Origin of the sequence: Enterobacter chuandaensis (assembly GCF_003594915.1) — a bacterium.
GTDB classification, from domain to species: Bacteria; Pseudomonadota; Gammaproteobacteria; order Enterobacterales; family Enterobacteriaceae; genus Enterobacter; species Enterobacter chuandaensis.
The window spans coordinates 171,820-221,570 of sequence record NZ_QZCS01000007.1; the positions used below are offsets into that span (position 1 = coordinate 171,820).

General features: G+C 54.5%; 43 protein-coding genes and 2 pseudogenes (1 of these 45 running past the window's edge). 17 read left to right on the top strand and 28 right to left on the bottom strand.

Going from position 1 to position 49,751, the window contains the following annotated elements:
- The 11 genes from recB to rppH all read right to left on the bottom strand — a co-directional run.
- Positions 1–1,780: the 5' portion of an exodeoxyribonuclease V subunit beta gene (gene recB, locus D5066_RS13535; protein ID WP_119916248.1), read on the bottom strand. It extends 1,763 nt beyond the left edge of the window; only the first 1,780 of its 3,543 coding nucleotides appear in the window; its start codon is at positions 1,778–1,780; the stop codon falls past the left edge of the window.
- Positions 1,777–4,659: a pitrilysin gene (ptrA, locus tag D5066_RS13540; protein ID WP_119916249.1), complete on the bottom strand. Its 2,883-nt coding sequence runs from the start codon at positions 4,657–4,659 to the stop codon at positions 1,777–1,779. Before ptrA ends, recB begins: the two co-directional genes overlap by 4 nt.
- A 139-nt stretch (positions 4,660–4,798) precedes the next feature.
- A complete protein-coding gene (gene recC / locus D5066_RS13545) occupies positions 4,799–8,173 on the bottom strand; it encodes an exodeoxyribonuclease V subunit gamma (protein WP_119916250.1) in 3,375 nt (1,124 codons plus the stop codon).
- 12 nt (positions 8,174–8,185) lie between these two features.
- Positions 8,186–8,509, bottom strand: coding sequence for a prepilin-type N-terminal cleavage/methylation domain-containing protein (locus D5066_RS13550; protein WP_119916251.1), 324 nt, complete (start codon positions 8,507–8,509; stop codon positions 8,186–8,188).
- Positions 8,494–8,895 carry a DUF2509 family protein gene (locus tag D5066_RS13555; protein ID WP_119916252.1) on the bottom strand — a complete coding sequence of 134 codons (402 nt, stop codon included), beginning with the start codon at positions 8,893–8,895 and terminating at the stop codon, positions 8,494–8,496. The genes D5066_RS13550 and D5066_RS13555 overlap by 16 nt, the downstream gene beginning before the upstream one ends.
- Entirely contained in the window at positions 8,892–9,452 is a 561-nt protein-coding gene (locus tag D5066_RS13560; RefSeq protein ID WP_080330102.1) for a prepilin peptidase-dependent protein, read from the bottom strand. The genes D5066_RS13555 and D5066_RS13560 overlap by 4 nt, the downstream gene beginning before the upstream one ends.
- Entirely contained in the window at positions 9,443–9,907 is a 465-nt protein-coding gene (locus tag D5066_RS13565; RefSeq protein WP_119916277.1) for a prepilin peptidase-dependent protein, read from the bottom strand. The genes D5066_RS13560 and D5066_RS13565 overlap by 10 nt, the downstream gene beginning before the upstream one ends.
- A 184-nt stretch (positions 9,908–10,091) precedes the next feature.
- Positions 10,092–10,886 (bottom strand): thymidylate synthase, encoded by a 795-nt coding sequence (gene thyA / locus D5066_RS13570; protein ID WP_014885081.1) that lies wholly within the window; start codon positions 10,884–10,886, stop codon positions 10,092–10,094.
- A 6-nt stretch (positions 10,887–10,892) separates the two neighbouring features.
- A complete protein-coding gene (gene lgt, locus D5066_RS13575) occupies positions 10,893–11,768 on the bottom strand; it encodes a prolipoprotein diacylglyceryl transferase (RefSeq protein ID WP_028014284.1) in 876 nt (291 codons plus the stop codon).
- A 192-nt stretch (positions 11,769–11,960) separates the two neighbouring features.
- Positions 11,961–14,207 (bottom strand): phosphoenolpyruvate--protein phosphotransferase, encoded by a 2,247-nt coding sequence (gene ptsP / locus D5066_RS13580; RefSeq protein ID WP_119916253.1) that lies wholly within the window; start codon positions 14,205–14,207, stop codon positions 11,961–11,963.
- Positions 14,208–14,219: 12 nt separating this feature from the next.
- On the bottom strand, positions 14,220–14,750 hold the full coding sequence (rppH, locus tag D5066_RS13585) for an RNA pyrophosphohydrolase (protein WP_080330100.1): 531 nt from the start codon (positions 14,748–14,750) through the stop codon (positions 14,220–14,222).
- A 442-nt stretch (positions 14,751–15,192) separates the two neighbouring features.
- Between rppH and D5066_RS23350 the strand changes: the two are divergent.
- The 4 genes and pseudogenes from D5066_RS23350 to D5066_RS13605 all read left to right on the top strand — a co-directional run.
- A pseudogene (locus tag D5066_RS23350) lies at positions 15,193–15,345 on the top strand (hypothetical protein); the annotation flags it as partial.
- An 88-nt stretch (positions 15,346–15,433) separates the two neighbouring features.
- A complete protein-coding gene (gene mutH / locus D5066_RS13595) occupies positions 15,434–16,126 on the top strand; it encodes a DNA mismatch repair endonuclease MutH (protein ID WP_080330099.1) in 693 nt (230 codons plus the stop codon).
- 128 nt (positions 16,127–16,254) lie between these two features.
- Positions 16,255–16,473, top strand: coding sequence for a YgdI/YgdR family lipoprotein (locus D5066_RS13600; protein WP_014885085.1), 219 nt, complete (start codon positions 16,255–16,257; stop codon positions 16,471–16,473).
- A 131-nt stretch (positions 16,474–16,604) separates the two neighbouring features.
- Positions 16,605–17,645: an NADP(H)-dependent aldo-keto reductase gene (locus D5066_RS13605; RefSeq protein ID WP_119916254.1), complete on the top strand. Its 1,041-nt coding sequence runs from the start codon at positions 16,605–16,607 to the stop codon at positions 17,643–17,645.
- A 106-nt stretch (positions 17,646–17,751) separates the two neighbouring features.
- Here D5066_RS13605 and lplT read toward each other — a convergent pair whose 3' ends face one another.
- Both lplT and aas read right to left on the bottom strand, forming a co-directional pair.
- Positions 17,752–18,945: a lysophospholipid transporter LplT gene (gene lplT / locus D5066_RS13610; RefSeq protein ID WP_119916255.1), complete on the bottom strand. Its 1,194-nt coding sequence runs from the start codon at positions 18,943–18,945 to the stop codon at positions 17,752–17,754.
- Entirely contained in the window at positions 18,938–21,097 is a 2,160-nt protein-coding gene (gene aas / locus D5066_RS13615) for a bifunctional acyl-ACP--phospholipid O-acyltransferase/long-chain-fatty-acid--ACP ligase (protein WP_119916256.1), read from the bottom strand. Before aas ends, lplT begins: the two co-directional genes overlap by 8 nt.
- A gap of 623 nt (positions 21,098–21,720) precedes the next feature.
- On the opposite strand from aas, the gene galR reads away from it, so the two are divergent.
- Complete coding sequence (gene galR / locus D5066_RS13630) at positions 21,721–22,737, top strand: HTH-type transcriptional regulator GalR (protein WP_080330096.1); 1,017 nt, start codon at positions 21,721–21,723, stop codon at positions 22,735–22,737.
- Here the strand turns inward: galR and D5066_RS13635 are convergent.
- Entirely contained in the window at positions 22,698–23,183 is a 486-nt protein-coding gene (locus tag D5066_RS13635) for a GNAT family N-acetyltransferase (protein WP_080330095.1), read from the bottom strand. The two genes, galR and D5066_RS13635, sit on opposite strands and share 40 nt — an antisense overlap.
- 220 nt (positions 23,184–23,403) lie before the next feature.
- On the opposite strand from D5066_RS13635, the gene D5066_RS13640 reads away from it, so the two are divergent.
- Positions 23,404–24,441: a LacI family DNA-binding transcriptional regulator gene (locus tag D5066_RS13640; RefSeq protein ID WP_080330094.1), complete on the top strand. Its 1,038-nt coding sequence runs from the start codon at positions 23,404–23,406 to the stop codon at positions 24,439–24,441.
- Here the strand turns inward: D5066_RS13640 and lysA are convergent.
- Entirely contained in the window at positions 24,411–25,673 is a 1,263-nt protein-coding gene (gene lysA, locus D5066_RS13645; RefSeq protein WP_119916258.1) for a diaminopimelate decarboxylase, read from the bottom strand. The two genes, D5066_RS13640 and lysA, sit on opposite strands and share 31 nt — an antisense overlap.
- Before the next feature lie 122 nt (positions 25,674–25,795).
- Here lysA and D5066_RS13650 point away from each other — a divergent pair, with 122 nt between their 5' ends.
- Positions 25,796–26,722, top strand: a complete 927-nt coding sequence (locus tag D5066_RS13650) for a LysR family transcriptional regulator (protein WP_119916259.1) — start codon at positions 25,796–25,798, stop codon at positions 26,720–26,722.
- On the opposite strand, the gene D5066_RS13655 is transcribed toward D5066_RS13650, so the two are convergent.
- Entirely contained in the window at positions 26,717–27,409 is a 693-nt protein-coding gene (locus D5066_RS13655; RefSeq protein WP_119916260.1) for an aspartate/glutamate racemase, read from the bottom strand. The two genes, D5066_RS13650 and D5066_RS13655, sit on opposite strands and share 6 nt — an antisense overlap.
- Positions 27,410–27,542: 133 nt before the next feature.
- Here D5066_RS13655 and D5066_RS13660 point away from each other — a divergent pair, with 133 nt between their 5' ends.
- The gene (locus tag D5066_RS13660) at positions 27,543–27,866 is read left to right on the top strand and encodes a cupin domain-containing protein (protein ID WP_119916261.1); all 324 of its coding nucleotides are present in this window, start codon (positions 27,543–27,545) and stop codon (positions 27,864–27,866) included.
- Positions 27,867–27,904: 38 nt separating this feature from the next.
- Here the strand turns inward: D5066_RS13660 and wzz(fepE) are convergent, their stop codons facing one another.
- The 6 genes from wzz(fepE) to D5066_RS13690 form a co-directional block, all read right to left on the bottom strand.
- The gene (gene wzz(fepE), locus D5066_RS13665; protein WP_119916262.1) at positions 27,905–29,029 is read right to left on the bottom strand and encodes an LPS O-antigen length regulator Wzz(fepE); all 1,125 of its coding nucleotides are present in this window, start codon (positions 29,027–29,029) and stop codon (positions 27,905–27,907) included.
- 383 nt (positions 29,030–29,412) lie between these two features.
- Positions 29,413–30,828: an arabinose-proton symporter AraE gene (araE, locus tag D5066_RS13670; protein WP_080330088.1), complete on the bottom strand. Its 1,416-nt coding sequence runs from the start codon at positions 30,826–30,828 to the stop codon at positions 29,413–29,415.
- 312 nt (positions 30,829–31,140) lie between these two features.
- Entirely contained in the window at positions 31,141–31,902 is a 762-nt protein-coding gene (gene kduD / locus D5066_RS13675) for a 2-dehydro-3-deoxy-D-gluconate 5-dehydrogenase KduD (RefSeq protein WP_116341857.1), read from the bottom strand.
- A 63-nt stretch (positions 31,903–31,965) separates the two neighbouring features.
- The gene (gene kduI, locus D5066_RS13680) at positions 31,966–32,802 is read right to left on the bottom strand and encodes a 5-dehydro-4-deoxy-D-glucuronate isomerase (protein WP_119916263.1); all 837 of its coding nucleotides are present in this window, start codon (positions 32,800–32,802) and stop codon (positions 31,966–31,968) included.
- A 235-nt stretch (positions 32,803–33,037) separates the two neighbouring features.
- A complete protein-coding gene (locus tag D5066_RS13685) occupies positions 33,038–34,216 on the bottom strand; it encodes an acetyl-CoA C-acetyltransferase (protein WP_119916264.1) in 1,179 nt (392 codons plus the stop codon).
- A 93-nt stretch (positions 34,217–34,309) separates the two neighbouring features.
- Positions 34,310–35,176 (bottom strand): LysR family transcriptional regulator, encoded by an 867-nt coding sequence (locus D5066_RS13690; RefSeq protein WP_119916265.1) that lies wholly within the window; start codon positions 35,174–35,176, stop codon positions 34,310–34,312.
- Between the two features lie 105 nt (positions 35,177–35,281).
- On the opposite strand from D5066_RS13690, the gene D5066_RS13695 reads away from it, so the two are divergent.
- Together D5066_RS13695 and D5066_RS13700 are read left to right on the top strand one after the other, a co-directional pair.
- Complete coding sequence (locus tag D5066_RS13695; RefSeq protein ID WP_020687112.1) at positions 35,282–35,743, top strand: multidrug/biocide efflux PACE transporter; 462 nt, start codon at positions 35,282–35,284, stop codon at positions 35,741–35,743.
- 119 nt (positions 35,744–35,862) lie between these two features.
- Positions 35,863–37,092, top strand: a complete 1,230-nt coding sequence (locus tag D5066_RS13700; protein ID WP_119916266.1) for an amino acid permease — start codon at positions 35,863–35,865, stop codon at positions 37,090–37,092.
- A 36-nt stretch (positions 37,093–37,128) separates the two neighbouring features.
- On the opposite strand, the gene D5066_RS13705 is transcribed toward D5066_RS13700, so the two are convergent.
- Together D5066_RS13705 and yjdI are read right to left on the bottom strand one after the other, a co-directional pair.
- Entirely contained in the window at positions 37,129–37,401 is a 273-nt protein-coding gene (locus tag D5066_RS13705; protein ID WP_014071634.1) for a GNAT family N-acetyltransferase, read from the bottom strand.
- Between the two features lie 10 nt (positions 37,402–37,411).
- Complete coding sequence (gene yjdI, locus D5066_RS13710) at positions 37,412–37,642, bottom strand: 4Fe-4S mono-cluster protein YjdI (protein WP_014071635.1); 231 nt, start codon at positions 37,640–37,642, stop codon at positions 37,412–37,414.
- A 178-nt stretch (positions 37,643–37,820) separates the two neighbouring features.
- Between yjdI and D5066_RS13715 the strand changes: the two genes are divergently transcribed.
- From D5066_RS13715 to D5066_RS13735, 5 genes are all read left to right on the top strand, one after another.
- Complete coding sequence (locus D5066_RS13715) at positions 37,821–39,461, top strand: ATP-binding protein (RefSeq protein ID WP_119916267.1); 1,641 nt, start codon at positions 37,821–37,823, stop codon at positions 39,459–39,461.
- The gene (locus D5066_RS13720; protein WP_119916268.1) at positions 39,445–40,140 is read left to right on the top strand and encodes a response regulator; all 696 of its coding nucleotides are present in this window, start codon (positions 39,445–39,447) and stop codon (positions 40,138–40,140) included. Before D5066_RS13715 ends, D5066_RS13720 begins: the two co-directional genes overlap by 17 nt.
- A gap of 168 nt (positions 40,141–40,308) precedes the next feature.
- Positions 40,309–41,397 (top strand): ABC transporter substrate-binding protein, encoded by a 1,089-nt coding sequence (locus D5066_RS13725; protein WP_080330080.1) that lies wholly within the window; start codon positions 40,309–40,311, stop codon positions 41,395–41,397.
- A 79-nt stretch (positions 41,398–41,476) separates the two neighbouring features.
- Positions 41,477–43,246: an ABC transporter permease gene (locus D5066_RS13730; protein ID WP_080330079.1), complete on the top strand. Its 1,770-nt coding sequence runs from the start codon at positions 41,477–41,479 to the stop codon at positions 43,244–43,246.
- The gene (locus D5066_RS13735; RefSeq protein ID WP_119916269.1) at positions 43,239–44,309 is read left to right on the top strand and encodes an ABC transporter ATP-binding protein; all 1,071 of its coding nucleotides are present in this window, start codon (positions 43,239–43,241) and stop codon (positions 44,307–44,309) included. The genes D5066_RS13730 and D5066_RS13735 overlap by 8 nt, the downstream gene beginning before the upstream one ends.
- Before the next feature lie 163 nt (positions 44,310–44,472).
- Here D5066_RS13735 and D5066_RS13740 read toward each other — a convergent pair whose 3' ends face one another.
- Both D5066_RS13740 and D5066_RS13745 read right to left on the bottom strand, forming a co-directional pair.
- Positions 44,473–44,829 (bottom strand): putative T6SS immunity periplasmic lipoprotein, encoded by a 357-nt coding sequence (locus tag D5066_RS13740; RefSeq protein ID WP_025912428.1) that lies wholly within the window; start codon positions 44,827–44,829, stop codon positions 44,473–44,475.
- Positions 44,830–44,831: 2 nt separating this feature from the next.
- Entirely contained in the window at positions 44,832–45,374 is a 543-nt protein-coding gene (locus D5066_RS13745; RefSeq protein WP_119916270.1) for a type IV secretion protein Rhs, read from the bottom strand.
- 636 nt (positions 45,375–46,010) lie between these two features.
- Here D5066_RS13745 and D5066_RS13750 point away from each other — a divergent pair.
- A complete protein-coding gene (locus D5066_RS13750) occupies positions 46,011–47,261 on the top strand; it encodes a tyrosine-type recombinase/integrase (RefSeq protein WP_119916271.1) in 1,251 nt (416 codons plus the stop codon).
- A gap of 280 nt (positions 47,262–47,541) precedes the next feature.
- Positions 47,542–48,213 carry an EAL domain-containing protein gene (locus tag D5066_RS13755; protein ID WP_119916272.1) on the top strand — a complete coding sequence of 224 codons (672 nt, stop codon included), beginning with the start codon at positions 47,542–47,544 and terminating at the stop codon, positions 48,211–48,213.
- A 33-nt stretch (positions 48,214–48,246) separates the two neighbouring features.
- Here the strand turns inward: D5066_RS13755 and D5066_RS13760 are convergent, their stop codons facing one another.
- Positions 48,247–48,924 (bottom strand): phage baseplate protein, encoded by a 678-nt coding sequence (locus D5066_RS13760; RefSeq protein WP_119916273.1) that lies wholly within the window; start codon positions 48,922–48,924, stop codon positions 48,247–48,249.
- A pseudogene (locus D5066_RS13765) lies at positions 48,925–49,751 on the bottom strand (hypothetical protein); the annotation flags it as partial. It abuts the gene before it with no gap.

The window sequence follows — 49,751 nt, forward strand, 5'->3', positions numbered from 1 at the left end:
GGGCTTCCAGCGTTTCAAAAACGCTGTCGCGGTTGGAAAGGTAGACGGACGGTATATTCAGTAACGTCAGGGCATCGCGGATAAGTGCGGCCTCCTGACGGCTGCGCACCAGCACCGTGATATCCGATGCCTTAACCGGGGCAGGTTTATCCCCCTTCCACAGCAGTGCTTCACCGCGCGCACCAGCGCTGAGCCAGTCCCGAATTTGTGCCGCACAGTGCTGGGCCATGGCGTTTTGATAGTCCGCGACGCCGCAGCCCTCTCCATCCAGCAGCCAGAAATTCATGGCGGGCTGCGTTTCGCCGTTAAATTCGAAGCGCAACGAGGCATTTTTCGGGGCGAATTTGACCGGCTGGAAAGGGATCTCCCGGAACATAAACGCCGTATCCATGCGGCCGAAAAGCGCGTTGACACTTTCCACCATGCCGGGAGAGGAGCGCCAGTTGGTGTCGAGCGTGTAGTGCGCGTCGACCTCGCTACGGGCTTTCATGTAGGTGAAAATATCCGCACCGCGGAAAGCATAAATGGCCTGCTTAGGATCGCCGATTAACAGCAGCGCGGTGCCGGGCTGCTGGCGCCAGATACGGCGGAAAATACGGTATTGCTGAGGGTCGGTATCCTGAAATTCGTCAATCATTGCCACCGGGAAGCGGGTGCGAATCGCGGCGGCAAGCGCTTCGCCATTTTCACTGCATAACGCCGCATCAAGGCGGCTCAGCATATCATCAAACCCCAGCTCGCCCCGGCGGCGTTTCTCACGCGCGACGGCTTCGCGAATCTCCGTCATGGCGCGGACGATCATCAGATCGTTAAGCGTTAATGGCTCTGCAAGCAGGGTTTCAATCGCCACAAACAGGGGATGTTCAGGCACAATGCCGTCAGCTTTGGTCCGCTCAACCAGGAAACGCTGCGAGAATTTTTCCAGCGCGTCCGGGAGCAGGTAGCCTCGCGTCTCTTCCTGCGCCCACGCGCTGATCTTCTCGATCCATTTTCCCTGGTTGCCGCGGTTGAACTTTCGTCGGTCGATCCCGGAATTCTCAATGATCGCGTCAATCTCGCCGACAGACTCAATCCATTTTTGCTTGATGTCGGCAATTTTCGCGATGATTTTTTCATGGCGCGAAGCCAGAGTTTCATCCGCCGGGGGCGGAGATTTGATCGCTGGTGCTTCCCCCTGAAGATAACGATCGATGGCGCGCAGCAGCGCTTCGGGCCCCTTCCACAACGCATGTACCGCTTCGGCAATATCGCGCTGTAACGGATAGCAGTGGCGACGCCAGAAATCCGCGCAGGCCTGATAGCGAAGCACGGATTCATCTTCAATAAGCTGTTGTTCAAACAGCATGCCGGATTCAAACGCATTCAGGCTCAGCATGCGCTGGCAAAACCCGTGAATGGTAAAGACGGACGCTTCATCCATCTGCCGTTCAGCGAGAAGCAGCCACTGGGCCGCCTGTTGCTTATCGGCAATCTCTTCCAGAAGGCTCGCGTAGAGAGGGTTTTCCGTGCTCTGGCGCAGGCAGGCGATACGCAGCTCGTGGATATTGGTACGAATACGGCCGCGCAGTTCAGCGGTGGCGGCCTCGGTGAAGGTGACGACCAGCAGCTCTTCCACGCTCAGAGGACGAGGAAAAGCGGCGTTACCGCCAAGCCCTAACAGCAGGCGCAGATAGAGCGCGGCGATGGTGAAGGTTTTTCCCGTTCCCGCTGAGGCTTCAATCAATCGTTCACCCTGCAGAGGTAAACGTAAGGGATCAAGGGACTCAGCGGTATTGGTCATTCTTTCTTACTCCAGGGCATAGATTGCTGCAGCGCGCTGACGCTCTTCCAGACTTTCCAGCCTTCCGGGTTCACGTAGTCCGTTTTCCCGTTCTGGCTACCGGAAACCTGAGACAGGATGGTAATACCCTGCGGCTTAATCACTGCCTGATGGAAGAAATCGGCAGCCTTCTGCGGCGTCAGCTGTTTAATCTCGGCCACTACTTTATCACGCGAATCAAATTTCAGATTACCGCGATCGAAATCTTTGCTCAGCTGCGAAGCCTCTTCACCCAGCGTCTGCGGCGGCTGCATCACCTGCGTGATAACGGCCTGCTGGATCTGGGCAAACTCTTCCGGCTTCATGGCGCGCAGTTTTGCTTCCACCTGCGGGAAGAACGCCTGATAGCGCTGCCAGAGATAGGCCGGTTGTTTGTCGCTGCTTTGCAGCAGGAAACCCAGCCCCCATTGACGGCCCACGTTCATCGAGAAAGCAAATACCGCATAGCCAAGCTGCTCTTCAGTGCGCAACTGGTTATAGAACCAAGGCTGAATAATCTGTCCCAGAACGGCGCTCTGCGCAGAACTTGCGAATTCATCATAGCCCGTTGGTACGAACACCGCGGCCAGCGCAGAATCCGTGCTGCTACCCGCTTTTTCAAAAATCACATTCTGTTTTTTCTCAACCAGCACGTCCTGGTTGCGACACCACTCGTCGCCTTTCGAACCGAGTTGTGTGCGGACATTTTCTGCCAGCGTTTTGGCCTGATCTTCGCTCATGTTGCCGACGATAAGGAACTCGGGACGCGTATTGGTTTTCAGCGCATCACGGTATGCCAGCACGTCTTTTAAGGTGACAGATGGCAGCAGCGCGCGGCGGTCTTCTCGCTGGAAATAAGGTATTTGCGAAAGCATTTGCGCAGGCATAAGCGCCTGATCGTAAGCTTTGCCCTTCTCGGCCGAGTCCATCATCTGCGCATACCAGGATTTGGCCTGCTCAAGCTGTTCTTCCGTCGGCGTGTAGCTAAAGTAACCTTCCAGCAGTGCCTGGAAAAGCTGAGGCAAACGCTGGGTATAGCCGTTTGCATTGAGCATCAACCCGTTGTTGGCGTTGGTGGAGAAGCTGATCCCCCCCACGGCCGCCTGGTTACTGAGCTGATCGAGCGCGATACCGGCCAGATAGTCATTGAGCGCGAACATGACCTGGTTTTTGGCGCTATTCATCGCTTTCGGGTTACGCAGAACCACGCTGACATCGGCCTTCGGCTCGCTCGTGAAATAGCGGCTTGGGGTGTACACCACGCGCAGCGTCGGCTCATCAATAATGAGCTCCGGATGTGGGTAATCCTTAGTCGTTTTAATCAGCGAGAAATCATCCGGGATGTAGGGGTTCAGCTCCGGCAGCTTCAACGCTATCTCACCGGCCTTCTTCTGCCAGTCGGCGAAAGTCTGGTCGCTGATTTTGTCTACCTGATAAGGGGCATCAACAAAGTACGCCGTCTTGTTGTGCGGTTCGTTCGGGCTGATGTACCAGATGCGGGCATTCTGCGGGGTCATCATCGCCAGGCGCGCTTTTACCGCCTCGGCATCATAACGATCGGCAATATTGACCGCGTCAAGCGTGTGCGCCACCGGCACGCGGATCATGGTATCCGCCAGCCACTCCACGTAATCCATGTCGCGGGTTATGGACGGGTAGCGGAAATCGAGATCCAGCACGTGCGCCAGTTCATCAAAATAGCGCTTATCGACGCCTTTCTCGCGCAGTAAAGAGAGGTAGCTAAAGATTGCCGCCACCACTTCATCACGGTTGGCCTGCCCTTTGTCGGTCAGCGTGGCGGAGATCGCCAGCACGCCGCTATTGCCGTTTACCACGGGATCGGAATCGGCGCGGATCCCTTCCACCAGTCCCTGTTTTTGCAGCCAGTCAGATAAGGTTCCCGGGCTGCGGTTACCAATCAGGTAGGTCACCAGCTCGTCGGTTTTACTGCGAAACTGGGCGGTGTTGTTATCAATGCGGAACTCAACGCGCAGCACTTTGCGGGGCATGGCAGGGACGTAATGGATAACGATCCCTTTTTGCGCGTCCGTGACAACCGGTACGTCTATCTTCGGCAGGTCGATATTTTTATTCGGCACCCGGCCAAACGTTTGAGCCGCCAGACCGGCAAGCTCCGGCAACGGTTTGTTGCTGTAAATAACCGCCTTCATCAGGTTAGCGGAGTAGTATTTGTCGCGAAACGCATGCAGAGCGTCAATCACCGGGCTACCCGGTTTATCGCTCAACGTCTCCAGATTACCGCCCGAGAAACGTGACCCCGGATGCGCCGGGTTGATCGTCTCGGCGCTGACCTGCGCCATGCGCATACCGTCCCGGGTACGGGCCATGGTCAGCTCCGCATTAACGGCATTGCGCTCGCGGTCGGCGTATTTTTTATCCAGCAGCGGCGCAGCGATAGCATCGGCAAGACGATCAACCGCCCCTGCCAGCGCGTCATTTTCGACTTCGAGATAAAAGGCCGTGCGGTACGGTGCCGTGCTGGCGTTGTGGCTGCCGCCGTGCATTTTCAGGAATTCAGAGAGGCTATCCGGCTGCGGATATTTTTTAGAACCCATCAGCGTCATGTGTTCAAGGTAATGCGCCAGCCCCGGATGCGCCTCAGGATCTTCCAGCGATCCAACCGGCACTACTAACGCCGAGAGGGATTTCACCGCCTGCGGATCGGAAACCAGCAGCACAGTCATACCGTTATCAAGGCGGATAGCCTGATACTGGCGGGTATCTTTTTCGCTCTTACGGATAGTTTCCTGAACGGGTTGCCAACCGGAGTCTGCCTGAGTGACGGGAGCCCAAAGGGCGACAAACAAAACAAACGCTTTGAACAAGGTGCTGCCTGGCATTACGACCTCTTTATCACGGCTTCATCATTAACAAACTGCGTGCTGGACACGCCAACATCTCTTTATTTAGGTACATCAGTCCGTGATAAGAAGTGCATCATAAATGAACACCCCATGCTGCGCAATTTTTATACAGCGCTCAGGACTGATTAAATTTAAACAACGGTAACAGGTAGCGTTGCGCCTCTTCCGTGATTGCCTCGAAGTATTCTGGCTCAAGCGTTCGCCATAAGCGTTGATACCAGACATCCTCACCTTCACCACGCACCATCATGTTTCCTTCGTAGGCCTGCATAAATTTACTGCGCGCTTTCTGCAACGATGCCTCATCCGTTAACATCGCATCATTTTGCGCGTCATAACAGGCTTTTATCCACGCACCGCCGCTTTCAGGCAGTAGCAAAAGGGGTTTATTCATTCCCTGAAGATAGCCCTCAATGTACAAGGACAGATAGCGTAATGCCTGTTCTGCCTCCATTGGCGGGAAGCGCCACTCCCCCTCTTTGCGCACGAATATCCGGCTTTCGCCCTGATGACCACCCGCACTGTAGACAAGATGTTCCAGCCAGAGTTGCAAACCTTGTGAAACGCTGAGCATGGAGGGCCGCCAGCGCAGCAATCCATCCGGCTGAACCTGGGTTAGCCAGCCCGTAAGTTGGATGCCGTTGCAGATGAGATCGATTTCGATGCTTTGGCCGGGCTGGCGGTGCTCCCTTACGCGCTCCGCCAGAGCAGTCATCTCCTGGCACTGCGCCTCCCAGACGATCTCCCCGAAAGCGCCGTAAGGCAGTTGTCCTGCGGCACGGTAGCGGCGGTAAAGTTTGTCAGCATCTTCTTCTTCAACCAGCGCATTCAGCAACTGGAGGTTTAACTGATAGCGCTCCAGCCCTTCCAGGGTAAAGGGCTCTGCATCCGGGATTTCGCTCTCTTCAGAACGGAAGTTGACCTGCAATCGCTGCTGGAAGAAGGCGCGCACCGGATGCGCCCAAAACCGCTGGAGCTGTTCGAATGTCAGGGTGTTAATGGGCAGCGGGTCAAGCGCCTGAATGAAATCCGTATGGGCTCGCCCCTCTTTTTTCGCTGCAGGTAGCCATTCGCGGGCATAGCTCTGCTGTTCGCTGACAACGTAGTTTACCGGGTCAAACGGCATGCGGCTGTGGATACAGGTAATGTGCGCCTTCACCCGCTGTTCGCTTTCATCACAGTTCAGCCCTTCATCGCCAGCCAGATAGTGGCTCTGGCCGATATAATCCACCAGCTCCTGCACCAGAACGGAGGGGAAACGCTCGCTGTTGTCCTGAATGGAGCGGCCGATATAGCTGATATAGAGCTTGCTCTGGGCGGATATGAGCGCTTCAAGGAAGAGATAGCGGTCATCATCACGACGGCTACGATCGCCCCGCTTTGGATCTGCGCTCATCAAATCGAACCCCAGCGGCGCCAGCGCTCGCGGATAAACACCGTCATTCATACCGAGCAGGCAGACCACCTTGAAGGGAATTGAACGCATTGGCATCAGGGTACAGATATTAATGGGGCCAGCCAGGAAACGCTGGCTGATTCGCTCCTGGTCAAGGCGTTGCGTCAGCTCATCGCGCAGCAGTGACAAAGGGATCGCTTCGAGATAATGGGAATTCACGCCCTCGTCGACGATAGCCTGCCACTGCGTTTCGATGAGCGCCATCGCCGCTTCGGTGTCGTTGTCTGGCAGGAAGAAATCATTGAGTAACGCCCTGCAAACCGGGAGCCACTCTTCAAGCGGGCGCGGCTGCATAAGCTCACGACGCCAGCGGTTAAGCTGCATCAGCAGAGAAGCTAAATGCCCCACCAGTTCAGCAATTAACCCGCTGGATTCATCGTAAGGCAGCACCTCGTTCCACTCGCCCTGGCTGCTCTCCATGGCGTAGCCGAGCAGCATACGCGTCAGGCCAAACCGCCAGGTGTGTTGCCCTGTCGGCGGGAGTTCGAACTCCTGGACGTTATCGTCATCAATGCCCCAGCGAACGCCGGACTCATTAACCCACTGGCGAAGGTAGCGCAGCCCTTCTTCATTGATGTTGAAGCGGGCGGCCAGCACGGGAACATCCAGCAACGCCAGGACATCCTCGGAGATAAAGCGGCTATCCGGCAATGAAAGCAGGGTGAGAAATGCCTGCAATGCCGGATGCGACTGACGGGCACGACGGTCAGAGATGGCGTAAGGCAGGTATCGCTCACCCGTCGCACTGCCGAAGACAGCCTGTATAAAGGGACTGTAGCTGTCGATATCCGCCACCATCACCACAATATCGCGCGGAGTGAGTTCGGGATCGTCCTGCAGCATCGCCAGCAGCCGATCGTGAAGCACTTCAACCTCACGCTGCGGGCTATGGCAGACATGGATTGTGATGCTGCGATCGTCAGCGTCCAGCTTTCGCTTGCTGTCGCTGCGTTCAAACTCTTTCGCCGTCACGCCCATGACGGCGCGATTTTCCAGATCCAGAATATCTAACTGGATATTATGCAGCAGGCAATCCGGGGCAATCTCAACAAAGGCATCCACGTCGCCCTCGCCTGATGACGTAATATCGGAGAGCATGTGTATGTAATCACGCCCCAGCTTCCCCCATGAGGCAAGCAGTGGATTGGGCAGGTTCTGGATGCCGTCTTCATCAAAAAGCAGCCCGGCAGTCGAACCGTCTTTAAACAGCGGGACGGATCGTTCTTCAAAAAGGCGCTTTCGTTGGCGAGTTACCAGCCGCGCAAGCCAACGTTCGTCGAGGATATCTCCCCAATACTGTCGACAAGGGTTGGTGAACAAAATATGGATATCAATATGTTTACCCAGCGCATTCAATGCCTTCAGATAAACAGGCGGTAGTGCGGATATCCCACAGATAAAAACGCGTGACGGCAGTCGGGCTGGGCGCGCCGACGCATTCTCGAGTATTGAGATAAACCGATCGTACAGGTTGGCACGGTGCCACTTAGGCTGCCCAAGTTTCTCCGTATGCTCTACCAGCGCCTTCCACAACGGTGCCTGCCAGATTTGCGCCTCCGGTAGCCCTTCAACCAGTTCACCCGCTTCCCAGCGAATTAGCCAGTCAGAGCGGTAAACAAGGTATTGGTCGTAGAGATCGGCGGTGCGCGACGCCAGCTGAAACAGCTTGCGCTTATCGGTATCATCATTGAGGTAGTGGCGCAGCATGGCGAATTCATCGTGCTGCAGCATCTCCGGCAGCAGTGCCATCAGCTTCCAGCTCATGCTCTGCTTGTTAAAGGCGCTCTGCTCGGGAATGTCCGGTAACACGCGAACAAACATCTCCCAGATAAAGCTCGCGGGCAGCGGGAAATCAATATTCGCGGCAATGCCAAATTTACGGGAAAGCGACATTTGCAGCCACTGTGCCATACCGGTGCTCTGCACCAGCACCATTTCAGGCTCAAAAGGATCGTCGAGCCGCTCGCGCTCAACGATAAATTCCATCAGCGCTTCCAGCACATCCAGACGATTTGAGTGGTAGACCCTTAACATAGACGCTCCCGACTACTGGCTAACCGGGCAATGCAGACGCGTTAACTCACCGCGCCGCCCCAGAGGAGAAATAAGTGTAGCCGTGATGCTGACACATCCTGCGTGCGTTGTCTGCACCCGACTGGCCTGCCAGCCTGCGGGGAGAACATTTGTTGAGAACTGAGACTGATTCCAGGCATGGTGCCAGAGCTGGCGATATTGGTTAAACACGCTAAACCGCGCCGCCAGCGCGCGGTGATAACCCGACAGAGCCGTCACAACGATCACCAGCAGCATCATCGCCAGAAGAACCTCTACCATGCTAAATCCTTTTTCTCTGTTTACGGCAGTTGGCATAGCGAACGCTCCTTTAACGGGCAAAAATCACTCCAGCCGTGAGGGGAAAAGCGAATTTTCCCGTCGATGATCTCTCCTGAACGCCAGAGCAGCAGGTCGCCGTCTCCGGCAATCAGTAAAACCGTCGTTTCACCCAGCGGGCGCAGACACACTCGCCACGACGATGCCTGTTTGCACTGGACTTCAGGATGGGATGACCAGCTCTGAACACGTCCCCACTCAAGCGCTGACTGGACAGCCGCCTGTTGCTGCAGCGAACGGCTCTCACCGCCAACAAGCGTACTGAACGTTGTCAGTTGCTGGTTAAGGCCGGTGAGGATCAGCGTACCAAGCACCAGTAAAAGCAGAACCAGCGCCAGCGAAGACATTCCACGTTGACGATTCACAGGTTATACCCCGTGACCGCGTACAAAGCCTGATAAGGCTTCCCCTGCTCGCCTTTGTGAATGGCGGACAGTTCGATATTCAGCTCAGGCGCAAACCCGGCGTGTTCAACCTTCCTCACCAAAAAGTGCGTGATAACAAGCCTGTCCGGGTCTGTAAGCTTTTCCCATCCCTTACCGTCACACGATATTGCGCCACGCAAGGTTTCCAGCGCGCCCGACTCCAGACGAAAACCGGTGCTGTCATTTTCTGATGCACTGCGATCCCAACGGCCGTTACTGTTGGCATCCCACCGCGCAATGATACAGCTACCCTGTCTTGCGATCGCCAGCCCTTGCTCCTGGCAGTTTCCCGCGCAGTAACCCGCACGCTGAAGCTGTTTGCCAAGGGCAAACAGGCGCTGCCAGACCTCTTCTTCCAGTTCTCTCTGGCCGGATTGCAGTAATACCGCCCGCTGCAATCCGGGTAAAAAGCGCGATGCGCTAATCAACAACAGGCTACTGATTGCCGTAGCAATCAGAACTTCAGTCAGTGAGAAACCGCGCTGTTTCATCGACATGAGCCTCCTTCTGAGATCTTGCACATCCTGATGCGCCCTCCATCAGAGACAATAATCAGCCATTCTCCTGCGCGGCTATGAACGCGGATCCGCCCTGCCCATGCCGTATCCCTCAATCCATAAAACCCTAATAACGGCGTTACCTCGCTCACCGCGACCTCTGACCAAAGTAGAAACAGTACAAAAGGGCTCTCCTTCTCACAGCCTTGTACGGCAGAGCTCACGAGGCACTCCTTTTCCCCCGCCCGCTGAAGGCGAATTTGATGGTCGCGGTTATGCCGGTTGGCGTCGTTGCGCAGAAACACCAGGTAGTCGCGCACCTGGCTGGCGGTTTGCCACAGCCGCTGCTGCCGTTGCCAGCTGTCCCAGCCGTAAAGACCTGAGGCACTGAGGATAACGACAAGCGAAATGGCAACCAGCGTTTCGATAAGCGTAAAGCCGTTCTCTTTTTTCATGCCGGGAGTGTGGCGAAGCGCCGTGAACATGGCGAGCAAGGGATTTTCGTTTTACGAGGCGTTATCCGGAGAATTCAGCGTGTTGCAGCGCGTTGCACACTTTTTGGATAACGCTTCGGAAAACGGAATAAAGTCGAAAAAAAACCGGCGCTAATTAGCACCGGTTATGTCACGCTTTACCGCATCAGATAGCGACGGGCGCTTTGATGCCAGGATGCGGGTCGTAGCCCTCAATCTCAAAATCATCAAAGCGGTAATCGAAGATTGATGCCGGTTTACGTTTGATAATCAGCTTCGGCAGCGCACGCGGTTCGCGCGTCAGCTGAAGATGCGTTTGCTCCATGTGGTTGCTGTACAGATGGGTGTCCCCACCGGTCCAGACGAAATCACCCACTTCGAGGTCGCACTGCTGCGCCATCATGTGAACTAACAGCGCGTAGCTGGCAATGTTAAACGGCAGGCCAAGGAACACGTCACAGGAGCGCTGGTAGAGCTGACAAGAGAGCTTGCCATCAGCAACATAGAACTGGAAGAACGCGTGGCACGGAGCCAGCGCCATTTTATCCAGCTCGCCCACGTTCCAGGCGGAAACGATAATTCGGCGCGAGTCCGGATCGTTTTTCAGCTGGTTCATAACGGTGGTGATCTGGTCAATATGGCGGCCATCAGGCGTTGGCCATGCGCGCCACTGCTTGCCGTAAACCGGGCCCAGGTTACCGTTTTCATCTGCCCATTCGTCCCAGATTGAAACGTTATTTTCGTGCAGATACGCAACGTTGGTGTCACCTTGCAGGAACCAGAGCAGTTCATGAATGATCGAGCGCAGGTGGCAGCGCTTTGTCGTCACCAGTGGGAAGCCTTCTTGCAGGTTGAAGCGCATCTGGTGGCCAAAAATGGAGAGCGTACCGGTGCCGGTGCGGTCGTTTTTCGGCGTGCCCTCGTCGAGCACTTTTTTCATCAATTCAAGATACTGTTTCATGGTTCCTCAGGAAAGTTGTTGCTGTGGACGACGACGATACGCCCAAATCATCATAATGGCACCCGCTACGATCATCGGAATGGAGAGGATCTGCCCCATGCTGATGTACTGTACCCATTCGCCGGTAAACTGGGCGTCAGGCTGGCGGAAGAACTCGACGATGATGCGGAATGCGCCATAGCCAATCAGGAACAGACCGGAAACAGCCCCCATCGGGCGCGGTTTGCGAATAAACAGGTTCAGAATGATAAACAGCACCACGCCTTCCAGCGCCAGTTCGTACAGCTGCGACATATGGCGCGGCAGCACGCCGTAGGTATCGAAAATAGACTGCCACTCCGGGTGCGAAGGCAGCAGCGCAATATCTTCTGCGCGGGAGCCCGGGAAGAGCATCGTATACGGCACGCTCGGATCGACGCGGCCCCACAGCTCACCGTTGATAAAGTTGCCCAGACGGCCCGCCCCCAGACCAAACGGGATCAGCGGTGCGATAAAATCTGACACCTGGAAGAAGTTGCGTTTGGTGCGTTTGGCAAAAATCACCATCACCAGGATCACCCCAATCAGGCCGCCGTGGAAAGACATGCCGCCGTCCCAGACGCGGAACAGATAAAGGGGATCGTTCAGGAATACCGGGAAGTTATAGAACAGCACATACCCAATACGGCCACCGAGGAACACGCCGAGGAAGCCCGCGTACAGCAGGTTTTCAACTTCGTTTTTGGTCCAGCCGCTGCCCGGACGGCTGGCGCGTCGGCCCGCGAGCCACATGGCAAAAATGAAGCCCACCAGGTACATCAAACCGTACCAGTGAAGCGAGACAGGTCCTACTGAGAAAATGACCGGATCAAACTCCGGAAAATGCAGATAACCACTGTTCATCTGTCACCACAAGATGTTGTTATTCCGCTGAAAGTGGACAGCGGTAGAAATGCGATTCTGCCTTAAGCAGAGGCTCCAAAGTTGCGAATCATAGCACAAGGCGGGCGCGGAGGATGCGCCAGAGATGTAAAAGATGTGTATAGGGTTTTGTGCACGCTGGCGCCCTCTCCACAGGGAGAGGGCGAAAGACGATTAGCGACCGCCGCGGATCAGGCCGCCCATGCCGCGTCGCTCCATAAACGCCGCGACCTGGTGACGAACCTCAGCAGCCAGCTGCGCGTCCAGGCTGCGCTCAGCCAGCTCGCGGGCATCATTGATGTCGATATGCCGCAACAAATACTTCACGCGCGCTACAGCGCGACCGTTCATCGACAGATGACGATATCCCAGACCAATCAGGATCGCGACGCACATCGAGTCGCCAGCCATTTCACCGCACAGGCGTAGATCAATCCCGTACTGTTCAGCCTCGCGGGCAATCATCGCTAACGCACGAATGATAGCCGGGTGCAGGCTATCGTAGATACTGGCCACGCGGGTGTTGTTCCGGTCGACGGCCAGAATATATTGCGTCAGGTCGTTCGTGCCGACAGAGATAAAATCAACGCGGGTTGCCAGCTGTGGCAGCATAAAGACCATTGACGGCACTTCGAGCATGACACCGATCCGCGGTTTCGGGATCGCATAGCCAATCATCTCTTCCACTTCACGACCAGCACGTTCGATCAGGCGCCGTGACTCGTCAATCTCATCAATGCTGGTGACCATTGGCAGCAGGATGCTGAGATTGCCCGTCGCCGCGTTGGCGCGCAGCATCGCACGTACCTGGATCAGGAAGATCTCCGGCTGATCGAGCGTAATGCGGATCCCACGCCAGCCCAGACACGGGTTCTCTTCGCTGATCGGCATATAGGGCAGCTGTTTATCCGCCCCGACGTCCAGGGTTCGCAGAGTGACAGGCTTGTCGTTAAACATCTGCAGCATCCCCTGATACTGCGCCACCTGCTCCTCTTCGGAGGGGAAACCGCTCTGCAGCATAAAGGGGATTTCAGTGCGGTATAAGCCAATACCGTCGATGCGGCTGCCAAGCTTCTCTTCATGCTCAGGGCTTAAACCGGCGTTGAGCATGACTTTGATCCGCTCACCACTCTTAAGCTGTGCGGGCAGGTTAACGTCATCTTCCGCCAGCTTGCTTAATTCATTCTCTTCGCTGATGAGACGCTGATATTCCTGGAGCAGAACCGGCTCAGGATCGACCAGCAGTTCACCACGGTAACCATCAACCACCAGCGTGCGGCGGTGCAGCACCGAGGGCTGGATATCCGCTCCCATAACGGTAGGAATACCGAGCGCGCGCACCATAATGGCGGCATGGGAGTTCGCTGCACCATCGCGTACGACCACCCCGGCGAGTCTGTCCTGCGGCAGCTCGGCCAGCGTTGTTGCCGAAAGTTCATCCGCCACCAGCACAAACCGTTTTGGCCAGGCATTCGGCCCCTGAATGGTGTCATCGAGGTGGAACAGCAGGCGCTGTCCCAGCGCGCGGAGATCCCCCGCCCGCTCTTTCAGGTAACCGTCGGTCAGCGCCGCGAATTGCTCGGCAAATTTTTCGATGACCTTTTTAACGGCCCACTCCGCCACTGCGCCTTTATCAACCTCGGCAAAAAGCTCACGGCGCAGACGCGTGTCGGAAAGCAGGTGTGAGTAGAGGTCGAAGATGGCCGCCGTCTCTTTTTGCGCGCCGGCGGCGAAGCGCTTGCTGTAGCGACGGAACTCATTGGCCGCCTCTTCCAGCGCGGCGGTAAGGCGCTCGCGCTCCAGCGCTTCATCAAGTGTAGAGGCCTCGTAGACCTGCTCCATCAACGGCAGCGTGGCGTCCATCCAGCCCTCCGCAATCGCCACGCCTGGCGATGCCGGAAGGGCGCGAATGCGCGTGTGGCGATACTGACCGAAGAGCGCAGCAAGCTGAGACTGAGAGAGGATCGCGGCCATCTGCGTAGCCAGCGTGACCAGGAAGGACTCTTCGCTTTCATCATACTGACGCAGCTCGCGCTGCTGGACGACCAGCACGCCGAGCAGCTGACGACGCTGAATAATCGGCACACCCAGAAACGCGCGGAAGCGCTCTTCTTTTACGGAAGGAATGTATTTAAAGCTGGGGTGTTTTTGCGCGTCGGCAAGGTTAATAGGCTCAGCCAGTCGCCCAACCAGACCGACGATACCTTCATCAAATGCGAGCGTTACGGTGCGTCCACGTGGCTTTTTCAAACCACGGGTCGCCATCAGGTAATAGCAGCGCCGATCGTGGTCGGCCAGATACACCGAACAGACCTCGGTCTCCATCGCAAGACAGATGTCAGTGACCAGAATATTCAACGCCTCGTTCAGACGCGGGGCGCTGGCCACTTTCTCGACTATTTCTCGCAAGCGGGTGAGCATGATTTGCGTAGCTTAACCTCTTTTACGTCGCCAGGCAGGTGCGGTCTGCGGCTTAGGCGGGATCTCCTGAAGCTGCATGACGACACTTGCGAACTCTTTCATCACCCTACGGTAAACATCGCGCTTAAATGACACGACCTGACGAACAGGATACCAATAGCTTACCCAGCGCCAGCCATCGAACTCTGGCGTACTGCTGGTTTGCATATTGATGTCTGAATCGTTGCCCACCAACTGCAGAAGAAACCACTTCTGTTTCTGGCCGATACAAACCGGCTTTGTGTCCCAACGCACCAAACGTTTCGGTAACTTGTAACGCAACCAGTTGCGGGTCGAGGCCAGGATGCGAACATCTTTTCGGCTTAAACCGACCTCTTCAAAAAGCTCCCGGTACATCGCTTGTTCTGGGGACTCTCCCGGATTGATCCCGCCTTGCGGGAACTGCCAGGAGTGCTGACCATATCGACGGGCCCACATGACCTGGCCCTGACGATTACAAATTACTATTCCTACGTTCGGGCGGTAGCCATCGTCATCAATCACCGGACTACCCCAAACTAAACCTTATATATGAATGATTGTTTCACACTCCAGTGAGGCGGTAAACCACTCTCTTACAGGCCTGCAACCTAATAACATTTGAATAACTCACAAATAAGTGCAGAGTTATAAACAGATGTGCGGTAACGAGGGTAATTTTATTCACCTTTTCTGTGGATATAGTTGTGAAGAAGTGTCTGATTACCGATGAACAACCTGAAACGGCCTCTGCCCTACTGTTTCCCCCCTTAAATATAAAGCTATATTTTTCATTGGATTATACTAATAGCGGCAAACAAAACGCAGAATAGCGTGACAATCGTCACAGCAGGGATCGTCGTGCTGATGAAAGATCGAACAGCGTCGGTTTTATCCACAGATTGTGCCAATAAGTTAGGCACAATTTGTTTGAAATTTGGATTTTCATCGCACGTCAAGGCTGTAAATTGAAACAGTAGTCAGGGTTATGCCCAGTTATCCCACTTTTCTGTGGATAACATGGTGTAAGATCCTGTTTATTGTCAGTGACCAGATTTGAACAACCCGTTTTTCGTCTCTGATGAAACCGTGGGAAAGTCATAAAAAAACCTATAAATCATGCACATGGAATATTGGTACAGAAAAAGTTAAACTCTATCCACAGGGGACTCTTTCTTCGTTTATTTTTTAATCAAAAGGTTATCGTCATGCATCCGCTTTCACCCTTGCTCTCACCGCCGTCGAGCGAAAGCCAGCTGCTACAGCAGGCTCAGCGTCTGGCAGGCTTCTCGCTGGGCGAACTGGCGGCGATGGCAGGGCTTCCGATCCCGAAGGATCTGAAGCGAGATAAGGGCTGGATCGGCATGCTGCTGGAGCTGTGGCTGGGTGCCAGCGCCGGGAGCAAGCCAGAGCAAGATTTCGCTGCCCTTGGCGTCGAGCTAAAAACCATTCCCATCGACAGCCAGGGTAAGCCCCTGGAGACCACCTTTGTCTGCGTAGCCCCCTTAACCGGCAATACCGGGGTGACGTGGGAAACCAGCCACGTGCGTCATAAGCTGAAACGCGTGCTTTGGGTGCCGGTTGAAGGTGAACGACAAATCCCGCTGGCTGAACGCCGCGTGGGCGCCCCGCTGCTCTGGAGCCCGGATGAAGAGGAGGAGCATCAGCTGCGCCTGGACTGGGAAGAGCTGATGGACATGATTGTGCTCGGTCAGGTCGAGCGCATCACCGCCCGACACGGAGAGGTATTACAGCTGCGCCCTAAAGCAGCTAACAGCAAAGCGCTGACCGAGGCGATCGGCGCACTGGGCGAGCCAATCCTGACGTTGCCGCGCGGTTTTTATCTCAAAAAGAATTTCACCGGCGCGCTGCTTGCTCGTCATTTCTTACTAAAAACATAGTTTTTTACTTATTTTGCGAGCTCACAAACATAATCGCCTGGTTTTTAAGATTTTACCGCTTCACCCTGTTGCCATAACGGGTTAATACTACACTATGATTTGATACGAGCCAGATGAGGACGATAACGATGAAAAAATGGGCGGTGTTGATTTCAGCAGTCGGGTTGGCGTTTGCCGTATCGGGCTGTAGCAGCGATTACGTCATGGCGACAAAAGATGGCAGGATGATCCTGACCGACGGTAAACCTGAAGTCGATGACGATACTGGACTGGTCAGCTACCACGATCAGGCAGGTAATAAAATGCAGATCAATCGCGACGAAGTCTCGCAAATTATTGAGCGATAACGGTCGGAGGTCAGTAGCCTACTGGCCTTTTTGATTTTTTTCTTCCCCTTTTGCTTCCCCTCTGCCATGTTTATAGTCCTTTGTCGGGAGGTTCCTGACGCGGTCTACATGTCTATTGAAGGAAGCCGGCTATGCATTATCACCGTATCCCCCACAGCGCTCTGGAGATAAGTCAACTGGGGTTGGGCACGATGACATTTGGTGAACAAAACAGCGAAGCCGATGCCCATGCACAACTCGATTATGCCGTCAGCCAGGGAATTAACCTGATTGATGTCGCAGAAATGTATCCTGTGCCTCCACGCCCTGAAACGCAGGGACTTACCGAGACCTACGTCGGTAACTGGCTGGCAAAACGCGGTAACCGTGAAAAGCTGGTTATCGCCTCGAAAGTGAGTGGCCCCGCGCGGAACAACGATGCCGGGATCCGCCCAAACCAGATCCTCGATCGCAAAAATATTCGCGCCGCGCTGGACGCCAGCCTGAAGCGCCTGCAAACCGACTATCTCGACCTGTACCAGGTCCACTGGCCTCAGCGTCCAACCAACTGTTTTGGCAAGCTCGGCTACAGCTGGAATGAGAGTGCCCCCGCCGTTACGCTGCTGGAAACGCTGGAGGCGCTGACCGAATGCCAGCGCGCGGGAAAAATCCGCTACATTGGCGTGTCCAACGAAACGGCCTTTGGCGTGATGCGCTATCTGCACCTGGCGGATAAGCACGATCTGCCGCGCATCGTGACTATCCAGAACCCGTACAGCCTGCTTAACCGCAGCTATGAGGTGGGTCTGGCCGAAGTGACGCAATATGAGGAAGTGGAACTGCTCGCCTATTCATGCCTCGGCTTTGGCACGCTGACGGGGAAATACCTGAACGGTGCGAAACCGGCCGGGGCACGTAATACCCTCTTTAGCCGCTTTACCCGCTACAGCGGCGAGCAGACGCAGAAAGCCGTCGCAGCCTATGTGGACATCGCGAAGCGTCACGGCCTTGATCCTGCGCAGATGGCGCTGGCCTTCGTGCGACGTCAGCCTTTTGTTGCCAGTACCCTGCTGGGTGCAACCACGATGGAACAGCTGAAAACGAACATTGTGAGTTTCCATCTGAACCTGAGTGAAGAGGTGCTAGCGGAGATTGAAGCGGTGCATCAGGTATACATATACCCGGCACCATAGCTGAACGCTTTTGCCGGGTGGCGGCTTCGCCTGACCCGGCCTACGTTTCGTGATGTTTGCTGATTTTGTAGGCCCGGTAAGGCGAAGCCGCCACCGGGCAAAGAGATCAACGACGACGCTGCCAGATCCACAACCCCGCAATCGCCGCCGCGAACAGCCCACCAAATCCGACGCCAATTGCCACCACCGGGACACCCACTTTTACCGCCAGCGAGTAAAGCCCCAGCATTAACAACATGGCCAGGTTTTCACCGAGGTTTTGTACCGCAATGGCATTTCCCGCCCCGACGGTCTGCTTGCCACGCTCCTGCAGTAACGCGTTCAGCGGCACCACGAAGAAGCCCCCCAGAATACCAATCAGGATCAGCAGGGCATAAGCGGGCAGTAACGCATGTTGCAGCGAGAAAATAAGCACCACGACGCCAATCAGCACCCCCGCGGGCATGCAGCGAGCAACCGTTTCAAGCGTCACCAGCTTCGCCGCCGCGCCCGCACCAACGACAATGCCAATCGCCACCATGGCATTAAGGTAGGTTGGCGTCGCGTTGTCAGTGATACCCAGCGCCACCGGCACCCACAGCACCAGCAGGAAGCGCAGCGTGACGCCCGCGCCCCAGAACATACTGGTTCCCATCAGAGAGAAACGCGTTTCCCCGTTACGCCACAGCACACGGCACGCGTTAAAGAAACTGCCGGTCATCGGTTTAAAGCGCCAGGATTGCCCTGGGCGTGCCACCGACAACTTCGGAATAAACAGGTTCGCCACGACCGCGCCGCCATACACAGCCGCGCATACGCCCAGTGCCGCCAGGACATGCCAGTCGGCCAGGACGCCCCCCGCAACCGAGCCGAGCAGGATAGCGGCTATGGTTGACGACTCCATCAGACCGTTGGCCTTCACCAGCTTATCGCCAGTGGTCAGCTCCCCGAGGATGCCATACTTCGCCGGGGAGTAGGCGGCAGCACCGATGCCCACCAGCGTGTAGCCAATAAACGGGTTGAAGCCGAAGCAGATACTGGCGGCCCCCAGCAGCTTAAGGCCGTTGGCAAACATCATCACCCGGCCTTTGGGGAAACTGTCTGCCACCTGCCCTACAAACGGAGCAAAAATAATGTAAGCGCCCACAAACACCATCTGCAGGATCGGCTGACTCCAGTCGGGGTAAAATTCGGCTTTCAGCAGCGCCAGAGTGGCAAACAGCAGCGCGTTATCACCGAACGCAGAGAGAAACTGCGCGGCGATGACCGCCATCATGCCTTTCGAACGCAGGGAGGTGTTAGTGTGTACTGACTCACGCATTTTGCTGCTCCGCCTCATCAACCATGCCCTTCAGGGTCACGAAATCGGGCTTGCCGCTACCCAGCACCGGAAGCTGCTTCAGAACGCGGATATCGCGCGGCACCGCCAGCTCCGGAATACCGTGTTCACGCGCATAGCTCAGTAACCTGTCGCGCTTAAGCTCACTGTCGGTCGTAAACAGCACCAGCGCCTCGCCTTTGCTGGCATCACTTTTGACCACCGTCGCATGCAGCTTATCGGCGGAGACGGCCGTCGCCAGTTGCTCCACCATTTCCAGAGAGACCATCTCACCAGCGATTTTAGCGAAGCGTTTTGCGCGCCCCTGAATCTGCACAAAGCCGTGTTCGTCGAAACGCACGATATCACCCGTGTCGTACCAGCCGGTTTCAACCTCGCCGTTGACGTTTTCCGCCGTTGGCGCTTCCAGCACGCCCGGGTTTTCCACGCGCAGGTAACCGTTCATTACGTTCGGTCCTTTCAGCTGCAGGCGGCCTCCGTCCTCAATGCCCGGCACGGCCAGCAAGCGCGCGTCCATCCCCGGCAGAATTCGGCCCACCGTCCCCGGCTTCGCCGCCATCGGTACGTTGATCGAGACAACGGGCGCGCACTCGGTCACGCCATAACCTTCAAGAATACGCAGGCCAAACTTGTCCTGCCAGATCTGACGCGTGCTCTCCTGCAGCTTTTCCGCACCGGCCACCACGTACCGCACGCGATAAAAATCATACGGATTGGCGAAACGCGCATAGTTACCCAGGAAGGTTGAGGTCCCGAACAGCACGGTGCAGTTACGGTCATACACCAGCTCCGGCACAATGCGGTAGTGCAGCGGGCTGGGATAGAGGAACACCTCGGCACCGGTCAGCAGCGGCGTAAACAGCCCCACCGTCAGGCCAAAGGAGTGGAACAGCGGCAGCGCCGACATAAAACGGTCATTGGCGGTAAAGTCGGCAATGCTTTTGATCTGCTCAACGTTGGCCAGAATGCTCTTGTGGCTGTGGACCACGCCTTTCGGGTTGCCCTCCGAACCCGAGGTAAAGAGGATAATTGCATCATCTTCCGGCTGCTGTTTGACCTGCGCCAGATGCGGCATAAACAGATGCGCAAAAATCCACAGCTTGTCGCCGGTGGTCACGTCCGCTTTCAGATCCTCCAGGAAGACCCAGCGCACCTGGGTCAGCTGTTCCGGAAGATGCCACAGCTTGCCTTTGTCCAGAAACTGTCGGGAGGTAAAGACGGTATTAATTTGGGCGGCGGTAATGGCGCTGGTCAGCCCTTTCACGCCCGCCGTGTAGTTCATCATCGCCGGAATACGGCCCCGGGAAACCGCACCAAAAATCACCGCCGCGCTGATGCCCGCGTTAGGCAGCATAAGGCCAATTTTTTCGCCCTTTTTGCTGTACTTCTCCAGAATTCGGCCCACAAACAGGGTCTTGGTCAGCAGCTTGCGATAGGTGTCCGGTGTGAAGTTGATGTCTTCAATACAGTTTTTCTTTGCGCCGTAGCGATACTGCGCCGAAAGCAGGGATTCATACAGCGTTTCGCGCGGACGAACGGCCATGCGCGCTTCCATCATAATCTGGTGCAGCATTTCCCCGGCGATTTTACGGCGATCGCGGGCGCGCGGCGCGTCGGGCATCGGGAGCGACGTTGGCGGCAGAATATGCAGGGTAATTTTAGGGAACAGGCGCTGTTTCACCAGCCCCTTCAGACGGCTGAAATGCGTCAGCTCTGCGCCTTCGATACGCAGCGGCACCACGGTCGCTTTTGACTTGGCCGCGACAAACCCCGCGCCGTCGTAGATTTTCATCAGCGATCCGGTGACTGAGATACGCCCTTCCGGGAAAATGACCACCGGACGGCCCTGTTCGACCAGACGCACCAGATGCTTAATCAACATCGGCTTTGTTGGGTCGAGCGGCACAAAATCAATCAACGGCGTGAGCCAGCGCATGTACCACTGCTGGCTGATGGAGGTATAGACCGCAAATACCGGACGCACGGGCAGAAACAGCGCCAGCAGGATGCCGTCTATAAAGGAAACATGATTGGGTGTGATGAGAACGCGTTCGCCGCGAAGCGCCTGGGCATCGCCAGTGACGCGGATGCGAAAGAGAATACGGAACAGTGTACGGAAGAACCCAAATAGCATCTCAACTCCCTTTGCCAGCCAGTATGAAGGGTAGATAGTAAATGGTGGCAGATTACACGAGAAGTGATACAGGAGCGACAGCAAAAGTGGAGGCGAAAAAAAACCTGCGCATCCGCGCAGGTTGGTGCAAGAGATGAGTACGAAACCGTACTAAGAATTCTCACCAATCAATACCTCTGGGATCTTGATTCTGGCCGTTCGCCCTGCGCTTCGCCAGCGGGAAAACGCAAGGGAATGAGCCGAAGTGCAACCAGGTGTGAATATTCTCTTTAACTGTTACAGGTTGAACTATCAGGCAAAAAAAACCTGCGTAAAAACGCAGGCTGGTGTAAGTCGTGTTAATCAACCGGAGTTGATTCCACCTATCAATACCTCTGGGATCTCGACTCTATCAACCTCTTTAACCTCCTCGCCACCGGACAATCGCAACAGCCTGAGGCAAAGTGTAACCAAAGGTTCAGAATGACATTTTTCTGACATGCCTGCGCGTGTAACGATTACACTTTCAGGGTTGTTCTGCGTCACGTTTGTGGCGTGCCAAAATTGGCGCCCCTTGAATGCGCGCTACTTTTCCGCAACACTATTTAGTGTGTAAACGCTTACCCCTAATAAGAAGGTTATGAATGGCGACAATAAAGGATGTGGCTCGTCTGGCAGGTGTGTCGGTAGCCACCGTCTCCCGCGTGATTAATGATTCACCCAAAGCCAGTGACGCATCGCGCCAGGCGGTACAAAGCGCCATGGAAACCCTGAACTACCATCCCAACGCCAACGCCCGCGCGCTCGCTCAGCAGTCCACGGATACCATTGGGCTGGTGGTGGGCGATGTTTCCGACCCCTTTTTCGGTGCCATGGTAAAAGCGGTTGAACAGGTCTCTTATCAGACGGGGAATTTTTTGCTGATCGGCAACGGTTATCATAATGAACAAAAAGAACGCCAGGCCATCGAGCAGCTGATCCGCCACCGCTGCGCGGCGCTGGTGGTTCACGCGAAAATGATCCCGGATGCCGAGCTGATTCACCTGATGAAGCAGATGCCCGGCATGGTGATCATCAACCGTATTATTCCAGGGTTTGAAAAACGCTGCGTGGCGCTCGACGACCGCTACGGCGCCTGGCTTGCGACCCGTCATCTGATTCAACAGGGCCATACCCGCATTGGCTATCTCTGTTCCAATCACCCCATTTCTGATGCGGAAGACCGCCTGCAGGGTTACTACGACGCCCTGCGCGAAAATGGTCTGCCCTGCAACGATCGTCTGGTGGCCTACGGTGAACCGGATGAGAGCGGCGGCGAACAGGCCATGACGGAGCTGCTGGGTCGTGGACGGAATTTCACCGCGGTTGCCAGCTATAACGACTCGATGGCCGCCGGGGCAATGGGGGTCTTGAACGACAACGGGATTGAGGTGCCGGCGGAAATCTCGCTGATTGGCTTTGATGATGTGCTGGTCTCCCGCTACGTGCGCCCGCGCCTGACCACCGTACGTTACCCGATTATCACGATGGCCACGCAGGCCGCAGAGCTGGCGTTAGCGCTGGCGGAACAGCGCCAGCCGCCGGATATTACGCATCTGTTCAGCCCAACGTTAGTGCGCCGTCACTCCGTTTCGGCACCTGCAGAAGCGCAGAGCGAATAGCGATAAAGGTGTACTGTTTTATCCGGATACTCCAGTCCATCGCCTATGTACTGCCAGCCGTAACGCTCATAGAAGTCACGGCAGGCAGACCACAGATGCAGTTCTTCATACCCCGCCTGCGCGGCAAAGGTTATGACATGCTGCTGTAACGCCCCTGCCAGCCCCTTGCCGCGCGCCGCGTCGTCAACGTAGAGCGCCGCCAGCCACGGACAGAGATCCTGACGGGTGATCAAATCGCAGCGCCAGAGCCCCACCGTGCCGAGAAGCCGTTCATCTTCTACGGCGATAAAGGTCAACGGCAGGGAACCCGGCGTCTGGCTGTGCTCTACGATGCTATGGAAAAACTCCCGTGCAAGCCCCTCGCCAAAGGCGTGCCAGATCCAGTCGGTGACCTGCTCCGCATAGCGCGGTGCCTCGTAAAGCGGGAGGATGACGGTCTTTTTCACGTTTTACCTGCGTTTTTAATGAATATGCTGGCCTGACGCCTCCAGCCCGGTTTGTTGATTATTTTACTAGAGTCAGACTATTTAGTTTTACTTCCGGCAGGCCAGGCGAATCGTGACTAAAAAGCGTGATCGTGGCAGAAGTTTTGCGCTTCCCGCATCGCTTATACGCTGCCAGGTCTGTGTTAAACTGCAGGCCATTACGTGGAAGCAGGAATGTAGAATGGCAACAATGCTGGATGTCTCACTGCGCGCGGGCGTGTCGAAGGCTACCGTCTCGCGCGTGCTGAACGGCACAGGTCAGGTTAAAGAGAGCACGCGTCAGCAGGTCTTTGCTGCGATGGAAGAGCTGGGCTACCGGCCAAACTTTCTCGCGCGTTCGCTGGCTAACCAGACCAGCAACAGCATTGGTCTGGTGGTCTCCACCTTCGACGGCTTTTACTTTGGTCGCCTTCTCCAGCAGGCGTCGCGGCAGACCGAAACCCACGGGAAACAGCTGATCGTCACCGACGGTCACGACGCACCAGAGCAGGAAGAACAGGCGGTGCAGATGCTGGCCGATCGCCAGTGCGATGCCATCGTGCTTTATACGCGCTATATGAGCGAAAAGGCGATCATCAAGTTGATTAATACCGTGCAAACGCCGCTGGTGGTCATCAACCGTGAAGTCAGCCAGGCGCCGGAGCGCTGCGTGTTCTTCGAACAGCAGGATGCCGCCTTTAAGGCGGTGGATTACCTGATTAATCAGGGCCACCGGGAGATCGCCTGCATTACCGTTCCGATTCACACCCCCACGGGTAAAGCGCGGCTGATGGGCTACCGTAAGGCGCTGGAAAAGCACGGAATTCGTCTGGACGAGCGTCGAATTAAATACGGTGATGCGGGAATGACGCGGGGCTATGAGCTGTGTAAAGAGCTTATCGCTGAAGGGGTGTCGTTCAGCGCGCTGTTTGCCTGTAACGATGATATGGCGCTGGGCGCGTCCAAAGCGCTGCATCAGGCAGGGCTTAAGATCCCGCAGGATATCTCCCTGTTCGGCTTTGACGATGCTCCATGCGCAAAGTGGCTGGAGCCTGCGCTGTCGTCGGTTTATCTGCCGATAGATAACATGATCGTCACGGCTATCGATCAGGCGATCCGGCTGGCAAAAAACCAGCCGGTCGATGCGATCCCGCCATTTACCGGCACGCTGGTATTACGCGATTCGGTCACAACGGGGCCGTACTTTCATCAGATGAGTTCTAAAGCCAGCAGTTCCTGAATGGTCTGACGACGACGGATCAGCCGCGCCTTGCCGTTATCAAACAACACTTCCGGCAGCAGCGGTCGGCTGTTGTAGTTCGAGGACATAGACGCCCCGTACGCCCCGGTGTCGTGCAGCACCAGATAATCACCCGGCGTCACCTCCGGCAGCGCGCGGGTTTCCACTTTACCGCCTTCCTGCTGGGTAAATACGTCACCGGATTCGCACAGCGGGCCTGCGACCACCGTCTCGCGGCGCGGGGCGTGCGTTAAATCGCGGCCATCGGCGGCCAGGGCGGTAATGTGATGGTAGCTGCCGTACATGGACGGACGCATCAGGTCGTTAAAGCCCGCGTCAATCAACACGAAGTGGCGTGAGCCCATCTCTTTGACGCTGCGTACCTGCGCCACCAGCACGCCTGCTTCAGCCACCAGGAAACGACCCGGCTCAATTTCCAGCTTCACGGCATGGCCCAGATGCGCGGCAATTTGATCGCGCGCGGCGCTCCACAGGCCGTAATAGTGATCGGTGTCGATCGCCTCTTCCCCTTCGCGGTAAGGGATGGAAAGACCGCCACCGGCAGAGATCGCCTCCAGATCCTGACCGAAGTCGACAACCTGGCGCACCATCGCGCCGCACACCTGCTCCAGGTGACCGTAATCGACGCCGGAGCCAATGTGCATATGAATGCCCACCAGCTTCAGGTTGTAGCGCTGCAATACCTCAAGCGCGGCGGGCATATCGGCATACCAGATGCCGTGCTTGCTGTTTTCGCCGCCGGTGTTGGTTTTTTGGCTGTGGCCGTGACCAAAGCCCGGGTTGACGCGCAGCCAGACGCGATGGCCTGGCGAAACCTGCCCAAGCTGCTCCAGCATATCCACAGAACCGGCGTTCACCGGAACCTGCAGTTCATGTACGCGCGCAAGCGTTGCGTCGTCGATAACATCTGCGGTAAAGACGATCGCATCAGGATCGGATTTCGGATCGTACCCGGCCGCCAGCGCACGCTCGATTTCCCCCAGCGACACGGAGTCAACCTTCACGCCCTGCTCGCGCATCAGGCGCAGAATATGGATATTGGAGCAGGCCTTCTGGGCAAAACGCACTACGTCAAACTGATGCAGGGCGACGATCTTCTCGCGAACAATCTGCGCGTCGTAGACCCACACCGGGCAGCCAAATTCGGCGGGCAGGCGCAGCAGATTTTCAGCGTTCAAATCGGTATCCGTCTGGTTGAGCGGGCGTGGCATGGTCTTCTCCGGGTAAATTCATTTTTTATGATTACGCCACAGCGGAAGGAGAATAAAAAATATCGTTTTATCGCGAGTCTATGCAAAAATGATATGGACTGTTCTCTGTATTCAGGTGCCCTATGCCCGCCGTCAATTTACGCCATATTGAGATTTTCCACGCCGTGATGACCACCGGCAATCTCACCGAAGCCGCGCAAATGCTGCATACTTCGCAGCCGACGGTCAGCCGTGAGCTGGCGCGATTCGAGAAAGTGCTGGAGCTGAAGCTATTCGAACGCACCCGGGGCAGACTTCACCCGACGGTACAGGGGCTACGCCTGTTTGAAGAAGTGCAGCGCTCCTGGTACGGGCTGGACAGAATCGTCAGCGCGGCGGAAAGCCTGCGCGAGTTTCGTCAGGGCGAGCTGTCGATTGTCTGCCTGCCCGTCTTCTCTCAATCCTTTTTACCGACGTTGCTTCAGCCTTTTCTGGCCCGCTATCCTGAGGTCAATCTCACCATTGTGCCGCAGGAGTCGCCCCTGCTTGAAGAGTGGCTGTCGGCACAGCGTCACGATCTCGGGCTGACCGAAACCCTCTCGACCCCTGCGGGAACGGCGCGCACGGAACTGCTCGCATTAGATGAAGTGTGCGTTCTGCCCGCCGGACATCCGCTAGCCCGCAAGGCGGTGCTGACCCCGGCGGACTTTCACGGCGAAAACTACATTAGCCTGTCGCAAACCGACAGCTACCGACAGCTGCTGGATACGCTTTTTGCTGAGCATCAGGTGAAGCGGCGGATGGTTGTGGAAACGCACAGCGCGGCATCAATATGCGCGATGGTGCGTGCAGGCGTCGGCGTCGCGGTCGTCAATCCGCTTACGGCGCTGGACTATGCCGGGAGCGGGATCGTCATCCGCCGTTTTAGCGTTTCCGTCCCGTTTACCGTGAGCCTTATCCGCCCGCTGCACCGCCCGGCTTCTGCGCTGGTGGACGCATTCACCGAACACTTAGTTGAGCATGCACGTCAGGTGGCGCTTCGCTTACCTGACCTGCAAAACCCGTTATGACAGCATAAATTCCACGGCATCTGCCGCGTGAATGGCTGCGGTATCAAATACCGGGATGGGGCTTCGTTCAGCCGGCACCAGCAAACCGATCTCCGTGCAGCCGAAGATCGCCCCTTCAGCCCCCTGCCGGGCGAGTTTTTCTATTACGCTGACGTAATATGCGCGGGAGGTTTCGCTGAAGGTACCGAGGCAGAGTTCGTCGAAGATGATCTGATTGATGCGCGCCCGGTCTTCCTCATCAGGTACCAGGCTTTCTATTCCAAACTCGCTGTGCAGGCGCCCGCGATAAAAATCCTGCTCCATGGTGTAGCGCGTGCCCAGCAAGGCCACGCGCGACATCCCTGAGGCGCGGATGGCGCGTCCGGTGGCGTCTGCAATGTGCAGGAACGGCAGCGAACAGCGCGCTTCAATGTGCGAGGCTACTTTATGCATCGTGTTGGTACACAGCAAAATGCCCTGCGCGCCTGCCCGCTCCAGCCCCAGCGCGGCATCAGCCAGGATTTCCCCGGCTTTATCCCATTCCCCGCTCGACTGGCAGGCTTCGATTTCATGAAAATCAACGCTGTGCAGCAGCAGGCTCGCGGAATGCAGGCCGCCCAGACGCTGTTTTACCCCTTCGTTAATCAGGCGGTAATAGGGGATGGTTGATTCCCAGCTCATCCCACCTAACAGGCCGATCGTTTTCATCATCCCTCCTTATTTGTTTAAGCCAGTGAAGCAAACTTGTGATCCTGTTTCCAGTTCTTTATTGCGTCGTTTTCTTTTCAAGCTGACCGATATAAATTAAATAAAACACCGTTTTATTATAAAGGGCGAAACCATGTTTATGTTTCACAAAGAGACAGTGTCTGAAGATCTGGGGAATGGCGTTACGCGTCGTGTGCTGGCCCACGGCGGCAGGATGATGGCGGTTGAAGTGCATTTTGAGCAGGGCGCGATTGGTCCAATGCATAACCACCCGCACGAACAGTTAACCTATGTTCTCTCCGGCGAGTTTGAATTTACGATTGGTGAAGAGAAGCATGTCGTGACGGCCGGAGATACGCTCTACAAAAAACCGCATGTGATGCACGGCTGCGTCTGCCTCAGGGCCGGCACGCTGCTGGACACCTTTACGCCTGTTCGCGAGGATTTCCTGTCATAAAAAAGGCGCCTTTAAGCGCCTTTTCATGTTTGCAGAATTTATTCCGTCATCGCTTCTGGCAGTGGATTACGGCTGAGCATGGCCTCACGCAGTAGCACGCTGCCGCAGGCAAACAGGCCACCAAGGATCGCCGCCAGAATAACAATCATGCCTTTGCCCGGTCCGTCTTTCTTCACCGGCATGGAGGGGGAAAGCTGATACCGGAACGGTTCAAGCTTAACGTCTTTAACAGAGAGTTTTTTCAGCTGCGCCAGGTGGTATTCACGGTTCTGAAAGTCTGCATTCAGCTCCGTCACGTCCTTGAGATTTTTTTCAATCTTTAGCTTTTCCGCGATACCGTCCGCCCCGAGCGCGACGGAGTAATCCGGATCGTCTTTTACCGCCTGTCCGTTGCTATAAACAGGCTTCTTAATGCCTGCCGCATTCGCCACTTCCAGCGAATAATTCAGCCGCTGCAGATTGGTATTGTGGATAGTGGTCAGACGAACCCGGTCAAGCGCCAGCTGTTGTTCAACCTCATTCGTTTTCAGGGCGATCTGGTTGCGGATATTTTGCATCGTCTCTTGTTCAACAAGAGCAGCGATATAACCGATGTACCCTTCCAGTACCGTTTGCGCATCACTGGCTTTCGGTGCCGTGAAGCTGAGCGTCCAGGAGAGGTAAGGTGCTTTATCCGCATCTTTTCCCTGCGCGTTATTCACTGCTTTCATTCTCTCTGAAATATTGACGACCGCACGGTGCAGCTCAAGCGGGTCCACCTCAATATCTTTAAGCTGGGACATCACGTAAGGGGAAGAGGTCATGTACGCTTCGAGTAATGACTGCGACTGGAATTTTTTAATAAACAGGTCAAAGACTTCCGGACGCGAAACCGGCACCTTCACATCAAGAACCTGCAGCGCAACCATCATCTGGCGCAGCGGGTTCCACTGGGTCTGTTCCGCCGGGGTGATCACCGCTTTACTGGTCCACTTTTGTGGTAATAAAAGCGCAATTGCCAGCCCTGCCAGCGCAAAAATAAAGATGATGGTGACGATGCGTTTTTTGGCGGCAAGCAACACATCTAACAGACCCAGAAGGTCGATCTCTTTAGAATTTACAGCTGGGGTGGCATAGGAGGGAAAATTGAAATCCGTGTTCTTTTTGATATCCATTGCTGACATAGCCATTCTTATGTTGAGAGTGCAGTGAGTTTCTGCCTGGTGGTTAGAATGGGACAATGATACAAGAATCTAAGAATAATCTGAACGCAAGAATAAACTGTCTATGGGCTTGCTATCAAAGTGAGTAGTTTTCTCTTTTTTACGTTAATATTTTTATTAATCATGGACTTTTCTTACGTCTTTTTCTTTCGGCATGGTTTGATTGTCTGAAATAGCGCCAGAAGGGAAATTTCCTTCTTTTATCGAAACACTATTTCGACTTCGATCACATTTCCATTATCAGGTGGATGTCTTGTGCTAACAAAAAGCCGGGTGGCGGCTGCGCCTGACCCGGCTTACATGAATTTCCAGGCCCGGTAAGCGCACGCCACCGGGCATTAACCTTACACGCCGATATTACGCAGTTTCTCGCCGCTCATCAGCTTGCGTTCAATATGCTCCAGCGTCACGCCTTTGGTTTCTGGAATCAGCCAGAATGTCACGCCAATAAACGCCACGTTCAGCGCCGTGTATAGCCAGAAGGTGCCTGCCGCGCCAATTGCATCAAGCAGCGTCAGGAAGGTGGCGCCGATGATCATATTCGACACCCAGTTGGTGGTGGTAGAACAGGTGATACCAAAATCGCGGCATTTGAGCGGCTGAATTTCAGAGCACAGGATCCACACCACCGGCGCGGCGCTCATGGCATATCCGGCGATACACATCATGGTCATGCCCACGGAGAGCCAGGAGAGGCCGCTGGACGCCGTGCCGTTATCAAACTGCATCAGGCAGTAGCCGAGGATCAGCGTGCCGAGCGCCATCACGCTAAAGCCAATCTTCAGCGCCGGTTTACGTCCGGCTTTATCGACAGTGAATACCGCAATAAAGGTGGCGAACATAAAGGTGAGCCCCACCACCAGCGTAGCGATCATCTGCTGTTCGGTGGTGGTAAAACCGGCCATTTTGAAGATGCGCGGCGCGTAATACATGATGATGTTCATCCCGGTGAACTGCTGCATCGCCTGCAGCAACATACCGAGGAACACCGCGCGGCGAACGTTGCGGTTGGCCTTAAACAGCGACCAGCCGCCCTGCTTCAGCTTCAGGCTTTCGCGGATCTCGTTCAGCTCTTCACGCGCTTTCTCAGACGTGTCGCGCAGCATGCGCAACACCTCTTCCGCCTCCACGTGACGCCCTTTTTGCGCCAGCCAGCGCGGGCTGTTGGGCAGGAAAATCACTAATACGATGAGCACCAGCGCAGGTAGCGCCAGTACGCCCAGCATCGCGCGCCAGTTGCCGCTGTAGCTGAAGTACGTATCGGACAGGAACGCCAGCACGATGCCGAGCGTCACCATCAGCTGGTACATGCTGATCATCTTCCCGCGCACGTTCTCGCTCGCCATTTCGGAGAGGTACAGCGGTGCCGTGTAGGAGGCAATCCCCACCGCCACGCCCAGCAGCACGCGGGAGAGCAGCAGCACTTCAACATTGGTGGCAAACGCCGAGCCAATGGACCCGGCAACAAACAAAATCGCCCCGACCATCAGGCTGTATTTACGGCCAAGGCGGAATGAAAGCCAGCCGTTAAACAGCGCGCCAATGGCCGCGCCGAGCATCATGCTGCTCACCACCCACTCCTGCAGGCGGCTACTCAGCGTAAAGTGATCGGTAATAAACGGCAGCGCCCCGGCGATAACGCCAATATCCAGACCGAATAGCAAACCGGCCACGGCTGCCGCGATGGAAACAAACTGGTTCATGCGTCGGGTATCACGCAGCGCAGCGGGCATCAGGGTAGAGTCATTGATAGATGTCATTTTTTTCCTGCCTCAACAGCAAAATCGTTAAGTGAAATTACGAGATACCGGAAGAAAGTGTCAGGTCGGAACTGGTGAAGATATGGATTTTTTCGCTACGACATACAGAACTGTGATGGACATTACAATTTCAAATCGGGGGGACTTATCCTCATTTTTTATTAATCATCTAATTTTTAAGCAATAAATATGTGATATTCGTCATCCATGACTTTTTAGTATGGATTTTTCATCTTTAAGGATATGGATAATGGCAATTTTTAAACAAAAAAAACCTCCACCCGGGGGCAGAGGTTCTTCACGCAAGCCGAATTAGCGTGCCAGCCAGCCGCCGTCTACGGCAACGGTGTAGCCGTTTATGTAATCCGATGCAGGGGAAGCGAGGAACACCACCGGCCCCATCAGATCGCTCGGCAGCCCCCAGCGGCCCGCCGGGATACGCTCAAGGATCGCCGCACTGCGCTCCTCATCCGCACGCAGCTGCTGGGTGTTGTTGGTGGCCATGTAGCCCGGCGCAATCGCGTTGACGTTGATGTTGTGCTGCGCCCATTCGTTCGCCAGCAGTCGGGTTACACCCATCACCGCGCTTTTTGACGCGGTGTAAGACGGCACGCGGATACCGCCCTGGAAGGAGAGCATCGATGCGATATTAATGATCTTGCCGCCTTTCCCCTGGGCGATGAAGTGCTTCGCCGCCGCCTGGGACATAAAGAACACGCTCTTGATGTTCAGGTTCATTACATCGTCCCAGTCGGTCTCGCTGAAATTAATCGCGTCTTCACGACGGATCAGCCCCGCGTTGTTGACCAGAATGTCGATATGGCCAAATTCCGCTACGGCGCGATCCAGCAGGTCCGGAATGGCGTCGATTTTACGCAGGTCAGCGGTCAGGCTCAAAAAACGACGGCCCAGCGCGGTCACGCGCTCGATGGTTTCCGTAGGCTCAACGATGTTAATCCCGACGATATCACAGCCCGCTTCCGCCAGGCCTAACGCCATACCCTGCCCCAGCCCGGTATCACAACCGGAAACTACAGCCACTTTACCTTGCAGAGAAAATGCATCCAGAATCATGTTTGTTCCTTACTCTTTCAGCGCCTGTCAGCAACAGGCAGATGTATGCTTAACTGCCCGCGACTAGCGCAGATCCTTAACCGCGACGTGGTCCATGTCATCAAAGACCTGGTTTTCTCCGACCATCCCCCAGATGAAGGTATAGGCTTTCGTCCCCACGCCGGAGTGAATGGACCAGCTGGGTGAAATCACCGCCTGCTCGTTATGCATGACGATATGGCGGGTTTCCTGAGGCTGTCCCATCATGTGGAACACGCAGGCGTCTTCGTCCATGTTGAAGTAGAAGTAAACTTCCATGCGGCGTTCGTGGGTATGGCACGGCATGGTGTTCCACAGGTTGCCCGGCGCAAGCTCGGTCAGCCCCATGCTGAGCTGGCAGGTTTCCAGCACATCCGGAACGAAGTATTTGTTGATGGTGCGTCGGTTGCTGGTGAGATTGTCGCCCAGGGTCACCGGTGCAACGTCCGCAGGCGTCACTTTTTTAGTGGGATAGCTGGTATGAGCCGGGGAGCAGTTATAGTAAAACTTCGCTGGCTTACCGCCGTCAATACTGGCAAAGACCACCTCCTTCGCCCCTTTGCCGATGTACAGCGCGTCGCGGTGACCAATCTCATAGCACTGGCCGTCCACGGTAATCGTGCCCGGCCCGCCGATATTAATCACGCCCAGCTCACGACGCTCCAGGAAGTAGCTCACGCCCAGCTGCTTGCCCACTTCACCGCCCACGGAGACGGTTTTCGCCACCGGCATAATGCCGCCCACGATAATACGGTCGATGTGGCTGTAGACCATGGTGTACTTATCGGCTTCGAACACCTGCTCAACTAAAAACTCGCTGCGCAGCCCCTGAGTATCCAGCGTTTTGGCGTGCGCGCTGTGGATGCTTTGTCTGACGTCCACGGTAACCTCCAGATGTGGTCATGCCCGAAGGCAGAAATTAAACGAAACGACGTTTCGTTTTATGATGAGCACATACTAGCGGCATAAAATAGGGTTTTCAATTGCAATTAAAACAACGTTTCATTTTTTATTTTTGTTTATAACAGAAATGACGCGCGGATCACGATTACTGCCAATGGAGAAAAGAACACGATAAAAAAAACCTCCCGGAGGAGGTTTCTTCAGTGAGGAGAGATTAGCGTTCGATGGCGAGCGCCACGCCCTGTCCGCCGCCTATACAGAGGGTAGCGATCCCTTTGCGCGCATTGCGCTTTTTCATTTCGTGGACCAGTGAAACCAGGATTCGGCAGCCGGATGCGCCGATGGGATGCCCCAGCGCAATCGCCCCGCCGTTTACGTTGACCCGCAGCGGATCCCACTCCAGCATTTTGCCGACCGAAATCGCCTGTGCGGCAAAGGCTTCGTTCACTTCAATCAGATCCACATCCGAAAGCTGCCACCCTGCGCGTTCCAGGCAGCGGCGAGTCGCATAGACCGGCGCAATCCCCATCAAAGCGGGGTCTACGCCCACGCTGGCAAAGGCCTTAATGCGGGCCAGCACGGGGAGATCGAGCTCAAGGGCTTTGCTTTCGCTCATCATCATTACGGCTGCCGCGCCGTCGTTAATGGACGAGGCATTGCCCGCCGTGACCGAGCCCTGCGTTTCAAACGCGGGATTCAGTCTCGCCAGGCCTTCCGCGCTGGCATCCGTGCGCGGCTGTTCATCGGTATCGACGACGAACGCCTCGCCGTTCTGACGTGACGTGCTGACCGGGACAATCTCGTCGCGAAAACGACCGGAATCAATTGCGGCACGCGCTTTTTGCTGTGAGCTTAGCGCATACGCGTCCTGCAATTCACGGCTAATGCCGTACTCGCGCGCCAGGTTCTCTGCCGTCACGCCCATATGATAATCATTGAACGCATCCCACAGCCCGTCATGCACCAGGCTGTCGAGCAGCTGGCTGTTGCCCAGCTGCGCGCCGGTGCGGCTGTCGGTCAGAACGTGCGGCGCGCGGCTCATATTCTCTTGTCCACCAGCAATGACCACATCCGCTTCACCGCACTGAATGGCCTGCGTCGCCAGATGCAGCGCTTTTAATCCCGATCCACAGACGTCGTTAATGGTAATGGCGGAGACGGTATTGGGCAGCCCGCCCTTCAGCGCCGCCTGGCGCGCAGGGTTTTGCCCGGCTCCGGCCGTAAGCACCTGTCCCAGGATCACCTCATCAACTTCATAGGCGGCGATCCCGCTGCGTTCCACCAGCGCTTTAACCACCACGCTGCCCAGGTCTACCGCCGAGTGACGCGCAAGCGCTCCCTGAAAACAGCCGATAGCCGTACGTAACGCACCCACTATTACGACATCTTTCATCACGACCTCTGTGTTAAATGACATGACGATAGTAGAGGATTGTTACTGGCAATTATCTTAATTGTTTAAAAATAGTGAGTTTAATCACAAGGATTAGCGCGCATCCTGCAGATACTGCCGCAGCCAGCTTCCGGCCACGCCGGGTGGGGATCGTTTGTTCCACAGCAGATCGATGCCGATCGCCCGTGGCCAGCCGGGAACATTGAGCTGTACCAGCGATTTCGCAGCAGCAAATTCATCCACCAGCGCGCACGGCAGCACGCACCAGCCGAACCCCTGGACGGCCATACTCAGCAGTAACAGGTAGTTCGGCGCTGACCAGACGGGCCCGCGCGCGATCTCCGCCTCGCGCTCAAGGTAGGTGCTAAGTCTCAGCTCCCGCCAGCCGTGCAGCTCGTCGCTCTGCACTTCATGTTGTCCGGCTAACGGATGCGTGGTCGCGACGTATATTGCCATTCGGGTCTGCATCGGCAACCGGGTGGCGCCAATATCGGTGGGATAACCGTCTCGCGCTTCCGTCAGCCCCACCTGCGCGCGCTCCTTTTGCAGCAGATCGATCACGTCCTCTTCCTCGCCAATCAGACATTCAAATTCCGTGTGGGGAAAGCGGGCGTCAAACTGCTTCATCATATCTTCCAGCACGTCCGGGTTGAGGGTATCTGAGAGCACAAATGTCAGACGCGCCTCCGTTTTCGCCGTTAACGACACCGCCAGCTCATCAAGGCGCGCGCTGGCGGCGAGGATGGCCTGCACGTAGCCCAGCACCTGTTCCCCCTGGGCCGTTAACACCGGCTGGCGCGCCGAGCGGTCAAACAGCTCGAAGCCGAGATCGGCTTCAAGATTGGCAATAGACGTGCTGATCGTCGACTGGCTTTTACGCAGCCGACGCGCGGCCGCCGAAAAAGAGCCCGCCGCGACGGTCTCAACAAACGCATTTAGGGCTTCAGGTGAATAGCGCATAATCTATCTAATTTTACGATGGATACCATCTTTAATATATCAGCTTTAGCGATAAAAATAGGCCACATCAACGCCCATACCGGCGAATTAATGAGGTCTACAACTATGCAACACCAGGATGCACTCCAACGTAAACTGCCGGAGCGGATCTTTCATGCTGTCTGTTTTGAAGGGATTGCCACGGCGATCCTCGCCCCTACGGCGGCGTGGCTGATGCAGCGCTCCGTGGTGGAGATGGGCGGGTTGACCATTATCCTGGCCACCACCGCCATGCTGTGGAACATTATCTATAACTTCGGTTTCGACCGTTTCTGGCCTGTCCAGCGGGTCAAACGCACGGCGAAGGTACGCGCGCTGCACGCCCTGGGATTCGAATGCGGGTTTATTGTGATTGGCGTGTCGATTGTTGCCGCCGTACTGGGCGTCACGCTGCTGCAGGCATTCACGCTGGAAATAGGTTTCTTCCTGTTCTTCCTGCCGTACACCATGTTCTATAACTGGGCGTACGATACCCTGCGCGAAAAATTTCTTAAGCGTCGCCAGCAACGACGCGCTCTGGCAGGCTAATCCCCCACTGGCCGGACGTCTGTTCCGGCCAAACTCCGTCGAAGCAACTGCGCTCTCCGGGCATAACTATGGTAAATTGCACGCCATTCTGATGGTTTGTTAGTTGAAACGTTGCTCTAATGTCGAAAATTTGGTCAAAAGATGAGACTCTCTGGAGTTTCGCTCTCTATGGCACGGCCGTGGGCGCAGGAACGCTGTTCTTGCCCATTCAGCTGGGCTCCGCAGGCGCTATTGTCCTGTTTATTACCGCCCTTGTGGCCTATCCGCTAACCTACTGGCCGCACCGCGCGCTGGCGCAATTTATTCTATCTTCAAAAACAAAAGGTAATGAAGGGATCACCGGGGCCGTCTCCCACTACTACGGTAAAAAGATTGGCAATCTGATCACCACGCTCTATTTCATCGCCTTCTTCGTGGTGGTGCAGATTTATGCGGTGGCCATTACCAACTCGCTCACGGAGCAGCTGGCAAAACACCTGACGGTGGATACCGCCGTTCGCGTGCTGGTCAGTTTTGGCGTGGTGCTGGTGCTGAATCTGATTTTCCTGATGGGACGGCATATCACCATAAAAGTGATGGGCTTCCTGGTGTTTCCGCTGATTGCCTATTTCCTGTTTGTCTCGCTCTATCTGACCGGCAGCTGGCAGCCCGCGTTGCTCACCAGCCAGATGGCGTTCGATAGCCATACCGTACATCAGATTTGGATTTCAATCCCGGTGATGGTGTTTGCCTTCAGCCATACCCCGATTATCTCAACATTTGCCGTTGACCGTCGTGAGAAGTTTGCTGACGCCGCCATGGATAAATGCAAGAAAATCATGAAGGTGGCGTACATGATTATCTGCCTGAGCGTGTTGTTCTTTGTCTTCAGCTGCCTGCTCTCTATCCCGCCGTCCTATATTGTGGCCGCCAAAGAGCAAGGGGTAACGATCCTGTCAGCGCTGTCGATGATGCCCTCTTCTCCCGCCTGGCTGGGCATTTCCGGGATTATCGTGGCGATTATTGCGATGTCGAAATCGTTCCTCGGCACCTATTTTGGGGTGATTGAAGGGGCGACGGAGATCGTAAAGTCGTCGCTGAATCAGGTGGGGATTAAAAAGAGCCGCGCCTTTAACCGCGCGATTTCCATAATGGGGGTGTCGTTAATCACCTTTGCGGTCTGCTGCATTAACCCGAACGCCATCTCGATGATTTACGCCATCAGCGGCCCGCTTATCGCCATGATCCTGTTTATCATGCCGACGCTATCGACGTATCTGATCCCATCGCTGAAGCCATATCGCTCGATTGGCAGCCTGCTGACGCTGATCGTCGGCGTGCTGTGCGTGTCGGTGATGTTCGTCGGTTAAACGAGCTCGTGCCCGGCGAGCTGCCGGGCGCGTGATTTACGCCCGAATATCGTCATACTCGCGCGTATTATCAAACTCATGTTTCGCAAACGGGCACAGCGGAATAATTTTACGGTTCTCACCGCGCATCTTTTCCACCACTTTCGCCACCAGCTGTTTGCCAACGCCCTGCCCCTTCAGGCTCGGATCGACATCGGTATGCTCGATAATGCTCAGGTGCTCGCCGGTCGGCACGAAGACAATCTCCGCGACCTGATTTCCGTCAGCATCGTTCACGTAAAACTTGTTATGGCCTTCCAGAATATCCATGGTTCCTCGCTTATTTTTGGCGGTACTTCAGCGCACCGCTCGGGCAGGTATCAATCACGCGTATAACCGTTTCCACGTCGACTTCGTCAGGAATAATCCACGGCTTACGTTTCAGATTAAACAGCTTTGCGCTCCCACGCACGCAGTTACCTGAATGTTTGCAGATCCCGGTGTTGAAGTAGACGTCAATTTTCTCGCCGGTATAGGCCCGGTAACCCGCATCCAGTAGTTCTTTATCCATGACATTGCCTCTGTAATTATTATCGTAATGAATGAAGCATAGCCTTACGGGATCCTGATAGCTATAACGCCGAAAACGAAAAGCCAGGTCACAACTCTTTTCTCGCCAGATTGCGTCCCCCAGTGCTGCATGTCACGCTCCGAAAATGTCTTCCTACTGCATGGCTACCGCGGATTGAATGAAACGCAGACTCTCTTTTCAGGTAAAGCTGTTTTTAGCGCTGGTGTGCTTCTCCTGCCTGCTGTTAGTTCTGCTGGGAACGATCCTGTTTCATTTTATTGACCGACAGCTTCATCACGATTTGGGCCAGCGCGCCCGGGTTCAGGCCAGTGAAATCGCCCTGATACCGGGTCTGGCAGAAAGGGTGGCAGCCAGAGATATTCCCGGTATCGCCCGCTTAATACAGCCGCTGCGTGCCGAAAGCGATGCCAGCTATATTGTGATTGGCGATACCCGGGAACAGCACCTTTATCATTCGGAATCACCGGAGCGCATTAATTTACCGATGATCGGGGGGGATAATGCGGAGGTGTTAAAAGGCAAAACCATTATTTCCGTGCGTCAGGGCGGGATTGGGGTGTCGCTGCGCAGTAAAGCGCCAATCTTTAATGCGCAGCATCAGGTGATTGGCATCGTCTCGGTCGGCTATCTAACCTCGTATATCGCCAATATTAACGCCCACATTCTCTGGCAGGCTGGACTGTACGGTATTGCCCTTCTGCTGTTGCTGTTTATTTTCTCCTGGCTGTTTACCCGCAATCTTAAAAAGCAGATGTTCCGCCTTGAGCCGAAAGATATCGCTCAGCTGGTTTTGCAGCAACGTGCGCTATTAGAAGCCATGTATGAAGGGGTATTTGCCGTCAATGAAGAGAAGCAGCTGATTTTAATTAACCGGGCAGCCAGGGAGATGCTGGATATTCATCAAAGTGAAAAAGAACTTATCGGCAAACCGCTGGAAGAGGTTTTGCAGACGTCGCCGGGATTTTTATCCCAGCGCTACGCCTCGGTAAGCGCTGGCCGCCACGATCAGATTGCAGTACTTAACCAGCGAGAGGTCATCGTTAACCGCGTGGCGATTGAGGTCGAGCCCGGCGTTGAAAGCGGATGGGTATACAGCTTTCGCGACAAAAACGACATTAACACCCTCAGCAGCCAGCTGAGCCAGATCAAGCGCTATGCGGACAACCTGCGCATTATGCGCCACGAACAGCTGAACTGGACCGCGACGCTGGTGGGGTTGCTGCAGATGAAGCACTATGACGAGGCAATTCGTTACATCCAGGTCCAGTCAGAAGGCGCGCAGCGCGTGCTGGACTTCGTTTCGGCCCATTTTTCCTCTCCGGCCCTGTGCGGGCTGCTGTTAGGAAAATACGTCAGCGCGCGCGAAAAAGGTATTGAACTGCAGTTTGACCCGGCCTGTCAGCTCACCCGCATGCCCGCCGCCATCAACGAAACGGAGCTGATGTCCGTGATCGGTAACCTGCTGGATAACGCCGTGGATGCCACGCTGAAGGCGTCCGTTCACGCGCCGGTGGAAGTTTACATTTCTGACCGCAATCAGGAATTGTTGATAGAGGTGGCAGACAGAGGCTGCGGTGTAGATGAGGCGGTGAAGCCACACATTTTCCGCCAGGGTTTCAGCAGCAAACCGGAAAGTGAGAACGACATTGTGGGTACCGAGCACGGCATTGGCCTGTTTCTGGTGGCAGGCTATATCAGGAAGGCGGGCGGCAGCATAGAGCTCGCCGACAACACGCCACAGGGCACCATTTTTTCTGTGTTTATTCCCAATGGACAACAGCATGACCCGACCACTTGACGTTGTGATAGTTGAAGATGAACCGCATCTGGCGGAACTGCATCGCGAGTATATCGAGCAGAATTTCCATTTGCGCGTAGTGGGCATCGCCGCGTCGATTGCCCAGGCGTGCAGCCTGATTCGCGAGCATCAGCCGCGTCTGATCCTGCTGGATAACTATCTCCCGGACGGTAAAGGCGTGGAGTTAATCGACAACCCGCTGCTGAAAAGCTATGAATGCTCGGTGATCTTCATCACCGCCGCCAGCGATATGCAGACCTGCAGCCATGCCATGCGCAGCGGCGCGTTTGACTACCTGATCAAGCCCGTCTTTTTCCAGCGCCTGCACGCCTCGCTGGAGCGGTTTATGCGCTTCGTCCACACCGTGCAGCAGGTGAAGGTTGTCGACCAGCACGCGCTGGATCGCCTGTTTAACCTGCCCGCTGCGGAGTCTTCGGTTACGCCGTCTACGAAGGGGATTGAGCCCCAAACGCTGGAACGGATCAAGCGTCTGTTTGCCGAACATCCCGACAGCGCGATGTCGGTGGAAGAGGTGGTGGAGAACGTGGGGATCAGCAAAACCACGGGGCGTCGCTACCTGGAATACTGCGTTGAAAGTGGGTTAATCAGCGTCGAAATGCTGTATGGCAATATCGGTCACCCACGGCGGCTATACCGCAAAGTCGACGATAAACCGTGATCCGAAACCGTTCGTTAGCTAACGTTCGCGGATTTTATGGTGTTAATTGCTGAAACGACGGCGACAGTCACACTTCGGAATCATTGCCTGCTTCCCCCTATTGTGGGTGCAGCACCATGCGCTATGTTGACAATTAGTTCCTCAAATGTAACTAAAAGGTTAACTATAATGTCGAACACGTTCCGAATTTCTCTGATTACCGCTACCGTCCTGTTCTCTGCTTCTGCACTGTCTGCCCTGCCGCAGGGGTATCCTGCTGAGTATCAAAAAGTTGTTGATGCCGCAACGAAAGAGGGCAAGGTGGTTATTTACTCTACCACCGACACCAAAGCCGCCGGGCCGCTGATTGCGGGCTTCGAAAAAACCTACCCGGGCATCAAAGTTGAATACAACGACATGAACAGCACCGAGCTGTACAACCGTTTTATCAGCGAGCAGGCCTCCGGTGGTGGTAGCGGCGATGTGGTCTGGAGCTCCTCTATGGACACCGGGCTGAAGCTCGCCACCGATTACGCCATGGAGTACAAATCGCCGGAGCAAAGTCAGCTGCCGAAATGGGCAGTCTGGAAAGATAAGGCGTACGGCACTACCTATGAACCAGTGGTTTTTATCTATAACAAGCGCCTGATCCCGGCTGGCGACGTGCCGGATTCTCACGCCGCGCTGGCGAAGCTGATTGCCAGCCAGACGGACAAATTCAAGAGCAAAGTCACCACCTACGACATCGAAAAATCGGGTCTTGGCTTTATGCTTTCCGTGCAGGATCACAAGGCCGATCCAAACTACTTTAAAACCCTGGCCGACGTCGCCAAAGGCGGCTTAGCGGTACAGTCATCAACAGGCACCATGATGGAGAGGGTCTCCTCCGGTGAAAACCTGATCGGCTTTAACATCCTTGGATCCTATGCAGAAGCGCGTGCGAAGAACGATCCTTCGCTCGGCATCTCGTATCCGAAAGATTACACGCTGGTGCTCTCCCGCGTGTCGTTCATCAGCCAGCAGGCGCAAAACAGCAATGCGGCAAAACTGTGGCTGGACTATGTGCTGTCTGAAAAAGGGCAAAGCATTCTGGCCAATCAGGCGGATATTCCTTCCATCCGTAACGATATCGAAGGCAAAAATGATATCGACGGCCTGACCAAAATACTCGGTAACGCGCTGAAGCCGATCCCGGTTGATGAAACGCTGCTGGAGTATCTGCAGCCGAAAAAACGTCTGGAGTACATCAAAGAGTGGCGTGCAGCCGCCGCTAAATAAGCGTTCGGGCGCGGCGCACGCCGTCGCGCTCCCTATCGACTGAGTTCGTTTTGCTGGGCTGCAACACCAGGGATACCCCATGAATACATTACGCAGAAAGTGGCAAAGCCTGCCGCGCGGCATCGTCGTGCTGATAACCGCTCTGGTTATCTACACGCCGCTGTCGTTTATCGTGATACAGAGCTTCCTGTCCGCTCCATTCTTTTCTCCGGCAAAAGAGTGGAGCCTTGAATCATTTGGCTTTATCTTCACTGACCCTGATTTCTATAAGGCCCTGAGAAGCGGCTTTATTCTCGCCTTCGGGCTGGTCATCATCGCCATTCCGCTGGGTGGCGTGCTGGCGTTTCTGATGGTTCGCACCGACCTGCCCGGTCGCCGCCTGATTGAACCGCTGATCCTGGTCCCGATTTTCGTATCGCCGATGGTGCTCGGCTTTGGCTATGTGGTGGCAGCCGGTCCGGTGGGCTTTCTCTCCCTGTGGGCGCAGGCGCTGATCGGCTTTGTGCCGTGGAACATCTATGACATGTCGAGCATCGTGGTCATTGCTGGACTGACGCACGTGCCGCATGCCTATCTCTATATTTCATCCGCGCTGCGCAGCGTCGGCTCTGATGTGGAAGAAGCCGCGCGCGTTGCGGGTGCCTCCCCGCTGCAGGTGATGACCTCTGTCAGCCTGCCGATGGTGCGGCCATCGATCCTGTACGCCATCGTGCTGCTGTTCTTCCTCGGGCTGGAAGTGTTTGGCCTGATGCTGGTGCTCGGCGATCCGGAAGGCAACATGGTGCTGGCAACCTACCTGTATCAGCTGACGAACAAACTCGGCACGCCTTCCTATCACCTGATGGCGGCGGTTGCCGTGGTGCTGATCTGCATCACCATCCCGCTGGTGATGCTCCAGCGCCGTCTGATGCGCACCGCCAACCGCTTCGTCACGATGAAAGGGAAAGCCTCACAGGCTCGCGCGTTACCGCTGGGCAAGTGGCGCTGGGTTGCCGGGGCGGTGGTTGCCTTCTGGCTCACCGTCACCATCGGCGTGCCGCTGCTCGGCGTGGTGCTGCGCGCGTTTATCTCCAACTGGGGCGTCGGCGTTTCGCTGTGGGATGAGCTTTCGCTGAGCACTTTCCGCACCATCTGGGCACAGCCCAACCTGCTGCGCGCCATCGTCAACTCCATGGCAATTGGGGTGATTGGCGGCGCGCTGGCCGTGGCGTGCTACCTGTTCGTCGGGATAGCGATGCACCGCAAACCGGATAACACCACGCGCTTCCTGGACTACAGCGTGCTGGTGCCGCGCGCCGTGCCTGGCCTGCTTGCCGGTCTGGCGTTCCTGTGGGTGTTCCTGTTCCTGCCGATGTGGCTGGACAACTCGCTGAAATCCGGCTGGCTTTCCGGGTTCGCCTGGACCGACTGGATGCGCGAGAACGTCATCGTCTGGCTGCGCTCGCTGCGCAGCACCATTTTCAGCGTCTGGCTGGCCTATACCGTGGTGTGGATGGCTTACGGGCTGAGGCTTATCTCTTCCACGCTGCTGCAGGTGGGGCCGGAGCTTGAAGAGGCGGCGCGCAGCACCGGGGCGACGCGCGGGCAGATCACCCGCCATGTGACCATTCCGCTCTCCCGCTACGGTCTTATCGGTTCGTGGCTGCTGATGTTCCTGATCTTTGAACGCGAATACTCAACGGGTGTGTACCTGCTTTCCCCCGGCACGGAGACCATCGGCTCAATGCTGGTTTCCCTCTGGGCCGCGGGCGCCATTGATATCGTGGCGGCGCTCTCTTTCATTAATATCCTGCTGGTCGTGGTAGGGCTGGGCATTGCCCTTCGTTTCGGAGTGAAAATACATGATTGAATTAGCGGTTGACGATCTGCACTTAACCTACGGCGACAATCCTGTTTTAAAAGGTGTCTCCATGAACCTGAAGCGCGGCGAAGTGGTCTCCCTGTTAGGCCCCTCCGGCAGCGGTAAAACCACCCTGCTGCGTGCCGTCGCGGGTCTGGAAAAACCGACGCAGGGATCGATTGTCATTGGCAGCAATAAAGTTTACGACGGCACGCCGCGCAGTGAGATCCCGGCGGAAGAGCGTAACCTGGGGCTGGTGTTCCAGTCCTATGCCCTGTGGCCGCACAAAACCGTGTTTGAAAACGTGGCCTATCCGCTCAAGCTGCGCAAAGTTCCGGCCAAAGAGATCCAGCAGCGCGTGCAGGACGTGCTGGACCAGCTGGGTCTGGGCCATCTTGGTAAACGTCACCCGCACCAGCTCTCCGGCGGGCAACAGCAGCGCGTGGCGATTGGCCGGGCGCTGGTGTACAACCCACCGGTGATTTTGCTGGACGAGCCGCTCTCTAATCTCGACGCCAAGCTGCGCGAAGAGGCCCGCGTGTTCCTGCGCGAGCTGATTATCAAGCTCGGGTTATCCGCGCTGATGGTGACGCACGACCAGAACGAAGCGATGTCCATATCCGACCGCATCCTGCTGCTTAACAACGGCAAAATTGAGCAACAGGGCACGCCGCAGGAGATGTACGGCTCGCCGAAAACGCTGTTTACCGCCGAGTTTATGGGCAGCAACAACCGTCTGCACGGCAAGGTCAGCGAAGTGCGCGACGGCAGAGCGCGCATCGAAGGAAAAGGCTGGATGCTGTGGGGTCAGGCCGCTGAAGGGGTGCAGAGCGGTGATGACGCTACGGCGGTGATCCGCGTCGAACGCGTGGCGGTGGTTGAGGGGCCCGGAGAAAATCAGCTTGAGCTGCCGCTGCTCACCAGCATGTATCTCGGCGACCGATGGGAGTACCTGTTCCGCACGGTGGGGGATGATTTTGTCATTCGTGCGTATGGGCATGAGGTGCGGGATCCGCAGCACTGCCACCTTTCGCTGCCGGAGAAGCATGTTTGGGTGTTTCCGAAAGGGTGAATTTTAAAAGGCTGCGTAATGCAGCCTTTTACGTTAGAAAACAGGAACAGCGTACCAAAGATCCTCATTTTTAGGGCAGGATCGTCTGCCGAGGCGGAATAAGTCTATAAATGACTTTGAGGTCTTTGTTAAACCCGGGGTAATTCAGGGGCGGTTTGTCCCCTTATTCTTTGGGATAAGAAAATTCAGCAGTGACTAAATGCGATTCTGATTTACCCGATTGGACGTCATACGCGAAGTTATACCGCTCTCCAGGTGCAAACTTAAATCCGAACACAGGAAGACACCCACCTTTTTGAACATACACGGGCTTGTCATCAAAAATCTTGTGAAGAGAGTCGCTATTATCGCTGTTGATTTGGATAGCAGTAATCCGTTCCTGTGGCTCCAGTGGTGACACCACACAAACTTGATTATCTTTGATTAATGCCGTTGTAGATTCACGATCTACCATTCGATCACCAGGCCCAGGGCATCCCGTTAAGATGAATACAACACCCAGCAACATTTTGTTCTTCATGTTTAACGCCCCTTCCCTGTTATGATTTTCTGGTAAAGCGAAGGGACATCCTGCAACAAATCTACGCCCCTGTACATTCCCATGCGCCCTGGTCTCTGATAGTAAGACCACTTACTGATCCCATAAACCAGCAGTAACCAGTAATCTGCTAAAATAGAGGCTTGCTGTTCAAGAGAGTAATCAGTAAGTTTTTCTTTATCCAGCCTGTATGTATATTCAGCAGCCCAGCTAAAAGCTCCCCGCATTCTCACCCATTGCCCGTGTTGGTGTTGCCAGACATGCCCCAGTTCATGGATGAAAACATATTTATCTTCGATGAAAACCGAGTTTGCGGAAAAGTCTTCTCTGTACATCGACTTTCTGTACCATAACTCTCCGTTTGGAGTCATCGCGTAGTTTTGTTTTTGTAGTCCGAATGGTAAATAACTGTCGCAATGAATCCAGACACGGCTATAAACTATCGAATCACAGAACACCTTACGAGCCATAGCAATCTCGCCTAACGTCATCCGGCGTAATGTTCCTTCCTCTGTCTGTGCACTCATAAACTGTCCTCCTTGTATGATTTATATCAGGGTATCCAGGGAGCATAAAACGAGCAACTAACAGATTTAGGACAATAGACGCCATAAAGTCCCGTTGGTGATAGAGCAACAAGCGGAGCGTAGTGACTTCATCAGATTGTCAGAGGGATCACACCTTATCAGGATAACCGTATACCCTTGCGGGAGCGTGGTTGAAACGCTGAAAGAGCCTACATATCGTTATGTACCATAAACCTGTTTACGTGGCTCATAAGGCCGCACATCGGGCTTTAATGCATGTGATCAATCTGTCGGTGACATAATGATGCCTGGATGGGCTTTTTCTTCACGTTTTGCTATCGAGGTGTGAGGATGCAACTGCCGCCAACGCTGAGTTATACGGTCATCTCACCATGTAACTTAGCGTGACAGTTACCAAGGGCGGATCACAATAGCAGAACCCTTAGGTTACAAAAAATAGATAACTATTTGAGTTCCTGATAGAGAAGGCTTTAAAGACTTGTTTACAAGCGGAAATTCTGGAGCGGGCGAAGGGAATCGAAACTCTGTTTCATAATTTCCGCAACGCGACGATCATCGAATCAACATAGTAACTATTATTGATACTTGATTGCGAGATTTTAGAGGATCAGTCTCATGACAATCAAGGGCCAGGAGTATCTTTATCTTTCACCGGACGGTGTATGGCAGTTTCAAATCTACATCCCGTCTTATATGCGTCACATGTTCGGCGGGAAGCGCCTGTATCGGAAAAGTACAGGGACAAGAGATATCTACAAGGCGCGTCACTTCCGTAACCACATGCTGGTAGAGTGGAACAACCTTAAAGAACAGTTCAAGCCTGATACTGAGGATAAGCGTATTCAGCTTGCGATCACTTCCCTGCACTCTCAAATCAGGAAGAACAAGAATAAACCATTGATTGAAGAACGAGCCAGTTCGATTCCTCACCTGTGCTTCTTACGAGATGAATACGCTACTGCCTACAAGGATCGGAGATCATTCTCCACACTGAGCAAATCGGCGCGAGCCGTTGAGGTGTTTCTCCAGAGTATTGGGAAAGTTGATATCAGCCTGGATCAGATTGGACGCCGATTAGTTACAGACTTCATAGAAGAGCAGCAGAAACGCGATGTAGCGCCCCAGACAGTGCAAAACTGGCTTACATCGTTAGGTAGCCTCTACGAGTTCGCCAAACGTCGCTATGACGCTATAGCGCCCCTAAATCCGTTTCATGGTCACAACCTTGAAGCGCGGCGCACAATTGAAAGCTATCAGCCGTTTGAATGGCATCAGCTATCTACACTACTCAACGAAGCAGACGAAGAGCTACGAGCAGTTATTCTGATCGGTTTGTTCTCTGGTGCAAGGCTGGACGAAATAGCCAGCTTGAAGAAAGAAGAGATCGTTATAGTGGAAGGGATACGGACATTCTACATTAGCAAATCCAAGACGAAGGCAGGGATTAGACACATACCTATCCATGCTTTTCTGATCGGCATGGTGGATTATTATCTGAGTTTGAACACTGGAGATTACCTGTTACCACAGGCTAACAAGATTGAACGCAAAGACGGTAAGAAAGGGCCATTCTATTCCCAGGCATTCACCCGCTTACGGCGTCGCGTAGTGCCTATGGCTACAGACCGTCAGTGCTTTCACAGTTTGAGGGGGCATTTTATCACGTGTCTCGACCGTGCCGGAGTACCCGAACAACGGATCGGCTACATCACGGGACACTCTTCCCAAGCCGCTGCCACAGAAGCATTCAAAACCTACAGCGCGGGGTGTTCCATGAAAGAGCTATCCGACTATGTGGAAATGGTGGCCTATCCAGAGATCACTTTCCCAGAATTAAACAAAGAGGAGCAAGCTCCCCATGCATAAATTTATAACTAATGTCAAATTATTTTTTTGATGCGCTGCTATTCACCTTGCTCATACCTGCGAGCTTAGCTCTCACAAAAAAAAACAACCAACCAATTGATAAATAATAAATAAAAGATAAAAAAGGATGACAGAATTTATTTACTCAAACAACTTTTAAAAAAATCAACCACCAAAAATTAATAGATTACAACGATCAAAAAGAAATTATTGATCGTTTTTATTGATAAATAGTATTTTTTAGATGATAATCAGTACATAACTAAAATGGGCAATTAGTATGGAACACATTTATATTGCAGAACCAATAATGAATGTTGACGAGAGATTAATGGGCGTTGAACTTTTAACTCGTTTCATTTCCAATGATGGCCGTCCTTGTCATCCTGACTTTGTTATTTCATCTTGGGATTTAGATAGGAAGCGGCTCTTTCTATACGAACAATGCGGTATCATTTCCAGCAAACAAAAGTGGTTCGAACGAAATAAACTTTTTTGCACACTAAACATTGATCAACAAATGGCTTTTCTCGTTCGGCACGATCAAACATTGATAAAAGCATTTGAATCTATGCCATTCGTCAAACTTAAACTTTCTGAGCATTTCCCTGGTTTGGATAAGGGATTGAAAAGTCCCTTATTAAAATCGCTGAGCCAGGGTGTAAATGGGCTATGGCTCGATGACCTTGGCGCAGGAAACGCGAATGTAGTTAGTTTGATCGAAGGATACTTTGAGGTTGTAAAGGTAGATCGCTGCTTCTTTAATGAACAGGTGCAGAAACCAACCTTCAACCCGTTGATTGCATCAATCAAAAAACACTGCGACAAAATTATTATTGAAGGGATTGAGAATAGAGATCATATGGGGTTACTGCGTGAGGTGGGAATTTGGGGATTACAGGGCTATCTTTTTAAATCTGTCCCTTTTAAAAATGTGGATTCATTGCTTTAGTGTTGAAACCATCAAAAAAGGGGCATAAGCCCCTCATTTTTTAAACTCCGTCGTAACAGTGTCAGATTCAGTTTTCTTAGGTGCATTGTTCACCACCTTCTGTTTCACCGTACCGCCTACAGATTTATTTCCCTGCGTTTTATTTGCAATCACATTAACTGTAGCTTTACTGACAAGCCTGATCTGTTCAAATTCAAGATCGAATTGCATCGCGTATTCAGATTTATAATCGTAGGAAATACCGGAGAGAATAACATTATCGTACACTTTGTGCTCTGTCACTAATGTGATGGGCTGGCGACTGTCAAACATCTTATCGAGGTATTCGATAGCTTGACTGATACGAGTGCCATTCACACCAGCGCTGTATAACAAATCCTTTTCCAGCCTCACCGGAGTTTCGGAAATAATCCCCGATAGCTTGAATGTATTATTCTTAATCTGAACGTGATCGCTCACCTCTGCCCCGCTCTCAACGGGATAGCTGGTAATATCAGCCTGTCTGCGTATTCCCGTATCCGTCACGGCATCAAACACTATCGCCTGATAGTTCTGAATATAGCTATCTGAGGACGAATTATATACAGATGCAAGGATGGTGAATCCGTTTTCACCTTTGATGCGGGTAGCACTGCTATTATTACTATTCGAGGTTGAATTGATACGGGAGGCATCGCTGCCCCCGATTGTTAGACTTCCAGGTGTTGCCATTTAGCCTCCCGTCCCTTGTCCAGATGAAACAGCAAGCACCATACGCTGATTGTTATCATTGATACGCTGATCAACGGTAGCATTCAGCATGTTTCCGAATGTCGGATCAGGAGAAATAGTTAGATGGATAAGCCCTTCCGGTAGCTGATTCTGCAACACTACAGGCTGCATGATCGGTGCATTGGCTGGCTTAGCTGGCGCTGCTGCACTCTGTTTCAACATTGAAACAGGAGAGTAATCTCCGTTGGTGCTCTGCGCGTAGCTGCTCACGTCCTTAGCGTCGCTTGTCCCGTTCCACCATTCACGCATTGTGTCGAATACATTAGGCTCATGACCGTCTGCTTTAGGCTGGCTGGCTCCGTAAGTGTTAGCCACAGGGTTACTTCCTGGCTGTGCAGGTGCTGACGTAGTGCCGTAATGCTGGCTCACCGCTTCTTTAGAGGTGTTGTCACCGTTCAGAAGGTTTAGCTTGCCTGTGATCCAGTTAGTGAGTTTCAGCAATCCTACGGCAGCATCCCCCGCCGCCCGCCCGATCCCCTTGAAAAAGGGTAAAGCGTCTTGCATCGCTTCCTTAAACTCTTTAACCGTCGCAGGGTCGAGAGACTCCATGAAACCTTCGAAGAAGGCCAACTTCTGGCTATCGTTGAGAATGTCCATTTCCTGATTAAACTTACGGTATGCAACAAGCTGATCTTGCTGTTCCTGGTTCAACCACTGCCCGTTACGCTTGAGTACGTCCACCTGATCAGTGAGTGCCTTACCTTGATTAGAAAATGCCTTGTGATACAAGCCTAAATCGTCTGCAAGGTCTTCCAGGTTATGAAGGA

Coding starts and splice junctions, on each gene's coding strand:
- D5066_RS13560 (WP_080330102.1), bottom strand. CDS start 9,452: ATGTCGATGAAACAGCGCGGTTTCTCACTGACTGAAGTTCTGATTGCT.
- D5066_RS13600 (WP_014885085.1), top strand. CDS start 16,255: ATGAAAAAATGGGCGGTGTTGATTTCAGCAGTCGGGTTGGCGTTTGCC.
- D5066_RS13660 (WP_119916261.1), top strand. CDS start 27,543: ATGTTTATGTTTCACAAAGAGACAGTGTCTGAAGATCTGGGGAATGGC.
- D5066_RS13685 (WP_119916264.1), bottom strand. CDS start 34,216: ATGAAAGATGTCGTAATAGTGGGTGCGTTACGTACGGCTATCGGCTGT.
- D5066_RS13695 (WP_020687112.1), top strand. CDS start 35,282: ATGCAACACCAGGATGCACTCCAACGTAAACTGCCGGAGCGGATCTTT.
- D5066_RS13760 (WP_119916273.1), bottom strand. CDS start 48,924: ATGGCAACACCTGGAAGTCTAACAATCGGGGGCAGCGATGCCTCCCGT.
- ptsP (WP_119916253.1), bottom strand. CDS start 14,207: ATGCTCACCCGCTTGCGAGAAATAGTCGAGAAAGTGGCCAGCGCCCCG.
- D5066_RS13715 (WP_119916267.1), top strand. CDS start 37,821: ATGAAACGCAGACTCTCTTTTCAGGTAAAGCTGTTTTTAGCGCTGGTG.
- kduD (WP_116341857.1), bottom strand. CDS start 31,902: ATGATTCTGGATGCATTTTCTCTGCAAGGTAAAGTGGCTGTAGTTTCC.
- D5066_RS13705 (WP_014071634.1), bottom strand. CDS start 37,401: ATGGATATTCTGGAAGGCCATAACAAGTTTTACGTGAACGATGCTGAC.
- yjdI (WP_014071635.1), bottom strand. CDS start 37,642: ATGGATAAAGAACTACTGGATGCGGGTTACCGGGCCTATACCGGCGAG.
- D5066_RS13745 (WP_119916270.1), bottom strand. CDS start 45,374: ATGAGTGCACAGACAGAGGAAGGAACATTACGCCGGATGACGTTAGGC.
- D5066_RS13755 (WP_119916272.1), top strand. CDS start 47,542: ATGGAACACATTTATATTGCAGAACCAATAATGAATGTTGACGAGAGA.
- D5066_RS13730 (WP_080330079.1), top strand. CDS start 41,477: ATGAATACATTACGCAGAAAGTGGCAAAGCCTGCCGCGCGGCATCGTC.
- D5066_RS13605 (WP_119916254.1), top strand. CDS start 16,605: ATGCATTATCACCGTATCCCCCACAGCGCTCTGGAGATAAGTCAACTG.
- D5066_RS13550 (WP_119916251.1), bottom strand. CDS start 8,509: ATGCCAACTGCCGTAAACAGAGAAAAAGGATTTAGCATGGTAGAGGTT.
- recC (WP_119916250.1), bottom strand. CDS start 8,173: ATGTTAAGGGTCTACCACTCAAATCGTCTGGATGTGCTGGAAGCGCTG.
- D5066_RS13640 (WP_080330094.1), top strand. CDS start 23,404: ATGGCAACAATGCTGGATGTCTCACTGCGCGCGGGCGTGTCGAAGGCT.
- D5066_RS13720 (WP_119916268.1), top strand. CDS start 39,445: ATGACCCGACCACTTGACGTTGTGATAGTTGAAGATGAACCGCATCTG.
- D5066_RS13655 (WP_119916260.1), bottom strand. CDS start 27,409: ATGAAAACGATCGGCCTGTTAGGTGGGATGAGCTGGGAATCAACCATC.
- araE (WP_080330088.1), bottom strand. CDS start 30,828: ATGACATCTATCAATGACTCTACCCTGATGCCCGCTGCGCTGCGTGAT.
- D5066_RS13735 (WP_119916269.1), top strand. CDS start 43,239: ATGATTGAATTAGCGGTTGACGATCTGCACTTAACCTACGGCGACAAT.
- lgt (WP_028014284.1), bottom strand. CDS start 11,768: ATGAACAGTGGTTATCTGCATTTTCCGGAGTTTGATCCGGTCATTTTC.
- D5066_RS13690 (WP_119916265.1), bottom strand. CDS start 35,176: ATGCGCTATTCACCTGAAGCCCTAAATGCGTTTGTTGAGACCGTCGCG.
- D5066_RS13565 (WP_119916277.1), bottom strand. CDS start 9,907: ATGAAAAAAGAGAACGGCTTTACGCTTATCGAAACGCTGGTTGCCATT.
- galR (WP_080330096.1), top strand. CDS start 21,721: ATGGCGACAATAAAGGATGTGGCTCGTCTGGCAGGTGTGTCGGTAGCC.
- D5066_RS13725 (WP_080330080.1), top strand. CDS start 40,309: ATGTCGAACACGTTCCGAATTTCTCTGATTACCGCTACCGTCCTGTTC.
- D5066_RS13750 (WP_119916271.1), top strand. CDS start 46,011: ATGACAATCAAGGGCCAGGAGTATCTTTATCTTTCACCGGACGGTGTA.
- lysA (WP_119916258.1), bottom strand. CDS start 25,673: ATGCCACGCCCGCTCAACCAGACGGATACCGATTTGAACGCTGAAAAT.
- D5066_RS13700 (WP_119916266.1), top strand. CDS start 35,863: ATGTCGAAAATTTGGTCAAAAGATGAGACTCTCTGGAGTTTCGCTCTC.
- mutH (WP_080330099.1), top strand. CDS start 15,434: ATGCATCCGCTTTCACCCTTGCTCTCACCGCCGTCGAGCGAAAGCCAG.
- ptrA (WP_119916249.1), bottom strand. CDS start 4,659: ATGCCAGGCAGCACCTTGTTCAAAGCGTTTGTTTTGTTTGTCGCCCTT.
- D5066_RS13650 (WP_119916259.1), top strand. CDS start 25,796: ATGCCCGCCGTCAATTTACGCCATATTGAGATTTTCCACGCCGTGATG.
- thyA (WP_014885081.1), bottom strand. CDS start 10,886: ATGAAACAGTATCTTGAATTGATGAAAAAAGTGCTCGACGAGGGCACG.
- lplT (WP_119916255.1), bottom strand. CDS start 18,945: ATGCGTGAGTCAGTACACACTAACACCTCCCTGCGTTCGAAAGGCATG.
- aas (WP_119916256.1), bottom strand. CDS start 21,097: ATGCTATTTGGGTTCTTCCGTACACTGTTCCGTATTCTCTTTCGCATC.
- D5066_RS13740 (WP_025912428.1), bottom strand. CDS start 44,829: ATGAAGAACAAAATGTTGCTGGGTGTTGTATTCATCTTAACGGGATGC.